56 protein-coding genes (2 of these 56 running past the window's edge) are annotated in these 57,515 nt (G+C 54.8%); 27 read left to right on the top strand and 29 right to left on the bottom strand.

Annotated elements, in window-relative coordinates:
• From phnC to KGP26_RS08840, 3 genes are all read right to left on the bottom strand, one after another.
• On the bottom strand, positions 1-719 hold the 5' portion of the coding sequence (gene phnC / locus KGP26_RS08850) for a phosphonate ABC transporter ATP-binding protein (RefSeq protein ID WP_021805168.1). Its footprint begins 115 nt before the window's first position; the window shows 719 of its 834 coding nt (coding positions 1-719); the start codon lies at positions 717-719; its stop codon lies beyond the left edge, outside the window.
• A 168-nt stretch (positions 720-887) separates the two neighbouring features.
• Positions 888-2,345, bottom strand: a complete 1,458-nt coding sequence (locus tag KGP26_RS08845) for a tagaturonate reductase (protein WP_021805169.1) — start codon at positions 2,343-2,345, stop codon at positions 888-890.
• A gap of 70 nt (positions 2,346-2,415) precedes the next feature.
• Positions 2,416-3,441, bottom strand: a complete 1,026-nt coding sequence (locus KGP26_RS08840; RefSeq protein ID WP_209555410.1) for a zinc-binding alcohol dehydrogenase family protein — start codon at positions 3,439-3,441, stop codon at positions 2,416-2,418.
• Between the two features lie 149 nt (positions 3,442-3,590).
• Between KGP26_RS08840 and KGP26_RS08835 the strand changes: the two genes are divergently transcribed.
• Positions 3,591-4,496: a GntR family transcriptional regulator gene (locus KGP26_RS08835; protein ID WP_021805171.1), complete on the top strand. Its 906-nt coding sequence runs from the start codon at positions 3,591-3,593 to the stop codon at positions 4,494-4,496.
• Positions 4,497-4,706: 210 nt separating this feature from the next.
• On the top strand, positions 4,707-6,065 hold the full coding sequence (locus KGP26_RS08830) for an MFS transporter (RefSeq protein WP_037375099.1): 1,359 nt from the start codon (positions 4,707-4,709) through the stop codon (positions 6,063-6,065).
• 36 nt (positions 6,066-6,101) lie between these two features.
• On the opposite strand, the gene trpS is transcribed toward KGP26_RS08830, so the two are convergent.
• The 4 genes from trpS to KGP26_RS08810 all read right to left on the bottom strand — a co-directional run bounded on the left by trpS (position 6,102) and on the right by KGP26_RS08810 (position 10,001).
• Positions 6,102-7,109 (bottom strand): tryptophan--tRNA ligase, encoded by a 1,008-nt coding sequence (gene trpS / locus KGP26_RS08825; RefSeq protein WP_021180458.1) that lies wholly within the window; start codon positions 7,107-7,109, stop codon positions 6,102-6,104.
• Between the two features lie 203 nt (positions 7,110-7,312).
• Positions 7,313-7,840 (bottom strand): cysteine hydrolase family protein, encoded by a 528-nt coding sequence (locus tag KGP26_RS08820; RefSeq protein WP_021805173.1) that lies wholly within the window; start codon positions 7,838-7,840, stop codon positions 7,313-7,315.
• A 46-nt stretch (positions 7,841-7,886) separates the two neighbouring features.
• Positions 7,887-8,990, bottom strand: coding sequence for a suppressor of fused domain protein (locus KGP26_RS08815; protein WP_115159188.1), 1,104 nt, complete (start codon positions 8,988-8,990; stop codon positions 7,887-7,889).
• A gap of 126 nt (positions 8,991-9,116) precedes the next feature.
• Positions 9,117-10,001 (bottom strand): oxygenase MpaB family protein, encoded by an 885-nt coding sequence (locus tag KGP26_RS08810; RefSeq protein ID WP_223665293.1) that lies wholly within the window; start codon positions 9,999-10,001, stop codon positions 9,117-9,119.
• Between the two features lie 101 nt (positions 10,002-10,102).
• Here KGP26_RS08810 and KGP26_RS08805 point away from each other — a divergent pair, with 101 nt between their 5' ends.
• Positions 10,103-10,546: an acetyltransferase gene (locus KGP26_RS08805; protein WP_223665292.1), complete on the top strand. Its 444-nt coding sequence runs from the start codon at positions 10,103-10,105 to the stop codon at positions 10,544-10,546.
• 47 nt (positions 10,547-10,593) lie between these two features.
• On the opposite strand, the gene KGP26_RS08800 is transcribed toward KGP26_RS08805, so the two are convergent.
• Positions 10,594-11,241 carry a TetR/AcrR family transcriptional regulator gene (locus KGP26_RS08800; RefSeq protein ID WP_115159185.1) on the bottom strand — a complete coding sequence of 216 codons (648 nt, stop codon included), beginning with the start codon at positions 11,239-11,241 and terminating at the stop codon, positions 10,594-10,596.
• 432 nt (positions 11,242-11,673) lie between these two features.
• On the opposite strand from KGP26_RS08800, the gene KGP26_RS08795 reads away from it, so the two are divergent.
• A complete protein-coding gene (locus tag KGP26_RS08795) occupies positions 11,674-11,931 on the top strand; it encodes a YdgH/BhsA/McbA-like domain containing protein (RefSeq protein ID WP_021805178.1) in 258 nt (85 codons plus the stop codon).
• 51 nt (positions 11,932-11,982) lie between these two features.
• Here the strand turns inward: KGP26_RS08795 and KGP26_RS08790 are convergent, their stop codons facing one another.
• Complete coding sequence (locus tag KGP26_RS08790) at positions 11,983-13,281, bottom strand: SLC13 family permease (protein WP_179248160.1); 1,299 nt, start codon at positions 13,279-13,281, stop codon at positions 11,983-11,985.
• A 247-nt stretch (positions 13,282-13,528) separates the two neighbouring features.
• Between KGP26_RS08790 and amyA the strand changes: the two genes are divergently transcribed.
• A complete protein-coding gene (gene amyA / locus KGP26_RS08785) occupies positions 13,529-15,019 on the top strand; it encodes an alpha-amylase (RefSeq protein ID WP_021805180.1) in 1,491 nt (496 codons plus the stop codon).
• A 123-nt stretch (positions 15,020-15,142) separates the two neighbouring features.
• Complete coding sequence (locus tag KGP26_RS08780) at positions 15,143-15,994, top strand: PA4780 family RIO1-like protein kinase (protein ID WP_021805181.1); 852 nt, start codon at positions 15,143-15,145, stop codon at positions 15,992-15,994.
• 202 nt (positions 15,995-16,196) lie between these two features.
• On the opposite strand, the gene KGP26_RS08775 is transcribed toward KGP26_RS08780, so the two are convergent.
• Positions 16,197-16,661 (bottom strand): isoprenylcysteine carboxylmethyltransferase family protein, encoded by a 465-nt coding sequence (locus KGP26_RS08775; protein WP_094982987.1) that lies wholly within the window; start codon positions 16,659-16,661, stop codon positions 16,197-16,199.
• A gap of 76 nt (positions 16,662-16,737) precedes the next feature.
• Between KGP26_RS08775 and KGP26_RS08770 the strand changes: the two genes are divergently transcribed.
• A complete protein-coding gene (locus KGP26_RS08770) occupies positions 16,738-17,553 on the top strand; it encodes an AraC family transcriptional regulator (RefSeq protein WP_094982988.1) in 816 nt (271 codons plus the stop codon).
• Here the strand turns inward: KGP26_RS08770 and KGP26_RS08765 are convergent.
• The gene (locus KGP26_RS08765; RefSeq protein WP_021805184.1) at positions 17,529-18,122 is read right to left on the bottom strand and encodes a LysE family translocator; all 594 of its coding nucleotides are present in this window, start codon (positions 18,120-18,122) and stop codon (positions 17,529-17,531) included. The two genes, KGP26_RS08770 and KGP26_RS08765, sit on opposite strands and share 25 nt — an antisense overlap.
• Before the next feature lie 231 nt (positions 18,123-18,353).
• Between KGP26_RS08765 and yajD the strand changes: the two genes are divergently transcribed.
• The 3 genes from yajD (at position 18,354) to KGP26_RS08750 (ending at position 19,969) form a co-directional block, all read left to right on the top strand.
• Complete coding sequence (gene yajD, locus KGP26_RS08760) at positions 18,354-18,695, top strand: HNH nuclease YajD (protein ID WP_021180444.1); 342 nt, start codon at positions 18,354-18,356, stop codon at positions 18,693-18,695.
• 336 nt (positions 18,696-19,031) lie between these two features.
• A complete protein-coding gene (locus KGP26_RS08755) occupies positions 19,032-19,667 on the top strand; it encodes a division plane positioning ATPase MipZ (protein WP_021805185.1) in 636 nt (211 codons plus the stop codon).
• Positions 19,664-19,969, top strand: coding sequence for a hypothetical protein (locus tag KGP26_RS08750; RefSeq protein WP_021805186.1), 306 nt, complete (start codon positions 19,664-19,666; stop codon positions 19,967-19,969). The genes KGP26_RS08755 and KGP26_RS08750 overlap by 4 nt, the downstream gene beginning before the upstream one ends.
• Before the next feature lie 232 nt (positions 19,970-20,201).
• Here KGP26_RS08750 and KGP26_RS08745 read toward each other — a convergent pair whose 3' ends face one another.
• The 3 genes from KGP26_RS08745 to KGP26_RS08735 form a co-directional block, all read right to left on the bottom strand.
• Positions 20,202-21,125 carry a dihydrodipicolinate synthase gene (locus tag KGP26_RS08745; RefSeq protein ID WP_021805189.1) on the bottom strand — a complete coding sequence of 308 codons (924 nt, stop codon included), beginning with the start codon at positions 21,123-21,125 and terminating at the stop codon, positions 20,202-20,204.
• A gap of 92 nt (positions 21,126-21,217) precedes the next feature.
• Entirely contained in the window at positions 21,218-23,515 is a 2,298-nt protein-coding gene (gene bglX / locus KGP26_RS08740) for a beta-glucosidase BglX (protein WP_223665291.1), read from the bottom strand.
• A gap of 96 nt (positions 23,516-23,611) precedes the next feature.
• Positions 23,612-24,538 carry a LysR substrate-binding domain-containing protein gene (locus KGP26_RS08735; protein WP_039995865.1) on the bottom strand — a complete coding sequence of 309 codons (927 nt, stop codon included), beginning with the start codon at positions 24,536-24,538 and terminating at the stop codon, positions 23,612-23,614.
• A gap of 140 nt (positions 24,539-24,678) precedes the next feature.
• On the opposite strand from KGP26_RS08735, the gene KGP26_RS08730 reads away from it, so the two are divergent.
• Positions 24,679-25,833 carry a pyridoxal phosphate-dependent aminotransferase gene (locus KGP26_RS08730; RefSeq protein ID WP_021805192.1) on the top strand — a complete coding sequence of 385 codons (1,155 nt, stop codon included), beginning with the start codon at positions 24,679-24,681 and terminating at the stop codon, positions 25,831-25,833.
• Positions 25,834-25,866: 33 nt separating this feature from the next.
• Positions 25,867-26,649, top strand: a complete 783-nt coding sequence (locus tag KGP26_RS08725) for an ABC transporter substrate-binding protein (RefSeq protein ID WP_223501142.1) — start codon at positions 25,867-25,869, stop codon at positions 26,647-26,649.
• Positions 26,650-26,700: 51 nt separating this feature from the next.
• Here KGP26_RS08725 and ddlA read toward each other — a convergent pair whose 3' ends face one another.
• Positions 26,701-27,807, bottom strand: coding sequence for a D-alanine--D-alanine ligase (gene ddlA, locus KGP26_RS08720; RefSeq protein ID WP_094982991.1), 1,107 nt, complete (start codon positions 27,805-27,807; stop codon positions 26,701-26,703).
• Positions 27,808-27,978: 171 nt separating this feature from the next.
• Here ddlA and KGP26_RS08715 point away from each other — a divergent pair, with 171 nt between their 5' ends.
• From KGP26_RS08715 to KGP26_RS08700, 4 genes are all read left to right on the top strand, one after another.
• Positions 27,979-28,182 (top strand): ParD-like family protein, encoded by a 204-nt coding sequence (locus KGP26_RS08715; RefSeq protein WP_024527427.1) that lies wholly within the window; start codon positions 27,979-27,981, stop codon positions 28,180-28,182.
• Positions 28,179-28,973: a type I methionyl aminopeptidase gene (map, locus tag KGP26_RS08710; protein ID WP_021180434.1), complete on the top strand. Its 795-nt coding sequence runs from the start codon at positions 28,179-28,181 to the stop codon at positions 28,971-28,973. Before KGP26_RS08715 ends, map begins: the two co-directional genes overlap by 4 nt.
• A 43-nt stretch (positions 28,974-29,016) precedes the next feature.
• Positions 29,017-30,714 carry a D-lactate dehydrogenase gene (dld, locus tag KGP26_RS08705; RefSeq protein WP_371824940.1) on the top strand — a complete coding sequence of 566 codons (1,698 nt, stop codon included), beginning with the start codon at positions 29,017-29,019 and terminating at the stop codon, positions 30,712-30,714.
• A gap of 448 nt (positions 30,715-31,162) precedes the next feature.
• Positions 31,163-32,536, top strand: a complete 1,374-nt coding sequence (locus KGP26_RS08700) for an NAD-dependent succinate-semialdehyde dehydrogenase (RefSeq protein WP_094982726.1) — start codon at positions 31,163-31,165, stop codon at positions 32,534-32,536.
• Positions 32,537-32,591: 55 nt separating this feature from the next.
• Here KGP26_RS08700 and KGP26_RS08695 read toward each other — a convergent pair whose 3' ends face one another.
• From KGP26_RS08695 to KGP26_RS08680, 4 genes are all read right to left on the bottom strand, one after another.
• A complete protein-coding gene (locus tag KGP26_RS08695) occupies positions 32,592-33,770 on the bottom strand; it encodes a MalY/PatB family protein (RefSeq protein WP_179252464.1) in 1,179 nt (392 codons plus the stop codon).
• Entirely contained in the window at positions 33,757-35,205 is a 1,449-nt protein-coding gene (nhaC, locus tag KGP26_RS08690) for a Na+/H+ antiporter NhaC (RefSeq protein WP_021805199.1), read from the bottom strand. Before nhaC ends, KGP26_RS08695 begins: the two co-directional genes overlap by 14 nt.
• A gap of 142 nt (positions 35,206-35,347) precedes the next feature.
• Entirely contained in the window at positions 35,348-36,352 is a 1,005-nt protein-coding gene (locus KGP26_RS08685; RefSeq protein ID WP_223665289.1) for a LacI family DNA-binding transcriptional regulator, read from the bottom strand.
• 136 nt (positions 36,353-36,488) lie between these two features.
• Positions 36,489-37,079, bottom strand: coding sequence for a Yip1 family protein (locus KGP26_RS08680; protein ID WP_021805201.1), 591 nt, complete (start codon positions 37,077-37,079; stop codon positions 36,489-36,491).
• Between the two features lie 207 nt (positions 37,080-37,286).
• On the opposite strand from KGP26_RS08680, the gene KGP26_RS08675 reads away from it, so the two are divergent.
• From KGP26_RS08675 to KGP26_RS08640, 8 genes are all read left to right on the top strand, one after another.
• Positions 37,287-37,754 carry an acyltransferase gene (locus KGP26_RS08675; RefSeq protein WP_037375107.1) on the top strand — a complete coding sequence of 156 codons (468 nt, stop codon included), beginning with the start codon at positions 37,287-37,289 and terminating at the stop codon, positions 37,752-37,754.
• The gene (locus KGP26_RS08670; protein WP_021805202.1) at positions 37,755-38,297 is read left to right on the top strand and encodes a GNAT family N-acetyltransferase; all 543 of its coding nucleotides are present in this window, start codon (positions 37,755-37,757) and stop codon (positions 38,295-38,297) included.
• Between the two features lie 79 nt (positions 38,298-38,376).
• A complete protein-coding gene (locus KGP26_RS08665; RefSeq protein WP_094982723.1) occupies positions 38,377-39,210 on the top strand; it encodes a DUF1460 domain-containing protein in 834 nt (277 codons plus the stop codon).
• 118 nt (positions 39,211-39,328) lie between these two features.
• Positions 39,329-40,141: a lipoprotein NlpA gene (gene nlpA / locus KGP26_RS08660; protein ID WP_223665288.1), complete on the top strand. Its 813-nt coding sequence runs from the start codon at positions 39,329-39,331 to the stop codon at positions 40,139-40,141.
• A 132-nt stretch (positions 40,142-40,273) separates the two neighbouring features.
• Positions 40,274-41,299 carry a MerR family transcriptional regulator gene (locus KGP26_RS08655; protein ID WP_223665287.1) on the top strand — a complete coding sequence of 342 codons (1,026 nt, stop codon included), beginning with the start codon at positions 40,274-40,276 and terminating at the stop codon, positions 41,297-41,299.
• A gap of 163 nt (positions 41,300-41,462) precedes the next feature.
• Positions 41,463-42,011, top strand: a complete 549-nt coding sequence (locus KGP26_RS08650) for a GNAT family N-acetyltransferase (protein WP_223665286.1) — start codon at positions 41,463-41,465, stop codon at positions 42,009-42,011.
• Between the two features lie 365 nt (positions 42,012-42,376).
• Positions 42,377-42,916, top strand: coding sequence for a hypothetical protein (locus tag KGP26_RS08645; protein WP_223665285.1), 540 nt, complete (start codon positions 42,377-42,379; stop codon positions 42,914-42,916).
• Positions 42,900-43,091: a hypothetical protein gene (locus KGP26_RS08640; protein WP_021805206.1), complete on the top strand. Its 192-nt coding sequence runs from the start codon at positions 42,900-42,902 to the stop codon at positions 43,089-43,091. Before KGP26_RS08645 ends, KGP26_RS08640 begins: the two co-directional genes overlap by 17 nt.
• Positions 43,092-43,212: 121 nt before the next feature.
• Here KGP26_RS08640 and KGP26_RS08635 read toward each other — a convergent pair whose 3' ends face one another.
• The 6 genes from KGP26_RS08635 to KGP26_RS08610 form a co-directional block, all read right to left on the bottom strand.
• Positions 43,213-44,133: a DUF808 domain-containing protein gene (locus tag KGP26_RS08635; protein ID WP_223665284.1), complete on the bottom strand. Its 921-nt coding sequence runs from the start codon at positions 44,131-44,133 to the stop codon at positions 43,213-43,215.
• A 176-nt stretch (positions 44,134-44,309) separates the two neighbouring features.
• Entirely contained in the window at positions 44,310-45,239 is a 930-nt protein-coding gene (gene pbpG, locus KGP26_RS08630; RefSeq protein ID WP_037375110.1) for a D-alanyl-D-alanine endopeptidase, read from the bottom strand.
• A 156-nt stretch (positions 45,240-45,395) separates the two neighbouring features.
• On the bottom strand, positions 45,396-46,499 hold the full coding sequence (locus KGP26_RS08625; RefSeq protein ID WP_021180419.1) for an adenosylhomocysteinase: 1,104 nt from the start codon (positions 46,497-46,499) through the stop codon (positions 45,396-45,398).
• Between the two features lie 226 nt (positions 46,500-46,725).
• Positions 46,726-47,409: an outer membrane protein gene (locus KGP26_RS08620; protein ID WP_021805209.1), complete on the bottom strand. Its 684-nt coding sequence runs from the start codon at positions 47,407-47,409 to the stop codon at positions 46,726-46,728.
• Between the two features lie 109 nt (positions 47,410-47,518).
• On the bottom strand, positions 47,519-48,142 hold the full coding sequence (locus KGP26_RS08615) for a response regulator transcription factor (protein ID WP_021805210.1): 624 nt from the start codon (positions 48,140-48,142) through the stop codon (positions 47,519-47,521).
• Entirely contained in the window at positions 48,142-49,410 is a 1,269-nt protein-coding gene (locus KGP26_RS08610) for a sensor histidine kinase (RefSeq protein WP_223665283.1), read from the bottom strand. The genes KGP26_RS08615 and KGP26_RS08610 overlap by 1 nt, the downstream gene beginning before the upstream one ends.
• 204 nt (positions 49,411-49,614) lie before the next feature.
• On the opposite strand from KGP26_RS08610, the gene KGP26_RS08605 reads away from it, so the two are divergent.
• Positions 49,615-50,178: a DedA family protein gene (locus tag KGP26_RS08605; RefSeq protein WP_223665282.1), complete on the top strand. Its 564-nt coding sequence runs from the start codon at positions 49,615-49,617 to the stop codon at positions 50,176-50,178.
• 2 nt (positions 50,179-50,180) lie between these two features.
• On the opposite strand, the gene KGP26_RS08600 is transcribed toward KGP26_RS08605, so the two are convergent.
• Positions 50,181-50,807 (bottom strand): LysE family translocator, encoded by a 627-nt coding sequence (locus tag KGP26_RS08600; protein WP_021805213.1) that lies wholly within the window; start codon positions 50,805-50,807, stop codon positions 50,181-50,183.
• Positions 50,808-50,914: 107 nt separating this feature from the next.
• A complete protein-coding gene (locus KGP26_RS08595; protein WP_059200198.1) occupies positions 50,915-51,802 on the bottom strand; it encodes a LysR family transcriptional regulator in 888 nt (295 codons plus the stop codon).
• Positions 51,803-51,921: 119 nt separating this feature from the next.
• Between KGP26_RS08595 and KGP26_RS08590 the strand changes: the two genes are divergently transcribed.
• Together KGP26_RS08590 and ansP are read left to right on the top strand one after the other, a co-directional pair.
• Complete coding sequence (locus tag KGP26_RS08590; RefSeq protein WP_059200197.1) at positions 51,922-52,359, top strand: PACE efflux transporter; 438 nt, start codon at positions 51,922-51,924, stop codon at positions 52,357-52,359.
• 160 nt (positions 52,360-52,519) lie between these two features.
• On the top strand, positions 52,520-53,986 hold the full coding sequence (ansP, locus tag KGP26_RS08585) for an L-asparagine permease (RefSeq protein ID WP_059200196.1): 1,467 nt from the start codon (positions 52,520-52,522) through the stop codon (positions 53,984-53,986).
• Between the two features lie 56 nt (positions 53,987-54,042).
• Here ansP and KGP26_RS08580 read toward each other — a convergent pair whose 3' ends face one another.
• On the bottom strand, positions 54,043-57,144 hold the full coding sequence (locus KGP26_RS08580; RefSeq protein WP_223665281.1) for an efflux RND transporter permease subunit: 3,102 nt from the start codon (positions 57,142-57,144) through the stop codon (positions 54,043-54,045).
• Positions 57,145-57,154: 10 nt separating this feature from the next.
• A protein-coding gene (locus KGP26_RS08575; protein ID WP_223501504.1) for an efflux RND transporter periplasmic adaptor subunit crosses the window boundary here: on the bottom strand, positions 57,155-57,515 show its 3' end. The gene runs 728 nt beyond the window's last position; only the last 361 of its 1,089 coding nucleotides appear in the window; the start codon falls outside the window, past its right edge; it ends in the stop codon at positions 57,155-57,157.

Raw genomic sequence — 57,515 nt, 5'->3', positions numbered from 1 at the left:
CAGTATTCCCTCACCAGTTCGACCGAGTGCAGGTTCACCATCACCGCGATATCGTTCTCGCTGACTTTCTGTAGCGCATCCATAATGCGGCGGGTGTTTTTCGGATCGAGCGAGGCGACCGGCTCATCGGCCAGCAGAATTTTGGGGTTTTGCATCAGCGCACGGCAGATGGCGACACGCTGCATTTGCCCACCGGACAGGTTCTCGGCACGTTGCAGCGCATGCGGCAGCATATTCAGCCATTGCAGCAGCTCGATTGCCCGCGCACGGTCAGCATCATCGAACACTTTGAAGAAGGATTTCAGCGTCGAGGTGTGGCTGAGGCGGCCTAGCAGCACGTTGGTGATCACATCCAACCGGGGGACCAGGCAAAAATCCTGGAAGATCATGCCACAGCGGGCGCGCCACTGGCGCATCTGGCGGGCCGAGAGTTGTGCGATATCCTGTGCCACCCCATCGTCCTCAAAATGCAGCATCTCGCCGCAGCTGGAAGGGATGGTGCCGTTAAGCGTATGCAACAGGGTAGATTTACCGGCCCCGGAGCGGCCAATCACTGCCACAAACTCCCCTGCGTGCAGATCAAAATTGATGTCGTCGAGGACACGTTGTTGAGATTGGTAAGCCTTACCCAAGCCTTTTACCGCCAATACCTTGCGTAACGGGATGGGTTGCTGCCCTGGATAGTCGGTCGGTGCCAGTTTTAACAGTGCCTGCGCCATATGATTTCTCTGATTTCAGTGGCTAATCTTATGGGCACCTATTAACGAATAACTGTATGACACGCAGATGATGGTTTTATGGCCGGGAAATGACGTTCAACGCCATTTCCCGTGATTCGCAGGATTAAAATAAGCGGGTACTCGCTTCTACTGCGAGCCGATTAATTTTTATCGGCGTTCTACTTCGCTCAATGCCGCACGCATCCCGTGGTCAAGAATGGCTTGCAAATCGGTGGTCACGGCAACAGTCAGCCCAGGAACGGCGTTGAGATTTTGCCCCCAGTGCGCCTCATCGGCCAGCACGTTTTCTACCAACGCCGCGAGCGTCATATCGTGATGTTCTACTCCAGCCCACAACGTTGCGAACCTCGTCAGCCAATGGGCATCATCCTGTAATGCATAGCTACCCGCCTGTCGTTCGCCACGATAGAAGGCCAACAACGCGGCCAAGGCAAAGGTCAGTCGTTTCGGCAGCGCGGCATTTTTCTGTTGGCCTGCCAGTAACTGCGGCAAAATACGCGTGCGGAATTTGGTCATGCCGTTCAGCGCAATCGACAGCAACTGGTGCTGAATAAACGGGTTACGGAAACGGTTCTGTACCGCTTCGGCAAATGGCCGTAACTCTTCCTGCGGCAGATCGAGCACCGGCATAATCTCTTCGGCAATGGTGCGTGCCACATAGCCGCCGATCTGCTCGTCGCTCATGGCCTCGCCCACGGTATTCAAACCGGCCAGGAACGCCACCGGCACCAGCGCCGTATGTGCCCCGTTAAGGATCGCTACCTTGCGTTCTTTATAAGGTTTGATGTCATCGACGATGTGGACATTCAGATCCAACTTATCCAGATGCAGCTCTTGCGCCAGCCACTGTGGGCCCTGGATCACAAACAGATAGAAATGTTCCGCCGTGTCGAGGAAGCTATCTTGATATCCCAACTGCCGTTGCCACTGTTCTACTTCATCGCGTGGGTAGCCCGTGACGATACGATCGACCAGCGTTGAGCAGAAGGTGTTGCAATCGTTCAGCCAATCGGTAAAGGCCTGCGGTAACTGCCATTGCTGCGCGTAGCGCAATACGTACTCTTTCAGCGCTTCGCCGTTGTAGTCGATCAGCTCACACGGCAGCAATACCCAGCCCTTGTCTGTAGCACCGTCAAAATGCCTGAAACGCTCAAACAGCAGCCGTGTCAGCTTGGCCGGGAAACTGGCAGCAGGAGCGTCGGTGAACTTATCGTCCGGTAAATAACCGATCCCCGCTTCGGTGGTGTTGGAGAATATGAAGCGGATCGCCGGATCCCGAGCCAACGCCAGATAGCTGTCGTACTGGTGGTAAACGTTGATTTCCCGATTGACCGAGCGGATCAGGCGCGGCTCGCAAACCGCCTCCCCCTGCTCGTTCAACCCACGGATAATGGTGGTGTAAAGGCCATCCTGAGTATTGAGCGAAGGTGGCTGCTGGCTGTCGATTGGCCGCACCACCACCACGCCGGCATTCAGCCCGGTATGCTGGTTTAGCAGGTCGATTTGCCAATCGACAAAGGCGCGCAGGAAATTACCTTCACCAAACTGGATAATGCGATCGGGATATTGCGCACCAGGAAATTCACTACGATTGAGTTGTTTCATTATTGTTCCTTGCATCCGGCGATCCCCCAGGCTGCATATTACTCTCGGCAAGATCTGGGGAGTCATCGAGTTAGTTAAAATGAATCACGCCTTTAATCAGCTGTTTATTATTAATGACTTCCGCTTCATAAATATCTGCCAGCGTGGAAAACTCGAATTGATGGGAAAGCATCATCCCGGCAGTGATTTTTCCGGCGGCCATTAAGCGCCCAACCTTGATAAAGTCTTCTTTGGTGGCATTGCGGCTCCCCATCATGGTGGTTTCCTTTTTATGGAATTCCGGATCGGAGAACTGCAGATCGCCCTTGAACAGGCCGACAAACGTAATGCTGCCGCCATGGCGGATCAGGTTGACGCTATGGTTCATCGCATGCTGATTGCCGGTGGCATCAATGATTTTTGCCGCCAGCATGCCGGAGAATTGGGCTCTTAAGGCAGAGTCAAACCCGGCGTCTGACGGATCTAACGTGGTTAGCCCAAGCATGTTTTCCACATGGCTTCGGCGCTCTGCGCTGGTATCGGCCACGATCACGGTTGCCCCGTCCGCCTTGGCGATAGCCGCAACCCCCAGGCCAATCGGCCCTGCTCCTACCACCAATAGATGATCGCCCTGCTCGATGGCCGCTCGGCGTACGGCGTGAGCACTGATGGAGAATGGTTCAATCAGCGCCGCCGCTTGGGGCTCAACATCATCCACGGCCAGCAGGTTGTTCACCGGCACGCTTAAAAACTCGCTAAAGCCGCCGTCTTGATGCACGCCAATCACCGAGATATTTTCACAGCAATTGGGCCTGCCGCTGGTGCATGCTCCGCAGTGATGACAGGAGACATAAGGGATCACCGCCACACGCTGGCCGACGCGCAATTCACCAACCTGGCTACCGACGCTGACAATCTCGCCGCATATTTCATGCCCCAGCACCCGCGGGTAGCTGAAGAACGGTTGTTGACCAGACCAGGCGTGGATATCGGTACCGCAAATGCCTACCGTCAGTATTTTGAGCACCGCTTCATCCGGCGCAGGCTGCGGTATCGGCCTTTGTTGGTAAACCAGCCGGGTCGGCTCCAGACAAACTAGCGTATTCATTGTGGTCATAATCCCTCCTCCTGTGATGTGGCGCTGTTATCCCGCAAAAAGAACAGGTGCATTGCGCTGATGAGGAGAATTTGTGAGTCAGCACAAATTAAACCGGTTTAAATGGGTTTTAAATACTTAAAAAACATCTAAACCCACAGAGGGATCTCATGAGCAGAACGCAAAACCTCCGCCAGAACGTGGTTAATCAGATGATCGACGGCATCATCAAAGGGCATATCCGCTCACCGCTGCCTTCCCAGGCGGGGCTGGCAGAAATGTATAACATCAGTCGCACCACAGTGCGCCACACGCTAACGCATTTGCATCAACGTGGGGTTCTGGAGAAGGTCAAGGATGATTATGTGATCCTGCGTATGCCGCTGGCAGAAGACGGCTTTGAATGCATGAGCCACTCGTTGGACGAGCAAGGCAAGCTGTTTGAGAAAGCGTTCTATCAGATGATTAACCAAAAGCAACTGCGTGCGGGGGATTCATTCACCGAATTGCAGCTTTCACGCGCGGTTAACGTCAGCCCGGTAGTGGTGCGGGAATTCCTGCTGCGCTTCAGCCGCTTTGACCTTATCGACAACGTACGCCGCGGCCAATGGAGCATGAAAAAGTTTGATCAGAACTATGCCGAGCAGTTGTTTGAACTCCGCCAAATGCTGGAAACCCACGCGCTATCACGCTTTATCAACCTGCCCGCACAGGATAGCCGTTGGTTGCAGGCCAAGGAGTTGTTGAACCGTCATCGCGAGTTGCGCGACACCATCAGCGACAATTATCGGCTGTTCTCTCAGCTGGATCGTGACTTTCATACCCTGATCCTGTCGGCCGCCAACAATCCGTTTTTCAATCAGTCGCTGGAAATCATATCGGTGATCTTTCACTTCCACTATCAATGGGATGAAACCGACCTGAAGCAAAGAAATATTATTGCAATTGAAGAGCATATGGCCATTTTAAGCGCCCTGATCTGCCGCAGCGATCAGGAGGCCGCCCGTGAGCTGCACCGCCATCTTGATACTGCCAAACAGTCGATGATCCGTTCCATCAAACAGGATGCCTGCTGATTTTTATTGATAAAAAACCGATGAAAACGGGATTTAAAACCGATTAAAAACAGCAAAATCGTAACCGCCGCACGGAACCGGTTAAAAAAAGCACCATGAGACATTTTCGCCGCCTAGGCTCATTGCCGAAAGACATACCGTTGTTAACACCGAACCAGGGCCATGCCCCGGAAGAATAATTAATATAAATACGGAATATAGAGGCGAGTGATGGAAAAGATAACCACCGTGAGCACTGGGAAAGAACCGGCGGACAGCTATTCAGATAGTATTAATCCTATACCTAAAGGCGGCATAGCGGAGCGCTCTGCAAAAATTAAAAAAATCCAGACTACGGCAATGATCCTGTTATTTTTTGCTGCCGTGATTAATTTTCTCGATCGCAGTTCGCTGTCCGTTGCCAACTCCACCATTCGTGAAGAAATGGGGTTGAGCGGTACCGAGATCGGCCTGCTACTTTCCGCCTTTTCGCTGGCCTATGGGATTGCTCAATTACCCTGTGGACCGCTGCTGGATCGCAAAGGTCCGCGTATCATGCTGGGTCTGGGAATGTTTATCTGGTCTGCGTTCCAGACGATGTCGGGCATGATCCACAACTTTACCCAGTTTATCTGGGTGCGTATCGGCCTGGGGATCGGCGAAGCGCCAATGAACCCTTGCGGCGTGAAAGTCATCAACGATTGGTTCAACATCAAAGATCGCGGCATGCCGATGGGGATCTTTAACTCGGCCTCCACCATCGGGTTAGCCATCAGCCCACCCATCCTCACCGCCATGATGCTCGTGTTAGGCTGGCGCGGGATGTTCATCACCATTGGTTTACTGGGCATTGCCTTGTCCATTGGCTGGTACATGCTGTATCGCAACCGTGAAGACATCAAACTCACCGAGCAGGAGCAAAGCTATCTCAACGCCGGTAGCGTGAGCGCGCGCCGTGAACCAATGAACTTCAAAGAGTGGCGATCGCTGTTCAAGAACCGCACCATGTGGGGAATGATGATCGGCTTTAGCGGCATCAACTACACCGCCTGGCTGTATCTGGCCTGGCTGCCGGGCTACCTGCAGACCACCTACCATCTGGATTTGAAAAGTACCGGTATGTTGGCGGCAATCCCGTTCCTGTTTGGTGCGGCGGGCATGCTGTCAAACGGCTTTGTCACCGACTTCCTGGTGCGCCGGGGCATGGCTCCGCTCAAGAGCCGTAAAATCTGTATCGTCGCCGGTATGCTGCTTTCCGCTGGTTTTACCTCCGTCGTGGCACAGGCCACCACCACCTCCAGCGCGGTGGCATTAATCAGTATGGCGCTGTTCTGTATCCACTTTGCCGGTACCTCCTGCTGGGGGCTGATCCACGTGGCGGTCACGTCCCGTATGACCGCCTCGGTGGGCAGCATTCAAAACTTTGCCAGCTTTGTGTTCGCTTCGTTTGCCCCGGTGATCACCGGTTGGATCCTGGATACCACTAATTCATTCAGCCTGGCACTGACCATTTGTTCCTGCGTTACCCTGATCGGGGCGCTGTCTTACGTGTTTATCGTCAAACACCCGATCACCGACAGCGCGGCCTGATCGTCAGACTTCCCCTCTCCAATCGGAGAGGGATACTCAATCCAAGGCAAAAAAATCCAGACCCAGAGCAGACTTGACCTGTGCCAAGGTGCCCTGGGTCACCTGGTTAGCCCTCTGGCTGCCCTCTTTCAGAATGCGCATCAGCTCGCCCTTATCGGCGCTGTACTCCGCCCGCCGGGTACGGATAGGCTCCAGCAGCGTTTGCAGGCAATCCTCCAGCAGCCGTTTAATCTTCACGTCACCTAACCCACCCTGACGATAGTGATCCTTCAGCTGTGCCACCAGCGCCGCATCCTCGCAAAACGCGTCCAGATAGGTGAACACCATATTGCCTTCCACCTGGCCGGGATCGCTGACGTTCAGGTGGTTGGGATCGGTAAACATGCTCATTACCGCCTTGTGCACTTCGTCAGCGCTGGCCCCCAGCATGATGGTATTGCCGCGTGATTTCGACATCTTGCCCTGCCCGTCCAGCCCCGGCAGCCTTCCTACGCGGCTCAGCAACGGCTGGCACTCAACCAGCACCTCGCGATCGACGATACGGTTAAAGCGCCGGACAATCTCGTTGGTCTGCTCCAGCATCGGCAACTGATCTTCGCCGACTGGCACGTGAGTCGCCCCAAACGCGGTGATATCCGCCGCCTGGCTGACCGGGTAAATCAGGAATCCGGCAGGCAGGCTGCGTGAAAAGTCTTTCTCGATGATTTCGCTTTTCACCGTGGGATTACGTTCCAGGCGGGCAACGGTGACCAGATTCAGGTAATACATCGTCAGTTCTGCCAGCGCCGGAAGCGCCGATTGCAGACACAGCGTGGTCTTGGCAGGATCGATCCCCACCGCCAGATAATCAGCCACCACGTTTAGCACGTTGGCACTGATTTTTTGCGGATTGCTACCGTTATCGGTCAGCCCTTGCAAATCGGCCACCATCACCGTTTGCTGATGATGATGCTGTAGCTCAACACGTTGGCGCAGTGAACCGACATAATGACCCAAATGCAGTGAACCGGTGGCGCGATCGCCAGTCAGAATGGTGTAACTCATAGCCTTGCTCCTGGAAGTAAACAGACCGCCGGATCAACGCTATAAAAATGCCGCCAAAACCGGCGGCATTAAAAAAGAGGGATGAATACCCGTGCCGCCCTTAGAAAAGGCGCCACCAGCTAAAACAAGATGTGAACTGCGGGAAGATATTCATCCGGCTACGGTACACCCCGCTCAGAACCGCGTCAAGGGCGACATCTAGCTCAGAAACTCACTTCGGCTGTAGGCACGGCGCTGATCGCCACGCCAAAACTCTTGATACTCGACAAGGTAGCATTATGGTGAGCACGGATCTGTAACCCACTGGCGTGGGGTTTGTCGTGGCTGGTATGTGCATCTGCCGCCAGCACCACCGGGTAACCCAGGCCAGCGGCCCGGCGGGTGGTGGTATCGACACAGTATTCCGTGGAATAGCCGCAGATCACCAACTGTGTCACCCCTTCAGCAATCAGCAGCTTGCCCAGATTGGTACGTAAAAAGGAGTCTGGCGTGGTTTTATCAACCCGATGATCCCCCGGTTTTACCTGCAATCCCTGATGGATCTGCCAGGCTGCGCTGCCTGCTGATAGCTCTTCATGAGCTGTCTGATGCTGAATAAAAATCACTGGCACACCAGCCTGCCGGGCACGTTCACTCAGCTGATTAATCCGCGTGAGCACCTGCTCGGCCTCTGCTGGCGGGGGATTAAACAAGCCCTGCTGCACATCGATAACTAACAACGCTGACTTCATAGCTGGCTCCAAAAGCGATCGTTAAATAGACAGTACCCCGCCCTCGTTAAACGAGAGGTTGGCGTGGACGGAAGATATGGTCAACGCCCTGTTCACGCAGCCTTGTGACCAAATCGTGGCCACCGTTGGGCGTGGCCTGCGCCAATTCCCGCTCGGTGGCAAACACCGGGCTGGCCCAGAAAATATTCACCGTATCACCGTATTGTTTAGGCAATACCAAGTGCTCACTGTAGGGGTAAAATGACGAAGAGAGCACATAGCCTTCATAGCCCTGCGGAGCCACCGCCGACGCCAGCGTATGCCCTTCGCCAAACCAGGTGATGTTCGCCCAGGGCACATGGGCAAATCCCGCTAACGCGCTGGCCATCTGCACCGCGTTTTCTTCGGTCATAAACTGCCCATCAATGGCTATCGCCATCTCCATCCGGCGGAACCTGGCGGCATCGTCGTTGAACAGAATCTCTACCCACGGCATCGGCCGGATGCTGGCCCCCATGGTCAGGAAATAGTAAACCCCGTCGCGCTCATGCTGGGTGATGGCCATCGGCGGCCATTTGCCCTGATCGATAGCGTAATACTTCACCGAAGGGCCAAAGTGTTGTTCGTACAGTGCCTGGTAATCACTCTGCATTTTTGGCCAGGGATTCCCCTCTTCCCGCTGCCAGCTACGCCAGAACTGCCGGGTATTTTCCGCCAGCGCATATTGCGTATTGGTAGATGCGGAGCCCAGCGGATAGGCCAATGGATTCTCTTTGATGCAGCTTGCCGAATAGCAGACCGAGTGATCGATGTATAAACTCCAGCCAGGGATCACTGCTAGCAGTTGCCCGTGATACCACAGGGCAGCCCCGTCGTCGCTTTCCGTCCAGATCACCATCAGCCCGGCGGGGTCCAATGGCGCTTCGCCTTCCAGATTACGGCAAAACTCGGCCGCCAACATGGGGGGAAGACCGGCTTCCATAGCGGCGAGATCTTCCTGCTGCGGAGCCGTAGTCAGGTTGCGCAGCCAACAGGCACGTACCTGAAAACGTTCACTGTATTCTTCCGTTGGGTAGATATAAAAATAGGCGGCCCGGCTATCTTGCTGAACCACCGCGACCAGCGTTTGATTCTCGTTATTCACTTCAGCAAGTACGTTTGACTGGTTCATATCACCTCAAGGGGTTGCTGGCGCACAAATAGGCTGCACGCTAAAAATAGAATATTTCTCTGGGCCAGTGTAGAACGCATCATCAATCGGGATCACGGGCAATAGTCTCAAAAGTGGCAGCGCTGGCTAACATTGCGCTGAAGCGCTCTTATTCATACGCCGCATCGCCCGATGGTAGGAGCCATTGCGTACCGAAGCCCGCAGCACCCGCCCAACACCGCCAACGCCAATACGTACGCACCGCCGCCGGGTCACTCCAGGGGTAAATCCCAACTGTTGCTGCGCCCAGTCCGGCAACAGATCGATCCCTGCCTGCATCACCAAAGCGCCGAACGGCCGCGCCAGCGTGCTGGGAGCCGGGGCAGCCAGCAGAATGCGCGCCACTTCCAGTGTGCGTTCATCGCAGACCAACTGAGGGCGCATCTGTTGCAGATAATCGTCAACCGCCGCACAGGATTTTGGGATATCGCGCGCGCCCAAGGCTTCCGCGACGCGAGCCGTTTCACGGTAGTAGGTATCCTGTTGAGCGAGAGACAGGTGTGGATTGCGGTAACGCAGGTGCGATGCCAGGAAACGGCTGCTTTCGGCGACATGGACCCAGGTGAGCAGATGCGGATCGCTGGCGGCATATGGCTGGCCGTTATTGTCGGTGCCGTTGACCTGTAAATGGATGGCTTTGACTTTGGCGATCAGGCGTTGCGCCTCTGCACTGGGGCCAAACGTGGTGACAGAGATAAACTGGCTGGTACGACGCAGGCGCCCCAGCATATCCTCGCGGAAGTTGGAATGATCCCACACGCCCGCCAAGGCCAACGGGTGCAGCATCTGCAATAGCAGCGCACTGACGCCGCCACAAAGCATGGAGGTGAAGTCACTATGCACTTGCCAGGTGACCGACTGCGGGCCAAACAGCCCCGGATCGCCAGCCGGATTTTCAAAATCAATCCCGCCGAGTGCCAGCCCGGTCAGGCTGAGCACCTGTTTCTCTATCGCTGCGCGTATCACTTCCATCCCCCTGTCCACGGCCTATGACGCAGTTTATCATAGTGAGGGGCTGAGTCTGCTCAACTCGCTATGTTGATAGCTTACTTGATAATAGATTGAGAATTTCGATGATAACAATAAGAACTCGCGTGGCTGCGGATAACGCGCAGCTAGTTGAAATCTGGCAGCGTTCGGTGCGCGCCACCCATCACTTCCTGGCCGAAGAGGATATTGCGCGCCTGTATCCGCTGATACTCAACGACTATCTCCCGGCGGTCAACGTCTGGGTTGCCGAAGATGCTGCCGGGCAGCTATGCGGTTTTATCGGCCTGGATGGCAACAAAGTGGAAATGCTGTTTATTGATGCCGATCGGCGTGGCGAAGGTATTGGCAAGGCCCTGCTGGCTGAGGTTGAGCCCATGCATCAGGAACTGCTGCTGGACGTCAACGAGCAGAATCCGCAGGCATTGGCGTTTTATCAGCATTACGGTTTTGTGGTGACGGGCCGCAGCGAGCTGGATGGCCAAGGCAAGCCTTTTCCACTACTGCATATGATGCGGACAGCGCGGTAAAAACGGGCCCCTTTCCCGCAATGAGAGAGGGGCTGTCTAGCGGCAGATCAAACTTTGTTACCCACCTGGCTCAAACGCGGCCACACCATCATGGTGGTCTCCAGCAGCCGCAGCAGATCTTCACGGCTGGCCCCTTCACGCGCCTGGGCGGACATGCCTTCAATCAGGCAAATAATATATTTCGCCAACAAGGCTGTATCGGTGCGAGCCAGCAATTCCCCTTGCTGCACCTTACGGTCAAAGCAGGCTTTCAGGCTGGTTTCCTGCGCAAAATGCTTGTTGCGCAGCATCTCGGCCAGATCGTTTGAGGAGGAGGACAAGGCGGCGTTGGCACAAACCATAAAACAGCCGCTGGGGTTTTCCGGATCGGTAAATACCTCTGCCGAGGTGCGCAGATAGGCTTCGACGATATCGGCGATCGGTAACTCCTGGGCCAGCAGGCGGTTGTAACATTCCACGTAGCGGCTCAGATAGCGCTCAACCGCGGCGCGAAACAGCCCCTCTTTGTTACCAAACTCCGCATACAGCGTCGGCGCTTTAGCCCCGGTCGCCTCCACCAGATCGGCCAACGAGGTGGAATCATAGCCATGGCGCCAGAACAGCTCAAGCGCCTGCTCAACGGCCTGTTCGCGATCAAACTGCTTCGGCCTGCCGCGTGATTTCTTCGCGCATGCGTCTTCATTATTGATACTCATAGCCCCTCACTTTCCCGGTGGCCCAACTCGGGCGCAATAAATAAATTATCGATCGGTACAAAAAATAGTACGCCGCCGATGATAAGCGAGCAACTTTTAATTAGCGATCGGTAAGCAATGCGGCCAATGGCGCTCCTTACCGGGAAAAAAATAGCATCCAATCCGGGTTGCGTCTGGCTACAAAGCAGGCGACAGTCATCACCAAATAAAGATAAAGACATTAATTAACAATAATTTATATTGAAATAATGCCATAAACCCCCTTACCTGGCAGCTTACGGCTTAAGTGGAATAGCACGAATTAATTAACGACCACTAAAAAAACATTTGCAATCGCTCGGGCAGGAGCCTAACATTAAGTTATCGACCGTTAAGTAATTAAACGGGCTAACACAAAAATTTTTATTGCTCATCTAGAGATAGGAAACCATTATGAAAAACCTGAAAATGACCCTCGCCGCCATCGCACTAGCTTCTGTCTCTTTCGGTAGCTTCGCCGCAGAGTTGGTCAGCAGCCAACCGGCCGATCTGCAACAATCCGGCGTGATCACCGTGAGTGGCGCTTCTGACCTGTCATCGCTGGAAAATAAACTGGCGGCAAAAGCGGATGCAGCCGGCGCCAAATCCTTCCAGATCATCGCAACAACCGGTAGCAATAAACTGCACGGCACCGCGATTATCTATAACTAATCGTTCAACGGTTTTATGCAAAGAGGCGGCCCTAGTGCCGCCTTTTGCTCGTCAGCCAAACCAGCCCAATAACCCGAACCACAGATAATCCAACGGTACCAACAGCCCAAAGGTGAACAGGGCCAGCAGCAGACACAGTTTCAGTCCTTCGCGCGGAGGAACTTTCCCCATCCCCATTGCCACCACAATCGGTGATGCCTGATACGGCAGCAGCGGCGTGGCATAGCCAATCACCTGAGTCATCAGTACCGTGGTTAGCGGTAGGCCGCTCCCCTCTGACAAAACCTGCGCCAGCGGCGTGAACAGCGCGGGTACGCCATTGGCCGTCACCACAAAATTCAACAGCGTCGTAATACCGATCAACATGCCAAAAGCGGTAAATGGCCGATCCTGGGTTTGCGGTATGACGTTCAGCAATGCATTGCCTAACCAATCCCCCAACCCGGAGTGGCTCACCAAAGCCGTCAACCCAAGGATCCCCGCCACATAGAGACAGGTGCGGATGTTGACACCGGCCGCAAACTGCTCACCCGTCAGAAAACCAATACGCGGCAACAGGCAAACGCAGGCGGCAGCCAACCCCACCCAGGCGGGAGCGATGCCGTGCCAGCTATCGGTGATCCACAACAGCACCGTGATCAGCAACAGCGCGATCAACCGCCATTCGGCCACGCTAAGAGCACTCTGCTCAATAGTTTTTTCCACCGGCTGTGGTTTGGCGCGGAACAGCCAGCAGATGCATAACGTGAGCAACGCGCCTTTTGCCAACCCCAGGATCGGCGCATGTAGCAACAAGTAGGACAGATAGGTGAAATGAACACCGTAGGCACTTTCTGCCGCCCCGCTCATCACCAGATTAGGCACGTTGGCCGGCAAAATGCTGGCCGAAAGCTGGAAGGTGCCAAACCCCACCGCTAACGCCAGGCCATAGCGGCCACGCGAGCCTTCCGCCAACCCGGCACGTTCGGCTAACGCCATGATAATCGGCATCAGCAGGGTTATACGCCCCATGTTCGAGGGCATGACAAAGGCCAGCGCATAGCTGATGGCCACCACGCCGCCAACCAGCCGTGGCCAGGAACCGGCCAGTAGCGGCAAAATACGGTTGGCCAACCGATCGGCCAGCCCCGTAGAACGAATGGCCGTTCCCAGCACAAAGCCGCTCAATACCAGCCAGAATGCCGATGAGGCAAAGCCGGAAAACACCACGGCCGTCGGCGCTAGCTGCAACACCATTACCGCAGCAAAAAACAGCAGCGCAACCAGATACTCCGGCAAACGCGACGTTGCCCATAAGGCGATCACCACCAAAGTCACCAGCGCGGAAACGCCCATCGGGTAATCCATCATCCCCACTCCCTGTCATCGTTAGCTTTTTGTTATCAACTGGTTATATCTTCACATAACGCAAACGCCCGAACGGTGAAACGGCTCACAGTTCACGGGCGGCGGGTAAATTGGCCATACTCTCCCCGCGCCAAGAGGCTACTCTGCTTACAGGCTGGCGCCACGTATTTTCCCTTTTGCCAAAAGTGGCCCATGCTTAGAGGGGCCGAGCATTTGGCACACGTTTACTGACGAACCGGGGTACTGACTGATGACGAAAAAGACCACGCTGTTACAGTTTTTCCATTGGTACTATCCGGATGGCGGCAAGCTATGGCAGGAAGTCGCCGAGCGTGCCCCTGCCCTGGCCGAGCTAGGTGTGACCGATCTATGGCTGCCACCAGCCTATAAAGGGGCTGCGGGTGGCTATTCGGTGGGGTATGACAGCTACGATCTGTTCGATCTGGGGGAGTTTGATCAAAAAGGTACCCGCGCCACCAAATACGGCGACAAAGAGGCGTTGATACAGGCCGTTAATAGCCTGCGCGAACACCAGATCCGGGTGCTCTATGACGTGGTGTTCAACCACAAGATTGGCGCCGATGAAAAAGAGCAGGTGCACGTCTATAAGGTAGATGAAGATAACCGTAACGATATCGCAGAAGTTGGCATCGACGCGTTAGCCTACACTCGCTTCACTTTCCCAGGACGGCAAGGAGCCTATTCCAAATTTATCTGGGACTACACCTGCTTTAGCGGCGTCGATTATATCGAGCAACCGGATGACAAAGGCATCTTCAAAATTGCCAATGACTACGGCGAAGAGGGGTGGAACGATCAGGTTGACGACGAAAATGGCAACTTTGACTATTTGATGGGCGCTAACGTGGAGTTTCGTAACCACGCCGTCGTCGAGGAGCTAAAATACTGGGCACGCTGGTTGATGGAAATCCTGCCTTGCGACGGGTTCCGGTTGGATGCCACCAAACATATCCCAGCCTGGTTCTTTAAAGACTGGGCAGATCACGTGCGCGATGCGGCACAGCGCGATCTGTTTATCGTGGCCGAATACTGGTCACACGATCTGGCGGCATTACAACAGTATTTAGCACTGGTCGATGGTAAAGTGATGCTGTTCGACGTGCCGCTACAGCTGAAATTCCATCTGGCGTCAAAACAGGGCGATAGTTACGATATGTCGCAGCTGTTTACCGATACGCTGGTCGCCGTCGATCCTGCCCATGCGGTAACCCTGGTGGCAAACCATGACACTCAGCCGTTGCAATCGCTCGAAGCGCCGGTCGAACCTTGGTTCAAACCGCTGGCCTACGCCCTGATCCTGCTGCGTGAACAAGGCGTTCCTTGCCTGTTTTACCCGGATCTGTACGGTGCCAGCTATAGCGATCAAGGCGATGACGGCCAGGAATACCAGATTGACATGCCGGTGATAGCCGAACTGGAGAAACTGATCCAGGCGCGTCAACGCTTTGCCAACGGCGAACAGCACGACTATTTTGACGATCCGCACTGCATCGCCTTCAGCCGCAGTGGCACTGCCGAGCAACCGGGTTGCGTGGTGGTGATGACCAACGGGGCCGAAAGCAGTAAAACCGTCGCACTGGGCGAAAATTTTGCGCATAAATCCTGGCGTGACTTCCTCGGCAACCGCGAGGACGATATCATGACGGATGAGCACGGCAGTGCAGCCTTCCCGGTCAATGGCGGCAGCGTTAGCGTCTGGGTCATGGCCGAAGCAGAGTAAGGACCGCCGGGGAGGCAATGTACCACCCCGGCGGCAAAACCCATTTTTGCCTTTTTGGTCTGATTTTTCATTATGACCATAAGCAAATATTCACAGCGGAGCCTAAATAGGGTACAAGGCTGCATGAAAATTCCAAAACGACTCCAGCCATTGGTAGATGATGGTTTAATCGACGACGTCATCCGCCGTTTGAAAAGTGGCAAAGAAGCCGACGTATTTATCGTGCGTTGCGGTAAAGAGATCCGCTGCGCCAAAGTGTACAAAGAAGCCGATAAACGCAACTTCAAGCAGGCCGTGAACTACCAGGAAGGCCGCAAGGTGCGCAATAGCCGCGACGCTCGCGCCATGAGTAAAGGCTCCAAATTTGGCCGCCAACAGCAGGAAGAGGCCTGGCAAAATACCGAAGTGGACGCGCTATACCTGCTGGCCAAGGCTGGCGTGCGTGTGCCACAGCCGGATATCTGCCTGGACGGTGTATTGCTGATGGAGCTGATCACCGATGAAGAAGGGCTGGTAGCCCCACGCCTGAGCGACGTCACCTTAACGCCGGAACAGGCGTTGAACGATCACGCCTTGATGATGAACTATGCCGTACGCATGCTCTGTGTTGGGCTGGTTCACGGCGATCTGTCAGAGTTCAACGTGCTGATGGATAAAGACGGGCCGGTGATTATCGATCTGCCGCAGGTGGTAGATGCCGCCGCCAACAACCACGCTAAAAGCATGTTTGAGCGCGATATCAACAATATGACTCACTACTACGGCCAGTATGCGCCGCAGTTGCTGGGCAGCAAGTATGCCAAAGAGATTTGGGCGCTGTACCAGGAAGGCAACCTGACGCCGGAGACGGAGTTGACCGGTAAGTTTGTTGAAACCAGCAAGCGGGCCGACGTTGACTCGGTGCTGGAAGAGATCCAGGCGGCCAGTGATGAGCACCAGCGGCAACTGATGGCGCGTAACGAAGAAGAAGATTGATATTCAGCATCAAAATGACCCCTCACCCTAACCCTCTCCCACAGGGAGAGGGGACCGATCGAGTTCGCTATCAGTATAGAAATTTATCTAATCACGGCACTAAATCAGCTCTCTGTTGCAGTGAAATAGCTTGTTCGCAGTACCTGACGACAACGCAGAATCAGCTCCCTCTCCCTGTGGGAGAGGGTTGGGGTGAGGGGCCTCAAAGCCAACGCCTTACCCGCCGGCAAAACGCCTCGTAGTCTTGGCCAAAGTTGGTAAGTAGGAACGCCTCTTCGCGCGGGATCTGCACACGATCCAGGTAGGCAAAAAACAGCCCCCACCATAACCAGACGCCGATACCGCCCAGCAATAGCCCCCAGGCCGCCAACAGCAGGATCTGCCCCAGATACACCGGATTACGGCTGAAACGGAAAACTCCGTTAACCAGCAACGCGCTGACCCGCTGAAATTTTTGTGGATGCAACGTGGTGCCAGCCCGGTGAAAAGCATAACTGGCACTAAACATAATCATCACAGAAGATACCGCCAATACGCCTGCGGCCAAGAGAATAAGCAGGTTATCTTGCCAGTCCCCCTCGGTTAGCCAGCGGGTTGCCGCCATCCCCGCAGCACAAACTGCCATCACTACCGGCGGCAAAGCCAGCCGCTGCAACCACGCTACCATTTTTTGTTCCCTCTCGACCACACAATGCAATTTAAGCTATAACAAGCTCTCCCTGTAATAACGCCAGAGAAAAACAATGAGCCAATATGCCCCACAATTCTGGCGCGATGAACGCCTGCCGTTCGTTGAGGCCCGTCACGTCGAAGATGGCCGCAAGCTTTGTTATGCACTACACAGCCACGAGTTTTTCTGTATTGGCACCATCACCGCCGGTACCAGCACCTATGTTAGCGGCGATCAGCATCTCCAGGTTAACACCGGTGACGTGGTGATCATCAACCCGCAACAGACGCACGGCTGCAATCCCATTGGCGACCAACGCTGGGCCTATACCATGTTTTATATTGACCAGCACTGGTTGGCAACGCTTCAACAGGACCCTGGCGCAGGCTTCGTGCCGTTCAAGCAGATTATGAGCCAGGATAAGACACTGTTTAACGGCCTGAATCAGCTGTATGGGGTACTGACCGATCCGCTCTGTTGCCATCTGGAAAAGCAGATTGCCCTGGTGGATTACTTCAGTAACCTGCCACAGTTACTCGGCGAATCTCCGGTTCCACAGCAGGATATGACCCCTAAATTGGAAATAGCTGCGGCGTTTATCCGCACTCATTGTACCCAGTCGCTGACGTTAGAGGCGATCTGCCAAGCATCGGCCCTCTCCCCTTCTTACCTGATCCGCGCATTCAAGAAGCGCTACGGTATGACGCCTCATGCCTACCTGGTCAATCAACGCGTCCAGCACGGCCAGCGGCTACTGAAACAGGGCTTCTCGATTGCCGCCGCCGCCAACGAAAGCGGGTTTGCCGATCAGGCGCACTTTCAGCGCACCTTCAAACAGCTGCTGGCAGCCACCCCCGGCCAGTATCAGATCCCCTCGGCCAGCAAGTAACAGGCGCTGAACGCCAGCAGCAGCGCCATCAAGCGGTTAAAGCGCCGCAGATTGTGCGCCCGTTGCAACAAGCTGCTCAGCATAGCTCCGGCGTAGGCCCAACAGGCTATCGACAGGTAGCAAATCACAAAATAGAGCCCGGCAAATTGCCACAGCAGCCGCATCTCCCCATCACCGACAAAGGCCCCCATGCTGGCGACAGAAGCCAACCAGGCCTTGGGGTTCAGCAATTGCAGCAAGGCACCATACCAATAAGAAGGGGTTTGCTGCCGATTGCCCTGGCTCAGTGTCCCGTCATCCGCTGCAAGCTGATAGGCCATATAGAGCAGAAAAGCCACGCCAGCCCAAAGGATCACGGTAGTCAGCCCCGGCCATAAGGTAAGCACTTCATGCATTCCCAAACCAACCGACACCAGTAATAACGTGAAACCCAAGGTCGCACCGGTCACATGCCGCAGGCTGGTCGTAAAACCAAACTGCGCGCCACAGCTCAGTGCCACGATGTTCACCGGACCTGGGGTAATGGATGAAGCCAACGCGAAGGCGGCCATAGAGAGGTAAAGCGTCATAGTCAGCACCTGTAGAAGATAATTACAGGTGCCAGCGTGCCGGGTTACAGCGGGAGAGTATTGAACAAAATTGCCCTGCTTCTTCACCTTGATTTTCAGGGAAAGCGTTCAAACTCATAAGACTTGGCGCCGGGAACGGCATCTCTTGTTCATCGGGTGCAGATTGCGCGATCTCCTGGCGGTTTGTGGTAATATTGAGCGCAATATCATTCTGATCCTGTAGGTGCCCACATGGCATACATTCCAAAAAACTACGCGAGACTGGAAACCGGTTACCGCGAAAAAGCACTGAAAATCTTCCCGTGGGTCTGCGGGCGCTGTTCACGCGAATTTGTTTACTCCAACCTGCGTGAACTGACGGTGCATCACATCGATCATGACCACAGCAACAACCCGGAAGACGGTAGCAACTGGGAAATGCTGTGCCTGTACTGCCACGATCATGAGCACTCAAAGTACACCGAAGCCGATCAGTATGGCTCCACAGTGGTGGCAGGTGAAGATGCGCAGAAAGACGTAGGGTTAGCCACACATAACCCCTTCGCCAATCTGAAAAACATGATGAAAAAGTAGCGTTATCCCCCAAGCGGGGCCGCAGCATGCATGCGGTTCCGCCACATCCCTACCTTAATGACTTCACAAAACACCAACCTGTTAAGCTATTAACTTAGTTAAATTCAACGCTCATTTTAGCCCTTTTTCTCAGCCAATAACTCACTAAGCTAGTAAGTTACTAAACAAACAAACCCACAAGTTAAGACTTTCGCTACTTGGCAAGCCACGGCCAATGGGGCATATTGTCGTCATACGCACTTGTTAACTCATTTAACTACCAACCTAGCAAGCGCATTAACTTATTAAGTTAGCTAATTGATAAGTTATCTGCTTGGCAACTTGAGAGATGGCAACATGATTGTTTTGATTGGTTCGCAGAAAGGCGGCGTCGGCAAATCGACCATGGCGGTAAACATCGCCGGATATCTGATCCTGCAACAGAAGAAAACGGCCATTATCGTCGATGCCGACGATCAGAAATCCATCATGACCTGGTTCAACGACCGTCAGAATGTTGAAGGGCTTCCGCAGATCCCGGTGGTGGCAGCCTCAGGCAAGATTAAAGAAACCCTGCTGGAACTGAACCGTCACTACGATTATGTGATTGTCGATACCGCTGGCCGCGACAGCGCAGAATTACGCTCCGGTCTGCTGGCCGCCGATCTGTTCATCTCGCCGTTGCGCCCTTCACAGATGGACCTGGATACCATCGGCTACCTGTCCGAGATGTTCTCCACCGCCCAGGAATACAATGAAAAGGTAAAAGGCCACATTGTGCTCAACCTGTGCCCAACCAATATCTTCATTAACGAAGCCAACGAAGCGGCCGAAGTGCTAAGCGAATACCCGGAACTGAAGTTGGTGAGCAACCGCCTGTGCGATCGCAAAATTTATCGCGATGCCTGGGGCGAAGCGCTAACCGTGCATGAAGCGCACAATGAAAAAGCGCAGCACGAAATCGAAAGCCTGGTAACAGAGGTGATCCTGTGAAAAAACGTACGCCAACCCACCGCATGTCGGAAGATGAATTTATCAACAGCGCCACTTCGCATACGTTGATTGTTCCCGCTCCTGCCGCCGTTGCCGAAAAGCCCCAGGGCCGTAAGCGCATTTATAAAGCGCTGTCCGTCAGCCTGACGGATAACCACGTGGAGATGATCGACGAAGTGATCGGTCATGCGGCGCGTAACGGCATCGTACGCATCACCCGTTCTGATGTGATCAAGTTGGCCATCGACACTTTGGCCGACAAGAGCGAGGCGCAGTTGCTGGCCTTGCTAAAGAAGATCTGAATAACTTAATAACCTACCAGCTTATTAAACCAATAAGCTGGTGGCGCAGACGATAAATTAACAACCAGGTAATTTGATAGCTCATTAAGTTATTAAGTTATCAATTAAATTCCATTGATATTACTAAAATTAATCTGTCAGTAATAAACTAACCTGCCGAGTTACCCCTTGCGGGAAAGGGCTACAGTGAGTGGGACTTAACGGGCCGCAGATTGAGTACGGCCCTGAAACATTAGCGGTTAACGGAGCGGGCAATGCGGGTATAGGTGTGGCGTACGCCGCGGATCGCCACGCTGTAGGCAAAGATATTCTCCGGCAACGCCAAGCCAAGATAGCCGGTATCACCAATATGATGCAGATCGGCCCCTGCCATTTTGCTCATCAGAGCAATCTGGCGAATGGTTTGCACATCGGCCCCCTCCTGAGAAGTGCCGATGGCGGTCATCGCCAGCGCGCCCTGTTGCTGAGTAAACGTAATCAGCGAGGCGACCTTTTCCTGCGACATGCCGGGGATGGTGCCCGGTGCTGGCAGCAGAACGATATCAGCTCCATTTTCTACAAACAGTGCGATATCTTGTTCAGTGATCAACTGACTGCCGCTTTCACGCACAATCCCGGCACCGTGCATTTTGCCGGTCACCAGCACCAGCTTATCGCCCACTTCGTCACGAATGTGCTTCAGCGCCTCTGCGATGGCCTGGTTGCTGACGCCGTTATTCGGGTTACCGGTCAAAACCACCATGCGAGCGCCAAGCTCATACAACTTTCGGGCGTTTTCCGCCGTGGCCGCGCGCCCCGCCGTCATCTGCCAGAACTCATTATGCGTGGTGGCAAACGCCGGATCGACGGCTTCCAGATTGACCCCGATGACGCGCCCGGTCAGCCGTTGCAGTTCGCGTATGGCATTCTCAGGCGGCACATCGCCAGGCAGCCCTGCAATGTGCGGCTGATTGACATCAAACAGGTTCAGCAGCAGGATGTCGGCCCCCTGGCTGGCGGCCAGCTCGGCATTGGTAACGTTATTGAGTAGCGGCTGAGTGACCGCGATGCTCTCACTGACCAAGATGCGCCCTTCGCTGGCACGGATGGCGTAGATCAGATCGTCTTTGCTGATGTTGGCCAGATCACTGGCGCTACAGTCCAGATATCTTTTCATGATGCAATCTCCGGTGATTTTTATCGTGAACCACTTGGTATTTGATGAGGGGACATGGCATCGGAGCCGGGATACCTTGTCCCCTCACAAACTTATTTCAGGATAAAGCTCTGCTGTTGCAGGTTGTCCGAGTCCAGGCCAACAAACACGTTGAATTTACCCGGCTCCGCGCCCCATTTCAGGCTGGCGTTATAAAACTTCAAATCGTCCTCGGTAATCGGTAATTCCACCCGCTGTTCCTGCCCGGCACGCAACGTCACCTTCTTGAAGTTACGCAGCTCCTTGATCGGGCGACTGACCGAGGCGGTTACATCCTGCACATACAGCTGCACCACGGTAGCACCGTTATATTTACCGGTGTTTTTCAGCATCACGCTGGCGGTAATTTTGCCGTCGCGCGCCATTTCGGGGCTGGAGAGTTTGAAATCGGACAGGGCAAACTGGCTATAGCTCAGACCATACCCAAATGGGTACAGCGGGCCATTCGGCGAATCAAAGTAACGCGAAGTGTACTTGCCCGGGTTTTCCTTGCCGAACGGTCGGCCAGTGTTGAGGTGGTTGTAGTAAATCGGGATCTGCCCCACTGAGCGCGGGAAGGTCATTGGCAGCTTGCCGGAAGGGTTGTAGTCACCAAACAGCACGTCGGCGATGGCGTTACCGCCTTCGGTGCCGCTGTACCAGGTTTCCAGCATCGCATCTGCCTGTTCACTTTCCCAGCTCAATGCCAACGGGCGGCCATTCATCAGCACCAGAACCAGCGGTTTACCCGTGGCTTTCAGCGCCGCGATCAGGTCACGCTGGCTTTGTGGAATGGTGATATCCGCCCGGCTGGAGGCTTCATGAGCCATCCCCTGCGCCTCACCCACTACCGCCACCACCACGTCGGCCTGTTTGGCGATCTTCACCGCTTCATCAATCATCTGTTGTGGCGGACGCGTGTCAAAGGCCACCGCAGGTTCATACTCGTTCAGATAATCAATAATGCTCTTGTCTTGGGTAATATTGGCCCCTTTGGCGTACAGGATGCTGGCCTTATCGCCCACCGCATTCTGCAACCCTTCACGCACGGTGATCGACTGCTTCACCACGCCTGCGGCTGACCAACTCCCCATAATATCGCGCTGGCTGTCGGCCATCGGCCCGATCAGCGCAATGGTACCCTGCTTTTGCAATGGCAGCGTCTGCTTGTCATTTTTCAGCAGCACCATCGTTTTACGGGCAATCACACGGGCTTCCGCACGGTGCAGACGGCTTTCGGCATTGGTATCCTGCGGGTCGGAACCAACCGGGCCAAGGTGGTTATACGGATCTTTAAACAGGCCCATATCATATTTGGTGTTCAGTACGTCGTGGCAGGCACGGTCGATCTCACTTTCAGAAACCAAACCCTCCTTCACCAACCCCGGCAAGTATTGGTCGTAATACTCGTCGCTCATGCTCATGTCGACGCCGGAGGTGATCGCCAAGCGCACCGCGTCGCGCGCGTCCGCGGCCACGCCATGCTTAATCAACTCTTTAATCGCGCCGTGATCGCTAATGGTGATGCCTTTAAAGCCCCACTGGTCGCGCAGGAGATCTTTCAGCAACCATGGGTTGGCCGTCGCCGGTACGCCGTTGATTGAGTTCAACGAAACCATCACGCCACCGCTGCCAGCATCTACCGCCGCCTTATACGGCGGCAGGTAGTCCTGATGCATACGCAACGGGCTCATATCGACGGTGTTATAGTCACGGCCACCTTCAACTGCACCATACAGGGCGAAGTGTTTCACGCTGGCCATCACCGAACCCGGCTTGGACGGATCGCCATTCTGGTAGGCATCCACCATCACTTTGGCAATCTTCGATACCAGCCAGGTATCCTCACCGAACCCTTCGGAGACTCGGCCCCAACGCGGATCGCGGGTAATATCCACCATCGGCGAGAAGGTCATGTTCAGGCCGTCATCGCTGGCTTCCTGCGCTGAAACACGTCCACTCAGGGCGATAGCCTCCAGATCAAAACTCGCCGCCAGCCCCAGGCTGATCGGGAATACGGTACGCTGGCCATGTACCACATCATAGGCAAAAAACAGCGGGATCTTCAGGCGGCTGAGCTGCATGGCCTGATCCTGCATGACGCGGATATCTGGCCGGGTCACGGTGTTGAAGATCGCCCCGATCTGGCCTTTGCTGATGCCGTCACGAATGGCCTCTTTCGGGTTATCTGGCCCAACGCTGATCAAACGTAGCTGGCCGATTTTCTCTTCCAGCGTCATCTGCTTCATCAGGTTGGAGACAAAGGCATCACGCTCCTGAGCATAGATCCCTTGGGTCACACTGCTTTCCTGCGCAAAAACCGGGCTGATAGCCAGGCCGGACAACATACTCACCACACAAAGCCATTTCATAGTTTGATTCTCAGGCACGTCCCCGCCGGCAATGTCGGCCAGGAGGCATTAATAGATGTGAGCACGCAGTTTGCCATACTCTTTTTGTTTGCAGAATCAATTCGTCTGCGTTGTTGTTAGCAGATGATGCAATCTGCTCCGGCTAGCTTGCGCCTCTGCCCCTAGCCACTCCACCAGCCGGGTTAAGGCCGCAGGCACCACCGCATGTTCGGGGTAAACCAGATAATAGGCGGCACCGCTGACCACGCTGATCGGGAACGGCGTAATAATGCGATTGGCCTGAATATCCTCCTCTAGCAGGCACAAATCGCCAATGGCGATACCACAGCCCTGTAATGCGGCGCTCATCGCCAGATCGAGCGTATCAAAATGCTGTGACTTGGCAGAGGGCAACGCCGTCTGCCCCGCCGCTTTCAACCATAGCAACCAATCACGGCGATCGCGCGTAGGATGCAGCAAGGTTGTCTCCGCCAGATCGGCTGGTTCTGGTGGTCGATCCAGGCCAGGCAGATAGTTCGGCGTGCAGACCGGCGTCAGGATCTCATCAAACAGATGGTGCACCACCAGCCGTTTGCCCTGAGGTTTGCCAAACACCACCGCCGCATCAAAATGCTCGCTGCCAAAATCCAGCCCGTGCGATACCGACGCAGTCAGTTCGATATGCATCTCTGGCCGTTCATTCTGCAGGCGAATAATGCGCGGCAATACCCAGCGCATCGCACAGGTTGGGCATTTGACGCGTAGCGTACCCGGCTGCTCCCCGGCCTTGGCCAGCGCTTGCGCCAATTGCTCTAACGCCAGTTGTACCGGCGCCAACAGCAGCGCGCCCTGTGGCGTCAGCGTTAACCCACGCGCGCGGCGGCTAAACAGCGGATAACCCAGTTGTTGTTCCAATCCCAGGATCTGGCGGCTAACTGCGCCCTGCGTCAGGTGCAGCGTCTGGGCGGCATGGGTGAAATTGAGACGCTCAGCGACCACCACAAAGGTTTTCAGCACGTCGAGCGACGGCAGCGATGTTTGCATAATAAATCCCGATACCTGCATTTATTTTCACTATCAGCCATGATCTGGCTGCATGGCAAGCATGACGAATTTTCTCTTGTTAGCCCATCCTAACTGATGCTTAATCATTCGACACTCGATTCTTTTGCCAGGAGCCCCCCATGCACAGCGCCTGTTCGCAACGTTCGAAACTGCCGGACGTTGGCACTACCATTTTCACTGTGATTGGCCAACTGAGCGCCGAACATCAAGCCCTGAATCTGTCGCAGGGCGCCCCCAATTTTGCCTGTGATGTGCAACTGGTTGAGGACGTTGCCCAAGCCATGCGTGCAGGTCATAACCAGTACGCCCCGATGAGCGGCGTAGCGGCACTGCGTCATGCACTGGCGGAAAAAGTTGAGCGGCTGTATGGCGCCCACTATGACGCCGACGACGAAATCACGGTGATCGCCAGCGCCAGCGAAGGGTTGTACTCCGCCATCAGCGCGCTGGTCCATCCCGGCGATGAGGTGATCTATTTCGAACCCGCCTTCGACAGCTACGCCCCGATTGTGCGTCTGCAAGGGGCGACCCCAGTTGCCATCAAGCTTTCACTGCAAGATTTAACCATCGACTGGAATGAGGTGGCGGCGGCAATCAACAGCAAAACGCGGATGATCATCGTCAACAGCCCGCACAACCCTACCGGCAGCGTATTCGATGAACACGATATCGAGCGCTTGACTGCCCTGACCCACAATACTGATATCGTCATTCTTTCCGATGAAGTGTATGAGCACGTGGTGTTTGATGGTGGCATTCACCACAGCATGGCCTGCCATCCAGCTCTGGCAGAGCGCAGCGTGATCGTCTCTTCCTTTGGCAAGACCTATCACGTCACCGGTTGGCGCGTCGGTTACTGCATGGCACCGGCAGCGCTGATGGACGAAATCCGCAAGGTGCACCAATTTATGGTGTTCTCTGCCGATACCCCGATGCAATACGCCTTTGCCGCCGCCCTGAATAATCCACAGAGCTACCTGGGGTTGGCGGAGTTCTACCAGCAAAAGCGCGATCTGCTGGCAGCCGCGTTGCAAAAATCACGCTTTGAGTTACTGCCCAGCCGTGGCAGCTTCTTTATGTTGGCCCGCTTTAGCGGTTTCAGTCATGAAAGCGACAACGACTTTGCGGTCCGTTTGATCCGCGAAGCCAAGGTGGCCACCATCCCGCTGTCGGCGTTCTACAGCGACGGCACTGATACCGGCATTATCCGGCTTAGTTTCTCGAAAGATAATGACACCCTGCTGGAAGGCGCTCGCCGTCTGTGTCAGGTGTGATCCATTGATTTTTACCATGGGGAAGCAACAACAATGAAAAAAGCACTGAAAACGCTGATCGCGGCGGGATGTTTACTGGCAGCCGGTTCCACACTAGCGGCAGAGAATAGCCTGCGTTTTGGGCTTGAAGCCCTGTATCCGCCTTTCGAGTCCAAATCCGCCAGCGGCCAGTTGGAAGGCTTTGATATCGATCTGGGTAACGCCGTGTGCGCCGCCGCACAGGTCAAATGCAGTTGGGTAGAAACCTCGTTCGACAGCCTGATCCCGGCGTTGCAGGCCCGCAAATTTGACGTGATTAACTCGGCGATGAACGTCACCGAGCAGCGCAGGCAGGCGATTGTGTTTACCGATTCGATTTATCAGGTGCCAAACCGCCTGATTGCCAAGGCCGACAGCGGCCTGCAACCCGATGCCAAATCGCTGGCGGGTAAGCACGTCGGCGTGTTGCAGGGTTCCATTCAGGAAAACTATGCCAAGGCACACTGGGCACCGGAAGGGGTTGATGTCGTATCCTATCAGGATCAAAACCAGGTCTATCTGGATCTGACCGCTGGCCGCCTGGATGCCACCTTGATCATGGCCCCTGCCGGGCAGAGCGGTTTCCTGGCGCATCCGGATGGTAAAGGCTTCGCGTTTGTTGGCGATGCGGTACAGGACGATAAAATCCTGGGCGAAGGGATCGCCTTCGGCCTGCGTAAAGATGACACCGCGACGCTGAAAAAGCTCAACGACGCCATCGCCAAGGTGAAGCAGCAAGGCACCATTGGCGAGCTGTCCAAGAAGTACTTTGGCGATATCGATGTCACGGTGAAGTAAACCGTTGTCTTCTGGCACTCTTCAACTCGGAGAGTGCCAGGAAAACGCCATTTACTTGCTGTCAAATACCGAACTGTTCAACCCGCGATCCTGCTGATGCCGCTCCAGCGCCAGTTCAATCAATATGGTGATCAGTTGGCTATAGCTCACCCCGCTGGCTCCCCACAGTTTTGGATACATGCTGATATTGGTGAAACCGGGCAACGTATTAATTTCGTTGATAATCACGTTATTGTCCGGCGTCAGGAACACGTCGACGCGCGCCATACCCAGGCAATCCAGCGCCTTGAAGGCTTGCAATGCCACCTCGCGGATTTTATCGCTGACGTCCTGATCGATCGCCGCCGGTACCACCACCTGCGCGCCTTGCTCATTAATGTATTTGGTGTCGTAAGAGTAGAACTCATCGCTCAGGACGATTTCGCCACAGACGCTGGCCTGTGGATTGTCGTTGCCCAATACCGCGCATTCGATCTCACGGCCAACAATAGCCGACTCCACCAGCACTTTATGGTCGAAGCTGAATGCCAAGGCGATGGCCTTTTCGAACTCAGCCTGGTCATGCACCTTGCTGACGCCAACGGAGGAGCCCTGGTTCGCCGGTTTAACAAACAGCGGTAACCTCAGGCTCTCACTTAATTGAGCAAAGCTGTACTTGTTGCGGTTGGAACGCGTCAGCGTGACGAACGGCGCTACTGACAGCCCGGCATCCCGCAGCAGACGTTTGGTGACGTCTTTGTCCATGCTGACGGCGGAGCCCAGCACACCCGCCCCCACGAACGGCATATTCGCCATGCGCAGCAGCCCTTGCAGCGAGCCATCCTCCCCCAAGGTGCCGTGGACGATCGGGAACACCACATCAAGCTGCCCCAAAGCACCGGCACCGTCGGCTTCAATCAGTTGCTGTTTCTCATACCCAGGGACCAACGCCACGTTTTTATTCGAGTGGTTCAGCGCGATCAACGCCGGGTTTTCCGCATTCAGCAGGAAGTTGGAGGCATCGTTAAGGTGCCACTGCCCCTGCTTATCAATGCCCAACAGCGTGACGTCAAACTTCTCTTTGTCGATGGCATCCAGAATATTTTTTGCCGACTGCAGCGAAACCTCATGCTCCGCCGATTTGCCCCCAAAGATCACCCCAACACGTAGTTTAGTCACGCCTTAAATCCTTCTTAAAAAAGTCATGGCAACAAAGCCGACGATCACAATAAACGCATTGTGCGACCCCGGCAATGACCATTGGGCCTAAAATGCCTGCGCCACAGAATGCCAAACCCACAGCATCCAAAACGTATACACTCCGTATATTGTTCACTTACGGAGTCGGCTATGGGGATTGTAAAAATCTCGGAGACGCTACATGACGATCTCAGGCTCGCCAGCCTGACCATGTCGCGTTCTATCAACGCACAGGCAGAACACTGGATCAGGATCGGCATGCTGGCAGAGCTGAACCCAGAGCTAACCTATCCTCAACTGGTAAAGAAAATGATGAAAGATAATGCGCTGACGCTGAAGGAGATTGTTGGGTGAAAGATATTGTGATTAAAACGCCGCAGGAGATTGCCATCATGCGCCACTCCGGCGCGCTGCTGGCCAAGGTGTTTGCCATGCTCGATGAGGTGATCCGCGAAGGCATCACCACCATGGAGATCAATGACCGTACCGAAGCCTTTATCGTCAATGAGCTGAAATCACGCCCTGCCAGCAAGGGCCAGTATGATTTCCCCTACGTGCTTAATACCTCGATCGACGAGGTGATCTGCCACGGTATCCCGTCGGCCAGCAAAATTCTGCGCTCGGGGATGATCGTCAATGTCGATATCACTTTGGAAAATAATGGTTTTATTGCCGATTCCAGCAAGATGTATTGCATCGGTCAAACCACCCCGCTCGCCAAGCGCCTGGTCAACAATGTCTACGAGTCAATGTGGCAAGGTATTCGGGCTGTGAAACCCGGTGCTACGCTGGGTGACATCGGCCACGCCATACAGCAACATGCAGAACAGGCGGGTTATAGCGTAGTACGGGAATATTGTGGGCATGGCATTGGCCGTGAAATGCACGAAGGCCCAGCGGTGCTACACTTCGGCCTGCCCGGCACCGGCACGGTGTTGCAGGAAGGGATGGTGTTTACCATCGAACCGATGATTAACCAGGGCGACCACCGCATCAAACAGAAGAAAGATGGCTGGACCGTGGTCACCCGTGATAAAAAACTTTCCGCCCAATGGGAGCACACCGTGGCTGTGACCGCTGACGGCGTGGAGATCCTGACGTTGCGTGCAGAAGAACGTGAGGCGGGATATCAGGAACGCTATTAAACATTAAACCCCGTTGCAACCCGGCGGGGACATGGAGATGGGCATGACGCAGGCATTTATCACTCAGTTGAAGAGTATCGTTGGCAACGCGCAAGTGCTGACCGGCGAGCGTAGCACCGAACGTTATCGCAAAGGTTTCCGCTCCGGCGGTGGCAAGGCATTGGCCGTAGTGTTCCCCACCCGTCTGCTGCAACTGTGGCAGATCCTGCAAGCCTGCGTTGCCGCCGATAAGATTGTCATTATGCAGGCGGCCAACACCGGCTTGACCGAAGGCTCTACCCCCAGCGGCCAGGATTATGACCGTGATATTGTCATTGTCAGCACCCTGCGGCTCGATCATATTCAAGTATTGGATAACGGCAAGCAGGTGGTCGGCTTCCCTGGCAGCACGCTCAATAAGCTGGAGAGGTTACTGAAACCTTATGGCCGTGAACCGCACTCGGTGATCGGTTCTTCCTGTATTGGCGCTTCGGTGATCGGGGGAATATGCAACAACTCCGGGGGGGCGTTGGTCAAACGCGGCCCGGCCTATACCGAAATGGCGCTGTACGCCAAGCTGGACGCCGATGGCCAGTTACGGTTGGTCAATCATCTGGGGATTAACCTGGGCGATACGCCGGAAGAGATCCTTACTCGGTTGGAAAAGGGCGATTACCGGCCAACGGATGTTGAACATGGCGAACTGCGCGCTTCGGATAATGAATACGCCAGCCGGGTGCGCGATGTGGATGCCGATACCCCTTCCCGCTTTAATGCCGATAAACGCCGCCTGTTCGAGGCTTCCGGCTGTGCCGGGAAGCTGGCAGTGTTTGCAGTGCGTCTGGACACCTTTGCCAAAGAAGACAAGGAACAGGTGTTCTATATCGGCACCAACGACACCGCGGTTTTGACCGAGCTGCGCCGCCATATGCTGAGCCAGTTTGAAAATCTGCCGGTGGCCGGGGAATATATGCACCGCGATATTTTCGATATCGCCGAGGTGTATGGCAAAGACACCTTTATGATGATCGACAAACTGGGCACCGATCAAATGCCGCGTTTCTTCACCCTGAAAGGTCGGGTGGATGCCACACTGAACAAACTGCCACTGATACCGCACAACCTCACCGATAACCTGATGCAGAAGCTGAGCAAGCTGGCCCCTAACCATCTGCCGCCGCGCATGAAAGAATATCGCCAACGCTTTGAACACCATCTGCTGCTGAAAATGGCCGGCCCAGGCGTAGAGGAAGCCCAGCAGTATCTGCAAAGCTATTTTGCCCAGGCCAACGGTGACTTTTTCGTCTGCACGCCTGAAGAAGGTAAGAAAGCGTTCCTGCACCGCTTTGCCGCAGCGGGCGCCGCCGTGCGCTATCACGCGGTACATGCCGATCAGGTCGAGGACATTCTGGCGCTGGATATCGCCCTGCGCCGCAACGATACCGAGTGGTTCGAAACCCTGCCGCCAGAGATCGACAACCAACTGGTGCACAAACTGTATTACGGCCACTTTATGTGCCACGTGTTCCACCAGGATTACGTGGTGAAAAAAGGCGCGGACAGCCATGCGCTGAAAGAACAGATGTTGGCGATCCTCAATCAGCGTGGTGCGGAGTATCCGGCCGAGCACAACGTCGGCCATCTGTATCATGCCAAGCCGGATTTGCAGGCTTTCTATCAGGATGCCGATCCTACCAACAGTTTCAATCCCGGCATTGGCAAAACCAGCAAGCAAAAACACTGGGGTAACAACATTCAGTAACATTTTATCCTATCCCCTCACCCCAACCCTCTCCCACAGGGAGAGGGAGCTGTCCGGAGTCGTGCTCAGGTGCGAGAGTTAGTCTGTAACTGAGTTGATTAGAATAAAAATGACGCCATTAAGTTGTGGCACATTCTGTCCCCTCACCCAACCCTCTCCCACAGGGAGAGGGAGCTGGTAGAGCCTGCCCTTTTGGGAGCAAAGGATCATCTCAGCACACTCGTATTAAGCCTCTGCATGCGGGGCACTGACAGGGAGAGGGAGCTGGTGGATCCTGCCCTTTTGGGAGCAAAGGATCATCTCAGCACACTCGTATTAAGCCTCTGCATGCGGGGCGCTAGCGCGTTATCGCTCTTTATGCCCCTGTTCTTCTGCCCTGTCGTCTAGACTTAATGTTCTGAATAAGGCGTCTGTCAGGCGTCAACATGAGCGACGAAAGGAGCACTTCATGCCATACCAGACAGTAAACCCCTTTAACAATCAGCTAATTAAAGAATATACCCCGCATAACGACGATCAGGTGGAGCTGGCGCTGGCCCAGGCCGATGCGCTGTATCATTCCGACTGGGCCAAGGGTGAAATCATCCAGCGCCTACCCGTGTTGCATAAGCTGGCCGATCTCATGGAGAGCCGGGTGGAGGAACTGGCGAACATTGCCAGCGTTGAGATGGGTAAGCTGATCGAGCAAAGCCGTGGCGAAGTAAAACTGTGTGGCCAGATTGCCCGTTACTATGCCAATAATGCGCAAAAATTCCTGGCCCCGGTAAGCTATGAGTCCAGCCTGGGTGAGGCCTGGGTCGAGCATCATCCCATTGGGGTGTTGATGGCGGTCGAACCTTGGAACTTCCCTTTTTACCAACTGATGCGTGTGCTCGCCCCTAACCTGGCGGCCGGTAATCCGGTATTGGTCAAACATGCCAGCATCGTGCCACACTGCGCCGAAGCGTTCGAAAAGCTGGTGCATGAGGCCGGGGCGCCCAAAGGCGCCTATACCAACCTGTATATTTCCCAAGACCAGGTGGCCAATATCATCGCCGACGATCGGGTGCAGGGCGTAGCACTGACTGGCTCGGAGAAAGCAGGTAGCATCGTGGCAGCTCAGGCGGCCAAGAAGCTGAAAAAGGCCACGCTGGAACTGGGAGGTAACGACGTTTTTGTCGTGCTCGACGATTGCGATCTCGAGAAGGCCGTTAAAGTCGGCGCCCAGGCGCGACTGAACAATGCCGGGCAGGTCTGCACCGCCGCCAAGCGTTTTATCGTGCAGGAGAAAGTGGCGAAAGCGTTCCTGCAACAGCTCACGGAGCATTTCAAGAATGTGAAAATGGGCGATCCACTGGATGAAACCACCACCTTAGGACCGCTATCTTCCAAGTCGGCTCTGGAAGGGTTAACCGAGCAGGTCAATGAGGCGGTGAAACAAGGGGCCAAACTGCACCTGGGCGGCAAGGCGTTACAGCATGAAGGTAACTTCTTTGAACCCACCATTCTCACGCATATCAGCCGCGATAACCCGGCCTATTTCACCGAGTTCTTCGGCCCGGTGGCGCAGGTCTATGTGGTGAGCGATGACGAGGAGATAGTGAAACTGGCCAACGACTCCCACTACGGGCTCGGCGGGGCCATCTTCAGCACGGATATTGAACGAGCCAAAAAGCTGGCCTCACGCATTGAAACCGGCATGGTGTATATCAACTCCTTGACCGATACCGCGCCTGAGCTGCCGTTTGGCGGTGTGAAACGTTCCGGCTTTGGGCGCGAGCTGTCAGATCTGGGGATTAAGGAGTTTGTGAACCAGAAGCTGGTGGTGGTAAGCCATAGCTGAGTTTTTATACTCGAGGGACGCTAAGCGGGCGCAGTATCCTGCGCCCACTATAAAATCAATCAGTTAGTTTAGCCAACCCTGCGACGGCCATTTCAAGATAGGTGCGTGGGCAGCCGAGATTGATGCGGATAAACCCCTCCCCTTGCTCGCCAAATCCACAGCCCATCGAAGGCGCAATTTTGGCCTGTTGACGCATGGCTAGCTGCAAAGCATCATCATCCAACCCCAGCGCACGGCAATCCAGCCAGGCCAGATAGGTGCCTTGTGCTGATATTATCCGGCACCATGGTGCCGCCTGCTCCAATGCCTGTGCAAACCAGCGCCGGTTCTCAGCCAAATAAGCCAACAGGGCATCAAGCCACGGACCGCCCTGCTGGTAAGCCGCCGTCGCCGCCGTCATGGCAAGCGCGTTGAAAACGTCTAACCCATGCGCATTGAGCCGTTCGACAAATTGTTCACGTAGCGCCGTATTCGGGATCAGGAAATTGGAGATGCGTAGCGACGACAACCCAAAGGTTTTACTGGCAGAGGTGGCTACAATCACCCGATCGTGCCACTGCGGCCCCAGGTGTAACACCGAGGTAAAGCGCTCATCTGGCAGGATCAAATCCGCCCAGATCTCATCAGAGATCACCGTCACCCCATGTTGCTGGCATAGCGTCAGCAATTGCGTCAGTTCCTGCGGGTTCCAGCAGCGGCCGGTTGGGTTATGCGGATTGCACAGCACCAGCAACGGCGGCTTCTCCCGCTGCAACATATCGGCCAACTGGATAAAGTCAAAGTGATACTCCCCTTCCCGCTCCTGCAGTGGGTTCTCTAGTACCCGCCGACCATTGAGAGCGATCACCTTCTTGAAGGAGCCATAAAAAGGCCCCTGCACCACGACGCCATCACCGGGCTGGCTGAGCATCTGGATCAGCAGAGCAATCCCCGGCACAACCCCTTCGATCGAGGTAAACCATTGCCGTTCCAGCGGCAGTTGGTGACGTTGGGCAAACCACTCTATAGCCGCCCGGTAGTAAACTTCGTCACGTTCGCTATAGCCAAATACGCCATGATCGACACGCGCATGCAGAGCCTGCTGCACTGCTGGCGGGCAAGGAAAGTCAAAGTCTGATACCCACATCGGCAACAGGTCGGTTTCATGCAATTGCAGATAATGCCCCATGAAATCCCATTTTACCGAGCTGGTATGGTGGCGATCGACCACCTGGTTGAAATCAGGCTGTTTCATTTGGCATCTCCTGCTGTTGAGCCTCTGGCGTCACTCTGGCGATGCCAAAACCGGTAAAGCCGTAAATCAAGGCGAAGAAGACCGCCGCGTAACACTGCACCGCCCAAGGCAGCAGATCCAGCGTGTTCACTCCCAACGTGGTGGCCATATAAACACCGGCCGCTGTCCAGGGAATGAGGGGCTCAATCACCGTACCGGCATCTTCAATGGTGCGTGACAGGTTGGTGTTATCCAATCCCATACGGCGATAAGCATCCTTATACAGCTCAGCAGGAATGAGCAGCGCCAGTTTGCCGTCGCTGGTCGCTCCGGTGACCAGGATGGTGGTCCCCACCGTGGCGGCAATCAGTTGGCCGGTGGTGCGTACCACTTTCAGCAACCGGTTGATAATCACCGTCAGCGCACCGGTCAAGGTCAGCGCACCGGCAAACGAGAAGGCACACAGTACCAGCAGGATGGTGCTCATCATTGAGAACATGCCACCCCGGTTAAGCAAGCGCGGAACATCGGCGATCACGCCGCTGATATCATGCCCACGTTCAGCAAACATCGACAGGTTGAAGCCGTCCATCAGCGCGTTCAGGCCCTGTTTCAGGCTAAAGCCCTGCATCACCACGGCGAGGCCGATCGCTAGCACACAGGCTGCCAGCATGACCGGGATCACCGGTCGTTTGGTCACCGCCCCCCACAGCACCAGCACCGGCGGCAGGATCAGCAGCAGGTTGAAATGATATAGGCTTTCCAGCCCAACAATGATGTCAGTGACCCGCTGTGGCGTGGCAACCGTTCCCACTACGCTGCTATGACCGGCGATCAGGTAAACGGTGGCTGCCAGCACAAAGCTGGGCAGTGTGGTGTACATCAGGTGTTTGATATGCGCATAGAGATCGGTTTCGGCCACGATGGCGGCAAAGTTGGTCGAATCCGACAGCGGAGAGATTTTATCGCCGAAATAGGCCCCGGAAACCACCGCGCCAGCCGCCGCAGCCAACGGCACATCCAGCCCCGCAGCAACGCCCATCAGCGCAACGCCGACGGTCCCCGCAGACCCCCATGAGGTGCCGGTACAGACGGAGATCACGCTGGTGAGGAAAAAGGCCGCGATCAGAATATATTGCGGGCTGATCACTTTCAGCCCCCAGTACACCATGTAAGGAATAGTGCCGCTGATCATCCAGGTACCAATCAGCCCGCCGACGCAGATCAGGATCATGATCACCGGCATAGCCTTCGCCAGTTTGCTGACGATCGAGTTGATAATGTCATCCCAGCTGTAGCCTTGCCACAGTGCCAACCCGGCAGCAACGGCCGCCGAAAGCAGTAACAGCGGTTCAATACGTAATTCCCACACCCCATAGCCGACGATCAACAGCGTCAGCATGGCAACGATCGGCAGCAAAGCCAGCCAAAGGTTGAGCGTTTTCTTACCATCCATAGGTCACCCCGAATTGTTATTGATGTGCCGCTAGCGTAGTGAATCCTGATTTCTCGGGGTGTGAGCTAGCGCCTCAAGCCATGTAACCGCTTTCATGACGGATAACTTTGTGAGGCAGATCTCAGAACAACCTCTGGACAAGTTATCCCTGCCAGCGAGTGACCGAATCACGCAGCACCAGTTCAGCGCTAAACATGTTATTTTGCGGCGGCACCCCTTGTTGTTGCTGGCTCAGCAACGCCAGCCTGGCAGCCCGCCTGGCCATACGCTCGATGGGATAATGCATGGTACTTAACGCGGGATACAGATAGCGCGCCAGCACCACATCATCAAAGCCGATAATCGACAGTTGCTGCGGCAAGGGGATTTGGCGCTGGTGCAAGGCTCGCATCATGCCGGCGGCCATCACATCATTAAACGTCACCGCGGCCGTAAAACGATGACGGCTGGAAAGTATCTGCTCTGCGGCCAATTCGCCCCCCTCTTCATCAAAGGGCACGCTGATCACCCATTCACCCGGAACGTCGATTCCCGCCTGTGCCATCGCGTTGCGGTAGCCCTGTAAACGCAGTTTGCGATCGTCGATGGGCAAATCGGCGGTCACACAAGCAATATGCCGATGCCCCTGTTGCAGCAAATGTTCGGTCGAAGCCTGAGCCGCGCTGAGGTTATCCAACCACACGCAGCGGTTGGCAATGGCAGGAAAGTAGCGATTGATGATCACCAAACCGGGGGAATGAGCAGCATAGCGCAGCACATCGGCATCGCTCATGCGGGTGATGTGGGCGACAATCGCCTCACAGCCCTGGTTAATCAGAAAATCCAACCCGGCCTTTTCGCGCTCCGCCTGGTGCCCGCCGCTGCACACCATCAGCTTCGCCCCTTCTTTGCGGGTCACTTCCTCCACACCGCGCGCCAGACGCGAGAAAAAAGGATCGGCCAGATTGCCGGTCAGCAGCCCCAGCATGTTGCCACTGCGTTTGGCTAACGCCAGGGCCGCCGCATTGCGGTGGTAATTGAACTCGCGCATCGCTTTTTCGACACGCTCGCGGGTAACAGGCTCAACATAGGCGGTATTGTTAATCACCCGAGAGACCGTCGCAGCGGAAACTCCGGCTCGCTGCGCCACCTCTTTCATTGTCGCCATCAATTATTCCAGTCGGTATCATTTGATGAGTTGATAATAAGCAGGCGGGAGTAACAAATCCAGATGAGCGAGTTCGGCTCCTTTAAACAAAAGCCCCTCATACCCAAGGATATGAGGGGCAACGATCACGCTAACATCAGAATAACCAGGAACCATATCCCCACATTAATACCGTCAGACCGAGCAACAGCTCAAGCAACAGAATGCCCATAGCCAACGTCGAGCTGGAGAAGATAAATCCCTCTTTACGATCGATATTCAGGAAATGCGGAATGCCGAGATACAGCAGATAGCCCGAATAAGCCAGGCCGATAATCCCGACGAACAGGCACAACCAGACCACCGGGTACAGCGCCACTAATCCGCTGAGGAACATTGGAGTCGCCACATAGCCCGCAAAGACCATACACAGATGCAGACTTGGCCGCGACTCATAACGCCGCGCCATCCAGTGGATCACCTTGCCCATGATCGCCACGCCAGCCAGCATCAACAGATAAAACGCGACGGCGGTGTAGAAAGCGGTGAACATATCCAGGCGAATTGCCTGCCCTTGGCCAGAGAGCCAGCCAAGCTGCGTGGTACCGATAAACGCACTGACCACCGGTATTAACGCCATTAGCAGCACGTGGTGGGTATACAGGTGCGAGACGGATTCATTCTCGCTTTTGATCTGTTTCAACTCGACGTTGGGATGGGTCAGTAGACCCCAGACATGATTGACCATGAGACACCTCCTCACTTCGCCGCCAACCGCGATCGGCGAACGGAAAACACACCACTGGCGGTTCAGACACCGCGCAAGGGTTGCGGCTATCAGGCTCTCTGCCCTGCATCAATTATAGTCTTTGGCTGAAAAAACGTACGCTGTCAGCGGCCTGTGGGTTACTCTGCACTATAATCAATATGTTGCGTTATTTGATGGAGGGAGACCATGACAACCAAGATCCGCACCCGCCAAAGCGGGATTAATAACGTCCAGGCCGGACAGAACGTGATGGTGATAGAACCCAGCAACCTGTATGGCTGCCAGTTGGGGGACGACGTGTTTGTCGGCCCATTTGTCGAGATCCAGAAGAACGTTTGCGTGGGCGCGCGCAGCAAGATCCAGTCGCATAGCTTTATCTGTGAATACGTGACCTTGGGCGAAGATTGCTTTATTGGCCACGGCGTGATGTTTGCCAACGATCTGTTCAAAGGGGGCACCCCAAATGCCGACCCGGCAAGCTGGGGGCACACGCAGCTCGGCAACCGAGTTTCTGTGGGTTCTGGCGCCACCATACTGGCCGTGGAAATCTGCGATGACGTGGTGATTGGTGCTGGTGCAGTAGTCAGCAAAAACATCACCCGCAAAGGTATTTATGCGGGCAACCCCGCCAGGCTGCTAAGGGAGCTGGAATAATTGCATCAGGCGATCGGCATCGAAATTATCAGCGAACTCCCCTTCGGTTACCTGGAATACGGTGATTTTTCCTTTGCCGTCTCCTGTTACGCCCAGCCCTGTTTTGATAAGCCAGTCGAGCTGTGGCCGACCCAGCCAGTGGCTCCTTTCAATAAAGTCTACCCGCTGGCCCCGTTCCTTAATGACGATGGGGAAACCTTCCTCGCTCGCTACCAGGGGGAAGCGGTGGGGCATATCACACTCAGCAAAAACTGGAACGACTATACGCTGATCGAGGAGATTGCCGTTAGCCACCACGCTCGCCGCCAAGGCGTAGCCACGGCGCTATTGGATGCCGCACGTCATTGGGCACGAGAGCAGGACACCGCCGGGCTGATGCTGGAAACGCAAAACAATAATCTGACCGCCTGCCGCTGCTATCAACGCTATGGTTTTGTGCTGGGTGGCATCGATCATTTACTCTATCGTGGGCAACCGGACATTGCCGATCATGAGATCGCGCTGTTTTGGTATCTGCCGTTCAATAATGAAGTGGGCTATTGATCTACCACTTTTTGGGTGACGTTAGGTTTACCTTGCGCACGCCATACTGGCCAAACCAATGATCGCTTGGGAGAGAGGGATGCGTGGCTTGGCCCTGATAATATTGTGTACGACGCTGATGGGTTGCAGTGGTAAACAACCGGCCAAAATCCCGGTAGAATCGCTACCGCAACAGGTGAAACCAATAACAATGGCGATAGCAATGGACGATTACACAGTAAACAAACTGCAGGCAGCGCTGGCTCTGCATGCAGCGGTACCGGAAATCGATAAAGGGCGGGCCATTGAGATGCTCTCGCAGACTTTCCTGGAAACCCCTTACCTAGCCAACCGGCTGATCGGTTCCGCCACCACAGCGGAACAATTGGTGATCGATTTCCGTGGGGTAGATTGCTTTACCTATCTGGATTACGTGCAGGCGCTCAGAACCGCTACCAGCGAAAATGAATTCGTCGAAAATGTGATTCAGACGCGCTATATCAATGGGGACATCAGTTTCCAGCAGCGCAAGCATTTCTTCACCGACTGGGCACACACCCGCCAGATCCTTGCCGATGACGTCACCCCGCAACTCAGCCCGCATACCGTCACCGTGGTAAAACAGCTCAACCGCAAAGCGGATGGCGAGCTCTATCTGCCTGGCATCCCAGTCACCGAGCGCAGCGTCACCTATATCCCTAGCGAATTTATTGATGAGCAGGTGATTAGCCAATTACAGACCGGTGACTATATCGGCATCTATACCAAGCTGCCTGGGCTGGACGTTACCCATACCGGCTTCTTTATCATGACCCCAAATGGGCCGGTACTGCGCCATGCTTCCTCGCGCACGGAAAACCACAAAGTGATGGACTCGGCGTTTGCCAGCTATGTGCTGAATACGCCGGGGATCGTGGTGTTACGACCACGCTGATCGCCGGGTTATGAGCTATAAGAAATTGTGCTTAACCAGGATTTGACTTGGCTACGGCCATAGGTTTAGCTGTTGGCACAACACTGACCGATCTTATTGTTTTTACAGGGAGTCACTCATGGCAATTGTTTGGCGCTGCACCGCTTTGGCCGCAGCATTAGCAGCAACGTTGTTATTACAAGGGTGCGATCAGAAGGCCGATCAAAACCATATCAAGGTTGGCGTCATTAACGGTGCCGAGCAGGACGTGGCAGAGGTCGCCAAACGGGTGGCCAAAGAGAAATATGGCCTGGACGTGGAGCTGATTGGCTTTAGCGGTTCGTTGCTGCCCAATGATGCCACCGACAAAGGGGAACTGGATGCCAACGTATTCCAGCACCGCCCCTTCCTGGAACAGCAAAATAAAGATCACGGCTACAAACTGGTGGTGGTAGGCAATACCTTTGTGTTCCCCATGGCTGGCTATTCGAAAAAGATCAAATCACTGTCAGAGTTGCAGGACGGCGCGGTAATTGCCATCCCGAACGATCCCACCAACCTGGGCCGTGCGCTGTTGCTGCTGCAAAAGGTTGAGCTGATCGAGCTTAAGCAAGGCAAAGGCCTGCTGCCAACCTCGCTGGATATCAGTGCCAACCCGCACAACTACCAGATTATGGAGCTGGAAGGTGCACAGCTGCCCCAGGTATTGGACGATCCGAAAGTCGCGGTAGCGGTGATCAGCACCACCTACATCAACCAGATTGGCCTGACGCCGACCAAAGACGGGATTTTTATCGAGGATAAAGATTCGCCGTACACCAATATCGTGGTGGCGCGCGAAGATAATAAAGATGCACAGAACGTGCAAAACTTCGTGAAAGCCTACGAGTCCGATGAAGTCGCCAAAGCGGCAGAGAAGATCTTCAACGGCGGTGCCGTCAAAGGCTGGTAACTCCCCCGCGATCTGTTGCAGGCGCTGGTTGTTGGTGCCTGCAACGCGTCACAAAAATTCCCCACCTCCCTGCTTGACCCTCACGTAACGTCAGGCTGTAGTATCTCTGCACACACCAGGGAGATAACCAGCATGTTACTGAAAGTCGGCGAACTGGCCCGCCGTTCGGGCATCACCATAAGAACCTTACATTATTACCACAGCATTGGGCTGCTGGTTCCCTCTGCACGCTCCGATGCCGGATATCGCCTCTATAACCGGGAAGATATTACTCGCTTGCATCATATTCAAGCCTTACGGCGAATGGGGGTCGCACTGGCAGAAATCGACTCGATTCTGGCGCACTCGGGGCTGGCGTTACCTGCGGTTATTGAACAGCAAATTGCCATGCTCGATCGGCAACTGATGCAGATAACCACGTTACGCAGTCGCTTACAGCATATGCACGCCCAATTGACCCAAGGCAATGAACCCGAACTGAATGATTGGCTGACCACGTTGGAGATGATGACCATGTACGACAAATACTTTACCGCCGACGAACTGGCGCAGCTGCCGTTCTATCAGGCCGACGAAGCCCGTAATCGTGAATGGCAGGAGATGGTAAGCACGGTGCAAGCGCTGATGGACGGTGGGGCAAGCACCGAAGATCCGCGTGCTCAGGCTATTGCGCGCCGCTGGATGTGTACGCTGGAGCGTGATACCGCAGGCAATCCGGCATTTCTGACCCGCCTCAACGCCATGCACGCCGATGAGCCCTCGATGCGCGAACAAACGGGGATCACACCGGCAATGACCGATTACGTCACCCGCGCCTTTGCCGAAACCAAGCTGGCGATCTATCAAAAATACCTGTCTGATACCGAATATGCCTATGTCCGCGCCCACTATTTTGATCGCATTCAGGAATGGCCAGCGCTCATTGCTCAATTCCAGCAAGCGATGCAGCGGGAGGTTGCACCTGCATCGACACAGGCTAAACAGCTGGCAGCCCTTTGGCTGGAGCTGTTCCAGTCCTATGCCAGTGACAATCCGGCCACCCAGATGAAGATCCGCCAGGCGATGGAGCAAGAGCCGACCTTGACAGAGGGCACCTGGCTCACCCCGGCGCTGCTGGACTATCTTCGCCAGTGCGTTACGCATCTGATGCGGGGGTAACACCTAACGCAATGGCATACCTTTCGTCACCTAACAGATTTCTCAGCATGAAAATGCCATCATTTTTTCTTATCTCCACCAGACAAAAAGCCAATTTATCTTGTCGCCAGGCGCGGAGCATAATGCCTTGGTACTCTGATTTATCATCATAAAAGGGAGCTCTATGTCACTTGCACACCCACCGCTGGCAACGCTAAGCGTCTTCGATGCCAGCACTGAGGATATGGCCGCCATTCAGCAGATATATGCCCATCATGTGCTTTATGGGCCTGCCTCGTTCGAAGAATCGCCCCCGACGTTGGAGGAGATGCAACAGCGCCGCCAAAACGTCTTGGCTGCGGGGTTGCCATGGCTGGTGGCGAAGATGGAAGACCGCGTCGTGGGCTATTGCTATGCCACGCCGTATCGGCCGCGACCCGCTTATCGTTATACCATCGAGAATTCGGTCTATGTCGCCGAAGGCCTGCAAGGGCAAGGTATTGGCAAGGCGTTACTCAGCGCATTGATTGCCCGCTGTGAACACGGCCCGTGGCGGCAGATGCTGGCAACGATTGGCGATGCTGCTGGCAATGCTGGCTCCCTTGCCCTGCACCGCAAGCTGGGCTTCACCAGCATCGGCACTCTAAGCGGCGTCGGGTTTAAATTTGGCGGTTGGCTGGATACTCATATTATGCAGCGGCCACTGAATGGCGGCAGCCATACGCTGCCTTAGGCCCTTTCCGGGCAAGCTGCTGATTTTCATCTATAGTTAATCTTGTCGTGGCTTAGCGATCTCAGCGTGCATTCACGCATTCACTAAACATAAACAGTCGGGAGAGACGGATGAAAATTTTTCTGTGGATTATTGCGATTATCTTTATTGTTGGCCTACTGACCATTACCGGTGTGTTCAAACTGATCTTCTAGTTCTCCCCCCCATTGGGCGCATCAATGCGCCCTGCATCGCTCTGCAGTGATGTAAGCATATCAATGAGCTCAGATTCTTTTCGAGCCGCTTCCCAACTCTCTTATATTATTGTCAAAATCCGCTAAAAATCGTGTTGAATGCCTTCATTGCTACGTTAAAGAGAGCACAGGATGGCCTCAATTCATCACCTAACTCTTCCGTATCCTTTGGAAATCAACCGAGACTACGGAAAGCCCTACGTTACTGGTACCTTTGAAGTTGGAGGCAAGCTATTCCTTGTTGTGTTCAACAAAATAGCCACAGCGACAGAGGCTCGAGCCAAAGGCTACGCTATCAACATGCCTGACATACCTTTTCCGCCCAATGGCATGGTAGAAATCTTTTTCGACGCTCTGAGCGTACCTGAAGAATACGGCCAATTTAGACACGTGCCGTTGCCGGGTGAAAACGGATCCAGGGTCTTGTTCAACGTTGCCAAGCTGGTGAGACTTCATTATAGTGTTTGCAAACCTGGTGGATATTTGTTCTATGCAGCGCCTGATGTTCACAGTGAACGCAAAGTTGATCTGGTCATCATCTATAATAGCCTGCTAGGGTTACGGAACCCGCAAAGAACCCAAAGTGATACCAGACTCTGTCGATTGCCAGCTGGTTGGCGCGCTTATAACGGATTGTGTGCAGATGGGAGGGGTTATGTCATTACTTGCTGAAAAACCTGTTGGTAACAAAATATTGGCCCGTCAGCGCCTAATGATGCAGATGGCTGCTACCCAGGTTGTGAACCAGAAATTATTGACCGGGGAATTTGAGTTGCGTGATGGGAAAATCGCCAAAGGGAAAAACTTCCCTGAGCCCCACCATCCGCAACTTCACCACGAAGGTTAAGCCCACAGGCAAAACGCCGTGTTGCCGGCAGCGCCAACGTTAAAAAAGCCCAATCTTTATGAGTTCGCGCTGTCAACACCCGAAAAAACACATTTCGGGTGTTTTTCACTAATCCGCAGTATCACGCCTTAAAACGAGCCCGCACCGAACTAATCCCAGAGACCACCAGCATCACAACGCCACCGGCGATCAAGCCGAACACTGCATTCAGCAGCGTTGGGGTCAGGCCCCCAAGAATGGCACCAACGCCAGGCACTACCGTAGAATAACTCGCCCAGTCGGTGAACAGGTGATGCACCGGCGGTAAGCCGTGGGTCAAAATCCCGCCACCCACCATAAACATGGCCAGGGTACCCACTACCGACAGGGTTTTCATCAGATAAGGTGCCGCACTGACGATACCGCGCCCTAACGATTGTGCTAACGCGCTACTCTTACGGGCCAGGTAGAACCCCAGATCGTCCAGCTTGACGATGCCTGCCACGATGCCGTACACCCCAACCGTCATCACAATGGCGATGCCACACAGCACAATTACCTGCTGGCTAAAAGTGGCTCCAGCTACGGTCCCCAGCGTGATGGCAATAATCTCGGCGGAGAGGACAAAGTCGGTACGAATAGCGCCTTTGATTTTGCGCTGTTCATAGACCGCAACGTCCTCACTGGTATCCAGTTCCGCTTTCTCTTCTGCCTCTGCGCCCTTGCGGTGCATCAGGCTGTGGTAAACCTTTTCAAACCCTTCATAGCAGAGGTAAGCCCCACCGACCATCAGCAGCGGCGTAATCGCCCAGGGGGCGAAAGCGCTGATCAGCAATGCCAGCGGTACCAGGATCGCCTTGTTGATAAACGAGCCTTTGGCCACCTTCCACACCACGGGGATTTCGCGATCGGCCTTAACACCACTAACCTGTTGGGCATTGAGCGCCAGATCGTCTCCCAGCACCCCGGCGGTCTTTTTGGCCGCCATTTTCGTCATCAGTGAAACATCATCCAGTAACGAAGCGATGTCGTCGATCAGGGTTAATAAGCTACTGCCTGCCAAAATGCACTTTCCTTATTAAAGGGTGGGATAGCCATACCGGTTTAGCATAGCGGGTTAAAAACATGAAGAGGGGAAATCCTAATGATTTTACTGCAGGTGCAGGCTTAAGTCGTGAATTTTGCACAATGGGAAAGTGATAGCCTGCCGTAACAGACGGCAGACTAATAAGTCACGTTTTATTCCGTGTCGTTCTTCGCCAGGGCGGCATCTTTCTGGCGGCGATAATCCCGCGCCGCCGCGGGGATCGGCGTTACTTTGCCGGTTTCAATCCAGGTGCGCAGGCGGCTAGCATCCGCAAAATGGGTATATTTGCCAAAGGCGTCCAATACCACCAGCGAAACGGAGCGGTTGCCGATCACGGTACGCATCGCCAGGCAGTGTCCGGCCTGATTGGTAAAACCGGTTTTGGTCAGCTGGATATTCCATTTCGGGTTGTAGACCAGATGGTTGGTATTGCGAAACGGCAGCGTATAGTTGGGATCCTTGAAGGTCGCCATCCGTTCGGTAGTGGTGCTCAACTGGCCGATCAGCGGGTACTGCTTGGTCGCCAACATCAGCTTGGTCAGGTCACGCGCGGTAGATACGTTATGAATCGATAGCCCGGTCGGTTCAACGTAACGGGTATTAGTCATGCCTAGCGCTTTGGCTTTGGCATTCATCGCCTTGATAAAGGCGTTATAGCCCCCTGGATAATGATGCGCCAAACTGGCCGCGGCCCTGTTTTCCGACGACATCAACGCCAACAGCAGCATATCCTTGCGGCTGATTTCGCTGTTCAACCGCACCCGGGAGTAGACCCCTTTCATTTCTGGCGTCTGGCTGATATCGACCGACAGCATTTCGTCCAGCGGCAGGCGGGCATCCAGCGTCACCATCGCCGTCATCAGCTTGGTGATCGAGGCGATAGGCACCACTTCATCGGGGTTACGTGAATAAATCACCCGATGTGTTTGCATATCCAGCACCATGGCACTGCCAGAAGCCAACTCAGGCTGGGAGGCCTGCACTGCGGCGGTTTTATTGCTGGCTAATGCACTCGGCACCAGGCCAGTACCGGCTTGCAACGCGAGCAGGGTTAGAACCAAAACACGGATTTTCACATGTATTACTCTGTAACGGAGGAGAGAACCGACTGCGTTGAATTATAAGTGAGGGGTATAGAATTGCACTGTGATTGTGAGTAGCTATTTGTGACAAAATCTATCGGCGCAAAATTTATGCAACCCGCGAGCGTACTGGGTTGTACGCCCGCAAGGTAAAAGTTACAGCGCTGGCTGCCAGGCAGATTGCGGCAACAGGTACAATCCGGCAGCATGCTGCTCACCGGCACCGACAATATGTCCGATCCCGGCGGCCATCACGGCCAGGGTCACATCGAAGGCATTCAGGCTGTCGCCGTAGCCTGCCGTCAGGTTGAACATCGACCCGTTGGCCAGCAGATACAGCGTTTTGTCTGCCAGTTGGTAAGCGTTCACAAATGGCATTGGCTCGCTGTGCGGAAGGCCTTGCAGGAAACCGACGTCGATCTCTTCCGCCACATGCCCAACGTTGAGGATAAACACCCCATCCTTGGCCCGTTCCAGATGCCGTGCAGACAGCACGTTTTTGGCTCCGGTGGCCGTGGCAATCACGTCGGCCTGCTCTACGGCAGTGGCTAAATCGACTACCGCCCAACCATCGTAGCGCGCTTGCAAAGCCCGGGCCGGATCGATTTCCGCCACGATAACTTGCCCGCCATAAGCCTTGGCAGAAGCGGCTACGCCCTGGCCCACCAGCCCATAACCAATCACCACCACACATTTTTCATGCAGCGTCAGATGAGTGGTCTGGAAGAAGGTATGCCAGGCGGTCAGCCCAACCATGTGGCGATTATGCAGCCCTTCTTTGACCGGCAGGTCATCCCAGTTAAAGATCGGGTAACGCGGTGCAATGCCCCCCAAGCGGCTAATGCCTGAACCGGTCGCTTCCAGCCCAGCCTTGATCTGTGGGCCATTGGCAGATTGATGCAGGCGAGTGGTCAGATCGGCTCCCATCTCACACAGGTGAGTCGGCCCCCAGGCCAGCGCGCGGTCGAAAGATTCAGACCAGTCGGCATCGCTCATATCACGCCAGGCGTGCGCTTGGGCACCGTGACGTTCCAGCCAGGCCACTACGTCATCCTGTACCGTCGTCGGGTTACAGGTGGTGAGATAAATGGCAGCGCCCTTATCCAACAGCCCGGCTACCAGCGGGGCCATTTTCAGATCCAGGTGCATGTTACACGCCAGGCGCACACCGTGCAGGTCCGGTAACGCCGCCACTGCAGCGCGGGTACGCGGCATATGGCGCATGGCCCACTTCAACTCACTGTCAAAATCCTGATACATCGGTTACTCCTCTACTACGCCACGCCGCCAGGGCATGGCAGAATGATTAATCTGCATCGCATGGCGACTATTATCACTTATCTCGCAGCAAAAAACCGAGGTGACTATCATTACAGCAGCATGAGTGATGGTTTTCAGATCTATCAGGGGGGAGGAACCGCCGAACAGATTGTTCGGCGGTACAGGCCGCGATGGCGCAACTCACGGCCCGATATCAATGATAAGACTAGAAGAGGTAACGCACGCCTAAAGCAAACTCACTGGAAACCAGGCGTGCTTTCATTTGCTCATCTTTTAACCCACGGGCATTGGTAAAGTTATTGTAACCACTTTCAATCTTGCCCATATCCACGTAGCGGTAGCCCAAATCAAGATTGAGCCGCTCCATGGCCGCATAGCTGATCCCTGCGCCAATGGAGTAAGCCAGATTATTTTGCGTACTTGCCGCGTATTGGCGCGAGGTATTCCCCTGCCAGCCGTCGGATTTTACTTTGGCGATACCCAGGCCAACCGTGCCATAAACCGAGAAGTCATACCCTAGCGCGTAGTCACGATAGGCATTGAGCATCAGGCGCTGAGCGTCCACTTTGTGGTGATTGTAGCTGCTGGCAAAGGTGGTTGAGCCGCTGGTGTATTCGCTTTTCTTTTTGAACACATACTCTGCCTCACTGCGCCAGCCATTGCCAAATTGATAGCCTGCAGCGATAGCCCCGTTATAGAAATTATGTTTTTCGTCACCGCTGACAAAATCACCCACGCCTGGGCGGCTGCTGGTATTCATATCTTCTGCGGATTGCCTGGCGTGCAATAGTTTTATCGCCCCATAGTATCCCTCTAAATAATCATCGGCTAAAACATTACCGGAAACAACGGAGAGGGAAACCAGCAGTACCAGAGGTTTAATATTCATGCGATCCTCGCTTGAAAGGTTATTTATGATGAACAATGAAGGTTCAGCTAAAATAACCAGCGCGCAGCGGTGTCGCAATTCGGTTGAATACCTACTGCCCTAGGTATTTTTACTTAACTCTTGGTGGAGAAAACAGCTCACCATAGACTTTCATTAACTTCACCGACGAGTTAATCGCCAGTTTGGCAAATAAATTGGCGCGATGGGCTTCTACCGTGCGCGGCGAAAGCTCTAGCTCCAGAGCAATTTCCTTGCTGGATTTCCCTTGCATAATCAGCCCGGTGACTTCCAGTTCCCGCGCTGAGAGCGTCTTGAGCCTCTCTTGTAACTCGGCGGTTGCTTGCCGCTGTTGTTGCAACGTTCGCTGATGCTCCAATGCCCCAGCGACAGTTTCGATCAGCAGATCGGCATCAATGGGCTTGGTCAGGAATTCAAAAGCCCCGTTTTTGAAGGCCCGCCGGCATAAATCAATATTCCCGTGGCCGGTCATGATGATAACGGGGATATCCAACCCCTGTTGTTGCCACTCTTCCAGAAGCGTGATGCCGCTTTTGCCCGGCATGCGAATATCCAGCAGCAAACAGCCGCACAGCGCCTGTGGTTCCCCCATCCGCTGTTGAAAATCCAGACTATTTTCATAAGCCAGCGTTTGCCAGCCCATGGTTGCCAATAGTGAAGTTAGCGAACTACGGATGGCCCGATCGTCATCAATCAGATAAATAAATTGTTCCATCACTCCTCCTGAGTGTTAAACGGAAACCATAGGGTAAAACGCGCTCCCTGGCCGGCCATATTTTCCACCGTAATAGTGCCGTTCAGGCGCTGAACCAGAGTTTCCGTCAGCGCCATGCCCAACCCCAAACCCTCTTGGCGAGTCGTGAAGAAGGGAATAAAGACCTGTTGTAATGCGGGTTCAGAAAGTCCTGGCCCACCATCGGTAATCATCAGTTGGATCCCTTGATCCGAGTATTCAGCATCGATTGCCACCCAACCTGGCTCCGGCTGATTGGGCTGTTGTGCCTGAATGGCGTTGGTCACTATGTTATGGAAGATTTGTTCAACCCAGAGAGGATCGGCTCGCAGAGGGGGTAACGCATCGGGCATTCGGTTAACGATCCTGACCTTGCCCTTGTTGATCTCATCTTCCAGCAGCATAGTGACGCGCAACCAGACCTTATGCAGATCGACCTCTTGCAATACTACCTGCTCATGCGCCAACTTTTGCCGAAATTGCAGCAACAAGGTGCTGATGCGTTTGATTTGTATCACTGCCGCATCAAGCAGCGGCGCGGCTTTATCCTGCTGCTGTTGGTCTAACAGACGCAGGGCGGCCTGGTTATAACTTAACACCGCAGTCAACGGTTGGTTGAGTTCGTGAACCATACTGGCCGTGATTTCCCCCATAGCGTTAAGCCGAGTCAATTGCGAGAAGTGTTCACGCAAAACGGCAATATTGCGTTGGCGTTTTTGAATACGGTATTGGTCGATAAAATAGACGACAGCAGCCCAGAAAACCGGCAGCAGCAATAACAGCAACCAAGGCAAACGCGCCCAATCAGGGTCGTTTCGGGCGGATAATGCAAAAGGCTGAGAGGCACTGCTGATCCCCTTGTCCCATTGCCAATACGCTGGTTGAGCATGATCCCCCTGCTCAAATAAAGGTTTGTTGTGCCAGCTCAGGACGATCTGCCGGAAATCATGACGCTGGGGAATGTCCGCAAATAGCAGCGCAGGATCGATCAACAGCGCAAAATGTTGGTGGGCCAGCCAGTAAGTTCCCTCTCCCGTTGGCGTCAAGGTCGGGATTGGCTGCGCCTGTGGCATGCGTTTCCATGCCACAATCTGCGGGAATTTTTGCTGGACGATGGCAGGATCGCTGGACACCGACAGTAAGGAAAGCACCGTCTCAAGTTGGGATAATTTAACCGTCACCTCACGATATAAAATACGATAGGTGACTGATTGCTCTTCATATTGCTGTTGCAAAGCATAAATTATCACCCCGCTCCCTGAAAACAGAGATAGAACCAACCAGAGAGCAACCTTGAGCATAATATCTCCATGTCATTGGCAGACGAGTTTATTAATAACGGATTAAACACTATGCGAATGCAAGAATCTATTATTAACATCGGGCCGTTTCAATTCCCCCCGCTGCGGGGACAGGGTGTTATAATCCTATTTCATCGCAATGAAGGAACAACAATGACGGATTTAGCCCACTACATTACCCAATATGGCTACTGGGCACTGCTGATTGGCTGCCTGCTCGAAGGGGAAACCATCACCCTGCTGGGAGGAATTGCCGCACACAACGGATTGCTGCGCCTGCCGCTGGTGATTGCGGTGGTCGCCATTGGCGGCGCCTTGGGCGATCAGGTGCTCTATTTTGCCGGGCGCCATTTTGGTGGACGGGGGCTTGCCCGTATCGAGAGTCAACAAGCACGCATTGAACGCGCCCAAAAGCTGATTGCCAGCCACCCGATTTTATTTGTGATTGGCGTACGTTTTATGTACGGATTCCGGCTTATCGGCCCGGTGCTGATCGGTGCCAGCAAGCTGCCCCCCTCGCGCTTTATCCCGCTGAATATTCTGGGGGCTATCCTGTGGGCCACGCTATTTGTACTGCTCGGCTATTTTGGTGGCCAGGCCATCAGCAGTTTTGTCAGCGGTAGTGACAAAAAGCTGTATAGCCTGCTGTTCTGCGTGGTGGTTATCGCCGCTATTCTGCTGCTTCGCTACTGGTGGCGGCGGCGTCACGCACAATAAGACTATTTGTTGAGCATCAGCTTCAGGCCCAGTAAGGCCAGCACGCTGCCGCCCAGGCGATCGAACCAGGCTTTGAAACGCAGGTAGACGCGGCGCGGGCGCGGTGACGACAGCACAAACGCCACAAAGGCATACCACAGCAGATCGACGGCCAGAGCAATCAGCGGCAACACGATATACAGCACCATGGGGATCTTATGGCTAAGCAACGCCGCAAACACGCTGCCGAAGACGATAGCGGTGTTCGGGTTGCCCAGTTGGGTTAGCAGCCCGGTGGTGAACGCCCGGCGAAAGCCTAGCTGCTGGCCGCCAACCGTTTCGATCATCAACGGCTGATTAGCTCCGCGCAGCATTTTGAACGCCAGATAGATCAGATAGGCCCCCCCCAGCATTTTCAGCGTGGTATACAGCCAAGGCAGCGCCAGTAGCAGCGACTGCAGCCCCAACAAGGCGATTAGTGCGAAGATAAAACAGCCGATCCCCATCCCCAATGCCACCGCCATCCCATCGCGCCGTGACGAAGCCACCGCCGTTCTCGCTACCAGAATAAAGCTTTGACCTGGGCTCATGGCGCCAAGCGTAATAGCCCCGGTAATGCTGAGTACCGATAATAGCGTTTCGTTGATCATGCTCTTTTCCCTTGCCTGATTCCGTTACTCAAATTAACGCGCTGGATAAAATAAAAGCAATAGAAACGTATGGATACGGGAGAAAACTGCGCCACGTTCCCCCCCGGTCAAGCATTGCCCTGCATCATCAACGCCAGCAACTCCCTGGCCGCCTTCTGTTGCGGCTGGTGCTTCAACCAAATCAGGTGCACCGGCAGACGCAGTTCGTTTTTGGTATTTTTAAATTTCAGGCGGATCAACCGGCCCTGCTCCAGCAATGGTGCAGTTAACGACAGCGGAAAGTTGCCCCACCCCAGTCCAGCTTCCACCATGCTTAGCGCCATCGGCAAACTGTCAGTACGCCAGAAGGATTCCGCTACCTGTGGGCGTTTATCGGCCATAGGCAAATCCCGGCTGGCCACCATGATCTGCCGCACGTTGACCAGTTCCTCCAGAAACAACTCGGCACCGCCAGCGCTCAGGGCTGAATGCTGCGCCGCAATGGTTGCCACCAACGACTCGCTACCCACATAGTGAAAATGTTCCTGGCTGTTCACGTCCAGTCCGCCGAATGCCAGGCACAGGCTGACCCGCTGTTGATGCAGCATATGCAAAACATCATCTTGTGGGGCAGTCAGCACCTCGATATCCAACAACGGGTAGCGCTCCGCCAACGCTTTAACCGCCGCCAGTAGACCGCTGCTGTTGATATCCGATGCCACACCGATCGACAGCCTGCTTTCCAGCCCCTGAGAAAGCTCAATGGCGTGGATCTGCAGCTGCTTGAGCTGTTCGGCGATCAAGCGTGCGTGGGGAGCCAGTGCCAATGCCAGCGCGGTGGGCACCGGTTCGCGGTGCGAGCGGTCGAATAGTTGAAAACCCAGCTCCGCCTCCATATTGGCGATCCCCATGCTGACCGCCGAAGGCACGCGCCGCAATGCCCTGGCTGCCGCCGAGAATGATCCGCGATCCAACACAGCCAAAAACAGTTCGATATTGTCACTGGAAAAATTCATCACCTTACCTGTCAGTAAAACTGACAGCTCCTGACTTTTTCTATCAATAGTATTGACGTTATCTTACGCATCGGGTTGCCGGACGTCATCAGGCACGAAAAATAAAGCAGGAGAAAAGCATGCAAGGCGTGAAACGCAAACTGGTCTATGTGACCGCTTATGAAGTTATCGGTATGGTCATTTCGGCCCTTGGTTTGGCACTACTCTCTGGCTCCGCCCCGAGCAGCACCGGGCCGTTGGCGGTGATCATCACCACCATCGCCGTCAGTTGGAACCTGATTTACAACTACTTGTACGAATTCTGGGAAATCCGCCAGGCATCACGCACCCGCACGCTGAAGCGCCGCATTCTGCATGCGGTGGGCTTCCAAATGACGCTGGTGGTTTACCTGATCCCCCTGATCGCCTGGTGGATGGAGATTTCTCTGCTGCAGGCCTTGCTACTGGATATGGCGCTGATCGTGATTATTCCCTGCTATACCTTTGTATTTAACTGGGCATTCGACAAAATATTCGGGCTACCGACCTCCGCCCTGCCTGCCACCGAATCGGCCTGAGTGAAACACTCTCCCCCTGAACCGCAGTTTTTTTGCCTCAATTCCCTAGAACGGGTAGCATGCCTCGCCGTTATTTAACGGCGCTGGTATCAACCATAAACTGCGGAATGTTGCCATGACCTCATTCCCATGATGCAAACAGACAGGAACAGGACGAATAATGCACTCAGAGAAAACGACTGCACATGACAAGCAGGCGGCCAGAAAACGTTGGTTAGACTCACACGAATCCGGTTACCACAAAAGCATGGGTAAACGGCAGATACAGATGATCGCCATTGGAGGCTCAATCGGCACTGGCCTATTCCTTGGCACCGGCGCACGTCTACAGATGGCGGGTCCGGCACTGGCGCTGGTATATCTGGTATGTGGCGTGTTTTCTTTTTTCATCCTACGCGCCTTGGGCGAGCTGGTATTACACCGCCCATCCAGCGGCAGTTTCGTTTCCTATGCACGCGAATTTCTCGGTGAAAAGGCCTCCTACGTTGCAGGATGGATGTACTTTCTTAATTGGGCGATGACCGGCATTGTCGATATCACCGCCGTAGCGCTGTATATGCATTATTGGGGTACCTTCGCCGAGGTTCCCCAGTGGCTGTTTGCCCTGGGGGCACTTGGGATTGTGGCTACCATGAATATGATCGGCGTGAAATGGTTCGCCGAAATGGAGTTCTGGTTTGCGTTGATCAAGGTTGCCGCCATCTCTCTGTTCCTGGTCGTAGGGGTCATCTTCCTTGGCGTCGGCACACCGGTAGCGGGTAATACAACCGGGATCCACCTGATCACCGATAACGGCGGCATGTTCCCACACGGTCTGTTACCTGCTTTGGTATTGGTACAAGGGGTGATCTTCGCCTTTGCCGGTATCGAACTGATAGGCACCGCCGCTGGCGAGTGTAAAGATCCGGAAAAAATGATGCCAAAAGCGATCAACAGCGTGATCTGGCGTATCGGTTTGTTCTATGTCGGCTCGGTAGTACTGCTGGTTCTGCTGTTACCCTGGAACGCCTATCAGGCTGGGCAAAGCCCGTTTGTCACCTTCTTTTCCAAGCTTGGCGTACCCTACATCGGGACCATCATGAATATCGTGGTGCTGACCGCCGCCCTTTCCAGCCTGAACTCTGGTCTGTACTCAACAGGCCGTATCCTGCGCTCACTTTCCATGGGGGGCTCAGCACCAAAGCTGATGGCTAAAATGAGCAGCCAGCAGGTACCTTACGCCGGTATTCTGGTGACCTGCGGTATCTATGTGATTGGCGTGGTGCTGAATTATCTGGTGCCATCGCAGGTGTTCGAAATCGTGCTGAATATCGCTTCACTGGGCATCATCTGCTCTTGGGCATTTATTATCGTTTGTCAGATGCAACTGCGTAAGGCGATCAAGGCGGGGAAAGCCAAACCGGTGGCGTTTAAAATGCCAGGAGCACCGGTCACCTCGTGGCTGACGCTGTTGTTCCTGTTAGCGGTGGTGATCATGATGGCCTTTGATTACCCGAACGGCACCTGGACTATTGCCACCATCCCCGTGTTGGCCGTGTTACTGCTACTTGGCTGGTTTGGCCTGCGCAAGCGTGCCGCACAGGTGAAGCTGGAACAACAGGCTCACGAACAGCATAGCGAGCCTTAACAGCTTCCATTTGCAGGTCTACCCGGCCCCGCGCCGAGTAGACCTGGTCAGCGACTCTAGGCAAACCGTGATTTAACCCATTCGCGCAGCCGTTGAATATGCAGGTACAGCGCAGGAATAAAGAAGATCCCGACCAGGGTTGCCAGTAACATCCCGCCAAACACGGTAATACCGATAATTTGGCGGCTCATCGCCCCGGCACCGGTAGCAAACACCAGCGGCATCACCCCGAGAATAAAGGAAATGGCCGTCATCATCACCGCCCGGAAACGTTGCCGGGCACCGTCCTGCGCGGCTTCGCGAATGCTGGCCCCCTCTTCACGCCGCGCCTTGGAGAACTCAACGATCAGGATGGCATTCTTGGCCGCCAGGCCGATCAGCAGGACTAGCCCGATTTGGGCGTAAACGTCGTTGGCGAACCCCATCATGCGTAACCCCGCGACCGCTCCTGCCACCGCGAAAATCACCGACAGCATCACCACCAGCGGGATACTCAAGCTTTCATACTGAGCCACCAGGAACAGATAGGCGAACACCAGCGCCGCCAGATAGATCAGCAGGGCTTGGTCACCGGTTTGTTGTTCCTGCCAGGACAGGCCGCTCCAACTATAGCCGTAACCCTTTGGCAGCTGCTCGGCCAATAAAGACTCCATGGTTTTCATCGCCTGCCCGGAGCTAATCCCCTCGGCCGCAGAACCGTTCACCGATACCGACGGAAACTGGTTGAACTGGCTGATAAAAGGCGCGCCGATAGAAGGCGTGAGCCGTACCAGATTAGCCAGGCTCACCAGAGCGCCGGTGTCGCTGCGCACGTTCAGGCGATTAATTTGTTCGGTGCGTTGCCGGAAATCCATATCATTTTGCAACTGCACCCGGAACATACGGTTATTGACCGAAAAATCCCCCACGTTCAGGCCGCCAAGCGAAACTTGCAGCGTATTGAAAATCCGGCTGACCGGCACCTGCAACAGTGCAGCCCGTTCACGATCGACCGCTAGATCGATATCCGGCACCACGGCGCTGAAGGTGGTAAATACCCGGCTCAGCTCTGGCCGCTGGTTGGCCGCAAAAATAATCCCCTGGGCCACCTGAGCCATCTGCTGCGGCGTTTGCCCCTCCAGCGCCAGCAGGCGTAAATCAAAACCGGCGGCGTTGCCTAGCCCGGCGATGGCCGGTGGATTAACCACCATGATCATCGCCGAGGGGATTGCTGCCAGCCGGCCCTGAAGATCGGCTAACACCCGGTCAACATGTTCGCGTTGGCCCCAAGGTTTGAGCATCACGATGGCGAAGCCCGCATTGGGCGAATTGCCCCCGCTCAGCAGGCTGAAACCGGTAATTTTGATCACATCTTCCACCGCCGGGTTTTGTATCACCTGCTGATGCATCTGATCCATTACCGCCTGGGTACGTTCAAGGGAAGCTCCATCTGGCAACTGTACGTTGACGAAGAAGTAGCCCTGATCCTCCTCCGGCAGGAAAGAGGTTGGCAGACGGCTATAGCCATACCAGGTGGCCAAGCCAACGACAAAGAGTGCAATCACCGTGGTTAAAGCTCGCTTGCTAGCCAATGCGGTCATGCGAACATAGCCATCGCGCATCCGGTTCATACCCCGGTTGAAACCACCAAAAAAGCCGGTTTGCGCCAGCTCACGCCGCCGGATCAGCGTGGCACAAAGCGCCGGGGACAGCGTCAACGCGTTGATGCTCGACAGGATCACCGCCGCCGACAGGGTCACGGCAAACTGACGATACAGCTCACCGGTAATGCCCGGCAGCACCGCAATCGGCACAAACACCGCCATCAGCACTAACGTCGTAGCGACGATCGGCCCGGCAATCTGGCTAATCGCCTTGCGGGTTGCTTCTGCCGGGCTAAGAGCGGGATCTTGGGCCAGCAGACGCTCCACGTTTTCCACCACCACGATGGCGTCGTCTACCACGATAGTCAGCGCCAGGATAATGGCGAACAGGCTCAGGGTGTTGGAGGAGTAGCCGAAAACATACAGCACGGCGAAAGTACCGAGCAATGAAACTGGAATGGTGAGCGCCACGATAAAGGTGGCCCGCAGGCTCTGTAAGAACAGATAAACCACCAGCAACACCACCGCCAGGGTTAACGCCAGCGAAATGGCAATCTCGTGCAGCGTTGCCGTTACCGGGCGGGTAGAGTCATATTTGATGTCATAGCTCATATCGCTGGGGAAGGACTGCGACAAGCGTGCCATCTCCTGGCGTACCGCATTGGCAACATTCAGCGCGTTAGCTCCCGGCGTGGGGTAAACCACCAAAAATGCCGATTCCTGTTGGTTCATCGAAGCATTAACCTGGTAGTTTTGTGCCCCCAACTCGACCCGCGCCACGTCACCCACGCGCACCGTACCGCCATTGGCCCCGCTGCGGATAATCACCCTGGCGAACTCCTGCGGATCGTCTAAACGCCCCTGCCCGCTGATGGTCAAGGTTTGCTGCTGCCGGGAAGGCGAAGGCGCGGAACCGATTTGGCCTGCTGCGGCCTGCACGTTCTGCTGCTGCAACGCTTGCACGATGTCCTGCACGCTGATATTCAGCGACTCCATACGCTGCGGATCGAGCCAGACGCGCATGCTGTAATCCCGGGCGCCAAACACCTGCACATCTCCCACACCGCTGATGCGGGCCAAGGCATCGCGCAGTTGGATACTGGTGTAATTGCTCAGAAACAGCGTGTCACGGCTGCCCTTGGGAGAGAACACGCTAACGCCCAACAACAGATTCGAGGCCCGCTTGCGCACCGAAACCCCGTTGTTATTCACCTCTGCCGGTAGCTGCGCGCTAACCTGTGAAATACGGTTTTGCACCTCCACGGCGGCCATATCCGGATCGGTGCCACTGGCAAAGGTAATGCTCAGTTGATAACCGCCGTTGTTGGCGCTGGTCGATTCCATGTACAGCATGTTGCTGACGCCGTTGACCTGAGCTTCGATGGGCGATGCCACCGCCTGAGCCACGTCACGAGCGCTGGCTCCAGGATAGAGCGCGCTGACGGAAACCACCGGTGGCGTGATATCGGGGTACTGCTCCACCGGGATCACCTTGAGAGAAACGATCCCCACCAGGGTGATCACCAGCGCAATCACGATGGCGAACTTTGGCCGCCGGATAAAGAAATGCAGCATCAACGTCCCCTTATGGTTGCGCGTTGGCGCTGGAAAGAATGGCGTTCACCTGCATTCCGGGCCTGACGTGCTGAACACCGGAGATAATCACCTTTTCGCCAACCTTGAGCCCGGCGTTCACCTGATAATATTGCTCATGCTGTTCACCAAGAGTTACCTCGCGCACCTCCACGATATTCTCCGGGGTGACGACCAACACAAAGTGGCCCTGCTGGTTTTGCTGAAGCGCGGCGATTGGCACCAGCGTGACCGTCTGCGGTTGCTCGGCGGTCAGGATCACGTTCACCACGCCCCCGGGCAGCAACAGATGATTAGGATTGGCAAAACGGGTCCGTAACGTGACGGTACCAGTGTGGGCATCGATCTGGTTA

The sequence above is a fragment of the Serratia sp. JSRIV002 genome, assembly GCF_019968725.1.
GTDB lineage: Bacteria > Pseudomonadota > Gammaproteobacteria > Enterobacterales > Enterobacteriaceae > Chania > Chania fonticola_B.
Note: the sequence above shows the minus strand (reverse complement) of the source record. Positions and strands in the feature narration are given on the sequence as shown.

Coding starts and splice junctions, on each gene's coding strand:
- KGP26_RS08680 (WP_021805201.1), bottom strand. CDS start 37,079: ATGGTCAATCATGTCTGGGGTCTACTGACCCATCCCAACGTCGAGTTG.
- KGP26_RS08815 (WP_115159188.1), bottom strand. CDS start 8,990: ATGAACCAGTCAAACGTACTTGCTGAAGTGAATAACGAGAATCAAACG.
- KGP26_RS08805 (WP_223665292.1), top strand. CDS start 10,103: ATGATAACAATAAGAACTCGCGTGGCTGCGGATAACGCGCAGCTAGTT.
- KGP26_RS08665 (WP_094982723.1), top strand. CDS start 38,377: ATGCGTGGCTTGGCCCTGATAATATTGTGTACGACGCTGATGGGTTGC.
- KGP26_RS08770 (WP_094982988.1), top strand. CDS start 16,738: ATGAGCCAATATGCCCCACAATTCTGGCGCGATGAACGCCTGCCGTTC.
- nhaC (WP_021805199.1), bottom strand. CDS start 35,205: ATGGATGGTAAGAAAACGCTCAACCTTTGGCTGGCTTTGCTGCCGATC.
- KGP26_RS08685 (WP_223665289.1), bottom strand. CDS start 36,352: ATGGCGACAATGAAAGAGGTGGCGCAGCGAGCCGGAGTTTCCGCTGCG.
- KGP26_RS08615 (WP_021805210.1), bottom strand. CDS start 48,142: ATGGAACAATTTATTTATCTGATTGATGACGATCGGGCCATCCGTAGT.
- KGP26_RS08645 (WP_223665285.1), top strand. CDS start 42,377: ATGGCCTCAATTCATCACCTAACTCTTCCGTATCCTTTGGAAATCAAC.
- KGP26_RS08810 (WP_223665293.1), bottom strand. CDS start 10,001: ATGGAAGTGATACGCGCAGCGATAGAGAAACAGGTGCTCAGCCTGACC.
- KGP26_RS08640 (WP_021805206.1), top strand. CDS start 42,900: ATGTCATTACTTGCTGAAAAACCTGTTGGTAACAAAATATTGGCCCGT.
- KGP26_RS08650 (WP_223665286.1), top strand. CDS start 41,463: ATGTCACTTGCACACCCACCGCTGGCAACGCTAAGCGTCTTCGATGCC.
- KGP26_RS08765 (WP_021805184.1), bottom strand. CDS start 18,122: ATGACGCTTTACCTCTCTATGGCCGCCTTCGCGTTGGCTTCATCCATT.
- KGP26_RS08695 (WP_179252464.1), bottom strand. CDS start 33,770: ATGAAACAGCCTGATTTCAACCAGGTGGTCGATCGCCACCATACCAGC.
- KGP26_RS08590 (WP_059200197.1), top strand. CDS start 51,922: ATGCAAGGCGTGAAACGCAAACTGGTCTATGTGACCGCTTATGAAGTT.
- nlpA (WP_223665288.1), top strand. CDS start 39,329: ATGGCAATTGTTTGGCGCTGCACCGCTTTGGCCGCAGCATTAGCAGCA.
- KGP26_RS08820 (WP_021805173.1), bottom strand. CDS start 7,840: ATGAAGTCAGCGTTGTTAGTTATCGATGTGCAGCAGGGCTTGTTTAAT.
- KGP26_RS08790 (WP_179248160.1), bottom strand. CDS start 13,281: ATGATGGATTACCCGATGGGCGTTTCCGCGCTGGTGACTTTGGTGGTG.
- KGP26_RS08735 (WP_039995865.1), bottom strand. CDS start 24,538: ATGCAAACATCGCTGCCGTCGCTCGACGTGCTGAAAACCTTTGTGGTG.
- yajD (WP_021180444.1), top strand. CDS start 18,354: ATGGCATACATTCCAAAAAACTACGCGAGACTGGAAACCGGTTACCGC.
- KGP26_RS08655 (WP_223665287.1), top strand. CDS start 40,274: ATGTTACTGAAAGTCGGCGAACTGGCCCGCCGTTCGGGCATCACCATA.
- KGP26_RS08730 (WP_021805192.1), top strand. CDS start 24,679: ATGCACAGCGCCTGTTCGCAACGTTCGAAACTGCCGGACGTTGGCACT.
- KGP26_RS08795 (WP_021805178.1), top strand. CDS start 11,674: ATGAAAAACCTGAAAATGACCCTCGCCGCCATCGCACTAGCTTCTGTC.
- KGP26_RS08745 (WP_021805189.1), bottom strand. CDS start 21,125: ATGAAAAGATATCTGGACTGTAGCGCCAGTGATCTGGCCAACATCAGC.
- KGP26_RS08800 (WP_115159185.1), bottom strand. CDS start 11,241: ATGAGTATCAATAATGAAGACGCATGCGCGAAGAAATCACGCGGCAGG.
- KGP26_RS08600 (WP_021805213.1), bottom strand. CDS start 50,807: ATGATCAACGAAACGCTATTATCGGTACTCAGCATTACCGGGGCTATT.
- KGP26_RS08830 (WP_037375099.1), top strand. CDS start 4,707: ATGGAAAAGATAACCACCGTGAGCACTGGGAAAGAACCGGCGGACAGC.
- dld (WP_371824940.1), top strand. CDS start 29,017: ATGACGCAGGCATTTATCACTCAGTTGAAGAGTATCGTTGGCAACGCG.
- trpS (WP_021180458.1), bottom strand. CDS start 7,109: ATGAGTTACACCATTCTGACTGGCGATCGCGCCACCGGTTCACTGCAT.
- bglX (WP_223665291.1), bottom strand. CDS start 23,515: ATGAAATGGCTTTGTGTGGTGAGTATGTTGTCCGGCCTGGCTATCAGC.
- KGP26_RS08780 (WP_021805181.1), top strand. CDS start 15,143: ATGAAAATTCCAAAACGACTCCAGCCATTGGTAGATGATGGTTTAATC.
- KGP26_RS08625 (WP_021180419.1), bottom strand. CDS start 46,499: ATGTATCAGGATTTTGACAGTGAGTTGAAGTGGGCCATGCGCCATATG.
- KGP26_RS08595 (WP_059200198.1), bottom strand. CDS start 51,802: ATGAATTTTTCCAGTGACAATATCGAACTGTTTTTGGCTGTGTTGGAT.
- KGP26_RS08605 (WP_223665282.1), top strand. CDS start 49,615: ATGACGGATTTAGCCCACTACATTACCCAATATGGCTACTGGGCACTG.
- KGP26_RS08835 (WP_021805171.1), top strand. CDS start 3,591: ATGAGCAGAACGCAAAACCTCCGCCAGAACGTGGTTAATCAGATGATC.
- KGP26_RS08700 (WP_094982726.1), top strand. CDS start 31,163: ATGCCATACCAGACAGTAAACCCCTTTAACAATCAGCTAATTAAAGAA.
- KGP26_RS08620 (WP_021805209.1), bottom strand. CDS start 47,409: ATGAATATTAAACCTCTGGTACTGCTGGTTTCCCTCTCCGTTGTTTCC.
- KGP26_RS08675 (WP_037375107.1), top strand. CDS start 37,287: ATGACAACCAAGATCCGCACCCGCCAAAGCGGGATTAATAACGTCCAG.
- KGP26_RS08845 (WP_021805169.1), bottom strand. CDS start 2,345: ATGAAACAACTCAATCGTAGTGAATTTCCTGGTGCGCAATATCCCGAT.
- KGP26_RS08775 (WP_094982987.1), bottom strand. CDS start 16,661: ATGGTAGCGTGGTTGCAGCGGCTGGCTTTGCCGCCGGTAGTGATGGCA.
- KGP26_RS08580 (WP_223665281.1), bottom strand. CDS start 57,144: ATGCTGCATTTCTTTATCCGGCGGCCAAAGTTCGCCATCGTGATTGCG.
- amyA (WP_021805180.1), top strand. CDS start 13,529: ATGACGAAAAAGACCACGCTGTTACAGTTTTTCCATTGGTACTATCCG.
- KGP26_RS08715 (WP_024527427.1), top strand. CDS start 27,979: ATGGGGATTGTAAAAATCTCGGAGACGCTACATGACGATCTCAGGCTC.
- KGP26_RS08840 (WP_209555410.1), bottom strand. CDS start 3,441: ATGACCACAATGAATACGCTAGTTTGTCTGGAGCCGACCCGGCTGGTT.
- ansP (WP_059200196.1), top strand. CDS start 52,520: ATGCACTCAGAGAAAACGACTGCACATGACAAGCAGGCGGCCAGAAAA.
- KGP26_RS08755 (WP_021805185.1), top strand. CDS start 19,032: ATGATTGTTTTGATTGGTTCGCAGAAAGGCGGCGTCGGCAAATCGACC.
- KGP26_RS08725 (WP_223501142.1), top strand. CDS start 25,867: ATGAAAAAAGCACTGAAAACGCTGATCGCGGCGGGATGTTTACTGGCA.